The sequence below is a fragment of the Burkholderia sp. DN3021 genome (genome assembly GCF_049805555.1).
Classification (GTDB): domain Bacteria; phylum Pseudomonadota; class Gammaproteobacteria; order Burkholderiales; family Burkholderiaceae; genus Burkholderia; species Burkholderia pyrrocinia_C.
Genome location: NZ_JBNCAB010000019.1, coordinates 1 through 54,932, shown reverse-complemented (window position 1 = coordinate 54,932; position 54,932 = coordinate 1). Strand labels below are relative to the sequence as shown.

The 54,932-nt window shown below is 66.7% G+C and carries 54 protein-coding genes and 5 tRNA genes (1 of these 59 running past the window's edge); 26 read left to right on the top strand and 33 right to left on the bottom strand.

The features are described 5' to 3' along the window. The 8 genes from nusB to ACPUER_RS12525 all read right to left on the bottom strand — a co-directional run. Window positions 1–408, bottom strand: partial view of a transcription antitermination factor NusB gene (nusB, locus tag ACPUER_RS12560; RefSeq protein ID WP_310137150.1) — the 5' portion only. It extends 30 nt beyond the left edge of the window; the window shows 408 of its 438 coding nt (coding positions 1–408); the start codon lies at window positions 406–408; its stop codon lies off the left edge, out of view. Then, the gene (ribH, locus tag ACPUER_RS12555; RefSeq protein ID WP_011351235.1) at window positions 405–923 is read right to left on the bottom strand and encodes a 6,7-dimethyl-8-ribityllumazine synthase; all 519 of its coding nucleotides are present in this window, start codon (window positions 921–923) and stop codon (window positions 405–407) included. The genes nusB and ribH overlap by 4 nt, the downstream gene beginning before the upstream one ends. A gap of 53 nt (window positions 924–976) precedes the next feature. After that, the gene (ribBA, locus tag ACPUER_RS12550; RefSeq protein ID WP_034182948.1) at window positions 977–2,119 is read right to left on the bottom strand and encodes a bifunctional 3,4-dihydroxy-2-butanone-4-phosphate synthase/GTP cyclohydrolase II; all 1,143 of its coding nucleotides are present in this window, start codon (window positions 2,117–2,119) and stop codon (window positions 977–979) included. 140 nt (window positions 2,120–2,259) lie between these two features. Continuing rightward, window positions 2,260–2,778 carry a DUF1993 domain-containing protein gene (locus ACPUER_RS12545; RefSeq protein WP_175962608.1) on the bottom strand — a complete coding sequence of 173 codons (519 nt, stop codon included), beginning with the start codon at window positions 2,776–2,778 and terminating at the stop codon, window positions 2,260–2,262. A gap of 446 nt (window positions 2,779–3,224) precedes the next feature. Then, the gene (locus tag ACPUER_RS12540) at window positions 3,225–3,854 is read right to left on the bottom strand and encodes a riboflavin synthase (protein ID WP_425131258.1); all 630 of its coding nucleotides are present in this window, start codon (window positions 3,852–3,854) and stop codon (window positions 3,225–3,227) included. 14 nt (window positions 3,855–3,868) lie between these two features. Continuing rightward, window positions 3,869–4,990, bottom strand: a complete 1,122-nt coding sequence (gene ribD / locus ACPUER_RS12535) for a bifunctional diaminohydroxyphosphoribosylaminopyrimidine deaminase/5-amino-6-(5-phosphoribosylamino)uracil reductase RibD (protein ID WP_425131257.1) — start codon at window positions 4,988–4,990, stop codon at window positions 3,869–3,871. A gap of 15 nt (window positions 4,991–5,005) precedes the next feature. Further along, window positions 5,006–6,289 carry a glutamate-1-semialdehyde 2,1-aminomutase gene (hemL, locus tag ACPUER_RS12530; protein ID WP_072436124.1) on the bottom strand — a complete coding sequence of 428 codons (1,284 nt, stop codon included), beginning with the start codon at window positions 6,287–6,289 and terminating at the stop codon, window positions 5,006–5,008. Window positions 6,290–6,462: 173 nt separating this feature from the next. Further along, window positions 6,463–6,915, bottom strand: a complete 453-nt coding sequence (locus tag ACPUER_RS12525; protein ID WP_072436123.1) for a hypothetical protein — start codon at window positions 6,913–6,915, stop codon at window positions 6,463–6,465. A gap of 253 nt (window positions 6,916–7,168) precedes the next feature. Between ACPUER_RS12525 and ACPUER_RS12520 the strand changes: the two genes are divergently transcribed. Beyond that, the gene (locus ACPUER_RS12520; RefSeq protein WP_111017635.1) at window positions 7,169–8,386 is read left to right on the top strand and encodes a Bcr/CflA family multidrug efflux MFS transporter; all 1,218 of its coding nucleotides are present in this window, start codon (window positions 7,169–7,171) and stop codon (window positions 8,384–8,386) included. A 101-nt stretch (window positions 8,387–8,487) separates the two neighbouring features. Here ACPUER_RS12520 and ACPUER_RS12515 read toward each other — a convergent pair whose 3' ends face one another. The 3 genes from ACPUER_RS12515 to zwf form a co-directional block, all read right to left on the bottom strand. Continuing rightward, complete coding sequence (locus ACPUER_RS12515; protein WP_034182954.1) at window positions 8,488–10,416, bottom strand: bifunctional transcriptional regulator/glucokinase; 1,929 nt, start codon at window positions 10,414–10,416, stop codon at window positions 8,488–8,490. Next, window positions 10,394–11,074, bottom strand: coding sequence for a 6-phosphogluconolactonase (gene pgl, locus ACPUER_RS12510; protein WP_425131256.1), 681 nt, complete (start codon window positions 11,072–11,074; stop codon window positions 10,394–10,396). The genes ACPUER_RS12515 and pgl overlap by 23 nt, the downstream gene beginning before the upstream one ends. Before the next feature lie 88 nt (window positions 11,075–11,162). Continuing rightward, a complete protein-coding gene (gene zwf, locus ACPUER_RS12505; RefSeq protein WP_111017632.1) occupies window positions 11,163–12,632 on the bottom strand; it encodes a glucose-6-phosphate dehydrogenase in 1,470 nt (489 codons plus the stop codon). A gap of 432 nt (window positions 12,633–13,064) precedes the next feature. Here zwf and ACPUER_RS12500 point away from each other — a divergent pair, with 432 nt between their 5' ends. The 4 genes from ACPUER_RS12500 (at window position 13,065) to ACPUER_RS12485 (ending at window position 17,465) form a co-directional block, all read left to right on the top strand. Beyond that, window positions 13,065–14,312: an ABC transporter substrate-binding protein gene (locus ACPUER_RS12500; protein ID WP_175962615.1), complete on the top strand. Its 1,248-nt coding sequence runs from the start codon at window positions 13,065–13,067 to the stop codon at window positions 14,310–14,312. A gap of 138 nt (window positions 14,313–14,450) precedes the next feature. Further along, a complete protein-coding gene (locus ACPUER_RS12495) occupies window positions 14,451–15,389 on the top strand; it encodes a carbohydrate ABC transporter permease (protein ID WP_034182958.1) in 939 nt (312 codons plus the stop codon). Beyond that, entirely contained in the window at window positions 15,379–16,236 is an 858-nt protein-coding gene (locus ACPUER_RS12490; protein WP_072436117.1) for a carbohydrate ABC transporter permease, read from the top strand. Before ACPUER_RS12495 ends, ACPUER_RS12490 begins: the two co-directional genes overlap by 11 nt. Window positions 16,237–16,346: 110 nt before the next feature. Further along, window positions 16,347–17,465 (top strand): ABC transporter ATP-binding protein, encoded by a 1,119-nt coding sequence (locus ACPUER_RS12485; RefSeq protein WP_175962616.1) that lies wholly within the window; start codon window positions 16,347–16,349, stop codon window positions 17,463–17,465. Between the two features lie 90 nt (window positions 17,466–17,555). Here ACPUER_RS12485 and ACPUER_RS12480 read toward each other — a convergent pair whose 3' ends face one another. The 3 genes from ACPUER_RS12480 to trxB form a co-directional block, all read right to left on the bottom strand. Continuing rightward, window positions 17,556–18,179 (bottom strand): trimeric intracellular cation channel family protein, encoded by a 624-nt coding sequence (locus ACPUER_RS12480; RefSeq protein ID WP_034182961.1) that lies wholly within the window; start codon window positions 18,177–18,179, stop codon window positions 17,556–17,558. Beyond that, window positions 18,166–18,945: a Smr/MutS family protein gene (locus ACPUER_RS12475; protein ID WP_310137123.1), complete on the bottom strand. Its 780-nt coding sequence runs from the start codon at window positions 18,943–18,945 to the stop codon at window positions 18,166–18,168. Before ACPUER_RS12475 ends, ACPUER_RS12480 begins: the two co-directional genes overlap by 14 nt. Window positions 18,946–19,080: 135 nt before the next feature. Continuing rightward, the gene (trxB, locus tag ACPUER_RS12470; RefSeq protein WP_152855479.1) at window positions 19,081–20,043 is read right to left on the bottom strand and encodes a thioredoxin-disulfide reductase; all 963 of its coding nucleotides are present in this window, start codon (window positions 20,041–20,043) and stop codon (window positions 19,081–19,083) included. Window positions 20,044–20,444: 401 nt separating this feature from the next. Between trxB and ACPUER_RS12465 the strand changes: the two genes are divergently transcribed. The 3 genes from ACPUER_RS12465 (at window position 20,445) to ACPUER_RS12455 (ending at window position 24,984) form a co-directional block, all read left to right on the top strand. Next, window positions 20,445–22,754 (top strand): DNA translocase FtsK, encoded by a 2,310-nt coding sequence (locus ACPUER_RS12465; protein ID WP_111017626.1) that lies wholly within the window; start codon window positions 20,445–20,447, stop codon window positions 22,752–22,754. A gap of 46 nt (window positions 22,755–22,800) precedes the next feature. Further along, window positions 22,801–23,490 (top strand): outer membrane lipoprotein chaperone LolA, encoded by a 690-nt coding sequence (lolA, locus tag ACPUER_RS12460; RefSeq protein ID WP_425131255.1) that lies wholly within the window; start codon window positions 22,801–22,803, stop codon window positions 23,488–23,490. Window positions 23,491–23,673: 183 nt separating this feature from the next. Continuing rightward, window positions 23,674–24,984, top strand: a complete 1,311-nt coding sequence (locus ACPUER_RS12455; protein ID WP_152855477.1) for a replication-associated recombination protein A — start codon at window positions 23,674–23,676, stop codon at window positions 24,982–24,984. 39 nt (window positions 24,985–25,023) lie between these two features. Here the strand turns inward: ACPUER_RS12455 and ACPUER_RS12450 are convergent, their stop codons facing one another. Next, a complete protein-coding gene (locus tag ACPUER_RS12450; protein WP_072436110.1) occupies window positions 25,024–25,293 on the bottom strand; it encodes a DUF2164 domain-containing protein in 270 nt (89 codons plus the stop codon). A gap of 246 nt (window positions 25,294–25,539) precedes the next feature. Here ACPUER_RS12450 and serS point away from each other — a divergent pair, with 246 nt between their 5' ends. The 4 genes from serS to ACPUER_RS12430 all read left to right on the top strand — a co-directional run bounded on the left by serS (window position 25,540) and on the right by ACPUER_RS12430 (window position 29,239). Continuing rightward, on the top strand, window positions 25,540–26,841 hold the full coding sequence (serS, locus tag ACPUER_RS12445) for a serine--tRNA ligase (RefSeq protein ID WP_425131254.1): 1,302 nt from the start codon (window positions 25,540–25,542) through the stop codon (window positions 26,839–26,841). Between the two features lie 115 nt (window positions 26,842–26,956). Next, window positions 26,957–27,047: transfer RNA gene (locus ACPUER_RS12440), tRNA-Ser, on the top strand. A 315-nt stretch (window positions 27,048–27,362) separates the two neighbouring features. Beyond that, the gene (locus tag ACPUER_RS12435) at window positions 27,363–27,620 is read left to right on the top strand and encodes a hypothetical protein (RefSeq protein ID WP_310137113.1); all 258 of its coding nucleotides are present in this window, start codon (window positions 27,363–27,365) and stop codon (window positions 27,618–27,620) included. 83 nt (window positions 27,621–27,703) lie between these two features. After that, on the top strand, window positions 27,704–29,239 hold the full coding sequence (locus ACPUER_RS12430; protein WP_425131253.1) for a methyl-accepting chemotaxis protein: 1,536 nt from the start codon (window positions 27,704–27,706) through the stop codon (window positions 29,237–29,239). A 114-nt stretch (window positions 29,240–29,353) separates the two neighbouring features. Here ACPUER_RS12430 and ACPUER_RS12425 read toward each other — a convergent pair whose 3' ends face one another. After that, window positions 29,354–30,514 (bottom strand): alkane 1-monooxygenase, encoded by a 1,161-nt coding sequence (locus ACPUER_RS12425; RefSeq protein WP_425131252.1) that lies wholly within the window; start codon window positions 30,512–30,514, stop codon window positions 29,354–29,356. Window positions 30,515–31,031: 517 nt separating this feature from the next. On the opposite strand from ACPUER_RS12425, the gene ACPUER_RS12420 reads away from it, so the two are divergent. The 5 genes from ACPUER_RS12420 to ACPUER_RS12400 all read left to right on the top strand — a co-directional run bounded on the left by ACPUER_RS12420 (window position 31,032) and on the right by ACPUER_RS12400 (window position 34,334). Next, entirely contained in the window at window positions 31,032–31,694 is a 663-nt protein-coding gene (locus ACPUER_RS12420) for a GNAT family N-acetyltransferase (RefSeq protein ID WP_244137432.1), read from the top strand. A gap of 157 nt (window positions 31,695–31,851) precedes the next feature. Further along, window positions 31,852–32,631, top strand: a complete 780-nt coding sequence (gene minC / locus ACPUER_RS12415; RefSeq protein WP_425131251.1) for a septum site-determining protein MinC — start codon at window positions 31,852–31,854, stop codon at window positions 32,629–32,631. 59 nt (window positions 32,632–32,690) lie between these two features. After that, window positions 32,691–33,506: a septum site-determining protein MinD gene (gene minD, locus ACPUER_RS12410; RefSeq protein WP_034182973.1), complete on the top strand. Its 816-nt coding sequence runs from the start codon at window positions 32,691–32,693 to the stop codon at window positions 33,504–33,506. Window positions 33,507–33,518: 12 nt separating this feature from the next. After that, window positions 33,519–33,773 (top strand): cell division topological specificity factor MinE, encoded by a 255-nt coding sequence (gene minE / locus ACPUER_RS12405; RefSeq protein ID WP_006476634.1) that lies wholly within the window; start codon window positions 33,519–33,521, stop codon window positions 33,771–33,773. Window positions 33,774–33,932: 159 nt separating this feature from the next. Continuing rightward, window positions 33,933–34,334: a YXWGXW repeat-containing protein gene (locus tag ACPUER_RS12400; protein WP_175963671.1), complete on the top strand. Its 402-nt coding sequence runs from the start codon at window positions 33,933–33,935 to the stop codon at window positions 34,332–34,334. Window positions 34,335–34,450: 116 nt separating this feature from the next. Here the strand turns inward: ACPUER_RS12400 and ACPUER_RS12395 are convergent, their stop codons facing one another. Next, window positions 34,451–35,965 carry a chloride channel protein gene (locus tag ACPUER_RS12395; protein ID WP_425131250.1) on the bottom strand — a complete coding sequence of 505 codons (1,515 nt, stop codon included), beginning with the start codon at window positions 35,963–35,965 and terminating at the stop codon, window positions 34,451–34,453. Between the two features lie 171 nt (window positions 35,966–36,136). Here ACPUER_RS12395 and waaC point away from each other — a divergent pair, with 171 nt between their 5' ends. Then, complete coding sequence (waaC, locus tag ACPUER_RS12390; protein WP_425131249.1) at window positions 36,137–37,135, top strand: lipopolysaccharide heptosyltransferase I; 999 nt, start codon at window positions 36,137–36,139, stop codon at window positions 37,133–37,135. Window positions 37,136–37,154: 19 nt separating this feature from the next. On the opposite strand, the gene ACPUER_RS12385 is transcribed toward waaC, so the two are convergent. The 9 genes from ACPUER_RS12385 to rph form a co-directional block, all read right to left on the bottom strand. Next, the gene (locus ACPUER_RS12385; RefSeq protein WP_034182977.1) at window positions 37,155–37,334 is read right to left on the bottom strand and encodes a hypothetical protein; all 180 of its coding nucleotides are present in this window, start codon (window positions 37,332–37,334) and stop codon (window positions 37,155–37,157) included. A gap of 103 nt (window positions 37,335–37,437) precedes the next feature. Then, window positions 37,438–38,748 (bottom strand): MFS transporter, encoded by a 1,311-nt coding sequence (locus ACPUER_RS12380; protein WP_072436102.1) that lies wholly within the window; start codon window positions 38,746–38,748, stop codon window positions 37,438–37,440. A 294-nt stretch (window positions 38,749–39,042) separates the two neighbouring features. Continuing rightward, window positions 39,043–39,534, bottom strand: coding sequence for a TonB family protein (locus tag ACPUER_RS12375; protein WP_310137103.1), 492 nt, complete (start codon window positions 39,532–39,534; stop codon window positions 39,043–39,045). A gap of 349 nt (window positions 39,535–39,883) precedes the next feature. Beyond that, window positions 39,884–40,177 carry a hypothetical protein gene (locus ACPUER_RS12370; RefSeq protein WP_175963675.1) on the bottom strand — a complete coding sequence of 98 codons (294 nt, stop codon included), beginning with the start codon at window positions 40,175–40,177 and terminating at the stop codon, window positions 39,884–39,886. 212 nt (window positions 40,178–40,389) lie between these two features. Further along, window positions 40,390–40,785, bottom strand: coding sequence for a hypothetical protein (locus ACPUER_RS12365; protein WP_175963676.1), 396 nt, complete (start codon window positions 40,783–40,785; stop codon window positions 40,390–40,392). Window positions 40,786–40,924: 139 nt separating this feature from the next. After that, window positions 40,925–41,012 (bottom strand) — tRNA-Ser (locus tag ACPUER_RS12360). Between the two features lie 57 nt (window positions 41,013–41,069). Further along, window positions 41,070–42,284, bottom strand: a complete 1,215-nt coding sequence (gene hemW / locus ACPUER_RS12355) for a radical SAM family heme chaperone HemW (RefSeq protein WP_425131248.1) — start codon at window positions 42,282–42,284, stop codon at window positions 41,070–41,072. Window positions 42,285–42,318: 34 nt separating this feature from the next. After that, a complete protein-coding gene (gene rdgB / locus ACPUER_RS12350; RefSeq protein WP_175963677.1) occupies window positions 42,319–42,945 on the bottom strand; it encodes an RdgB/HAM1 family non-canonical purine NTP pyrophosphatase in 627 nt (208 codons plus the stop codon). Then, the gene (gene rph / locus ACPUER_RS12345) at window positions 42,938–43,678 is read right to left on the bottom strand and encodes a ribonuclease PH (protein WP_425131247.1); all 741 of its coding nucleotides are present in this window, start codon (window positions 43,676–43,678) and stop codon (window positions 42,938–42,940) included. Before rph ends, rdgB begins: the two co-directional genes overlap by 8 nt. Window positions 43,679–43,852: 174 nt before the next feature. On the opposite strand from rph, the gene ACPUER_RS12340 reads away from it, so the two are divergent. From ACPUER_RS12340 to ACPUER_RS12325, 4 genes are all read left to right on the top strand, one after another. Then, window positions 43,853–44,776, top strand: a complete 924-nt coding sequence (locus ACPUER_RS12340; protein WP_034182984.1) for a YicC/YloC family endoribonuclease — start codon at window positions 43,853–43,855, stop codon at window positions 44,774–44,776. Window positions 44,777–44,782: 6 nt separating this feature from the next. After that, window positions 44,783–45,466 (top strand): guanylate kinase, encoded by a 684-nt coding sequence (gene gmk, locus ACPUER_RS12335; protein WP_111017610.1) that lies wholly within the window; start codon window positions 44,783–44,785, stop codon window positions 45,464–45,466. Window positions 45,467–45,524: 58 nt separating this feature from the next. Continuing rightward, window positions 45,525–45,728, top strand: coding sequence for a DNA-directed RNA polymerase subunit omega (gene rpoZ, locus ACPUER_RS12330; protein WP_006025620.1), 204 nt, complete (start codon window positions 45,525–45,527; stop codon window positions 45,726–45,728). Between the two features lie 63 nt (window positions 45,729–45,791). Continuing rightward, entirely contained in the window at window positions 45,792–48,158 is a 2,367-nt protein-coding gene (locus ACPUER_RS12325; protein WP_425131246.1) for a RelA/SpoT family protein, read from the top strand. 187 nt (window positions 48,159–48,345) lie between these two features. On the opposite strand, the gene ACPUER_RS12320 is transcribed toward ACPUER_RS12325, so the two are convergent. The 3 genes from ACPUER_RS12320 to ACPUER_RS12310 form a co-directional block, all read right to left on the bottom strand. Next, window positions 48,346–48,422: transfer RNA gene (locus ACPUER_RS12320), tRNA-Arg, on the bottom strand. 61 nt (window positions 48,423–48,483) lie between these two features. After that, window positions 48,484–48,560 (bottom strand) — tRNA-Arg (locus ACPUER_RS12315). Between the two features lie 65 nt (window positions 48,561–48,625). Then, window positions 48,626–48,702: transfer RNA gene (locus ACPUER_RS12310), tRNA-Arg, on the bottom strand. A 131-nt stretch (window positions 48,703–48,833) separates the two neighbouring features. On the opposite strand from ACPUER_RS12310, the gene greB reads away from it, so the two are divergent. Then, complete coding sequence (greB, locus tag ACPUER_RS12305; RefSeq protein WP_425131245.1) at window positions 48,834–49,394, top strand: transcription elongation factor GreB; 561 nt, start codon at window positions 48,834–48,836, stop codon at window positions 49,392–49,394. Between the two features lie 83 nt (window positions 49,395–49,477). Here the strand turns inward: greB and ACPUER_RS12300 are convergent, their stop codons facing one another. Further along, window positions 49,478–50,620, bottom strand: coding sequence for a porin (locus ACPUER_RS12300; RefSeq protein WP_425131244.1), 1,143 nt, complete (start codon window positions 50,618–50,620; stop codon window positions 49,478–49,480). A gap of 500 nt (window positions 50,621–51,120) precedes the next feature. Beyond that, window positions 51,121–51,390 carry a hypothetical protein gene (locus ACPUER_RS12295; protein ID WP_175963681.1) on the bottom strand — a complete coding sequence of 90 codons (270 nt, stop codon included), beginning with the start codon at window positions 51,388–51,390 and terminating at the stop codon, window positions 51,121–51,123. A gap of 393 nt (window positions 51,391–51,783) precedes the next feature. On the opposite strand from ACPUER_RS12295, the gene ACPUER_RS12290 reads away from it, so the two are divergent. Continuing rightward, a complete protein-coding gene (locus tag ACPUER_RS12290; RefSeq protein WP_006476615.1) occupies window positions 51,784–51,987 on the top strand; it encodes a cold-shock protein in 204 nt (67 codons plus the stop codon). Window positions 51,988–52,129: 142 nt separating this feature from the next. Then, window positions 52,130–53,257, top strand: a complete 1,128-nt coding sequence (locus ACPUER_RS12285) for an exonuclease domain-containing protein (RefSeq protein ID WP_425131243.1) — start codon at window positions 52,130–52,132, stop codon at window positions 53,255–53,257. Between the two features lie 42 nt (window positions 53,258–53,299). Here ACPUER_RS12285 and ACPUER_RS12280 read toward each other — a convergent pair whose 3' ends face one another. Both ACPUER_RS12280 and ACPUER_RS12275 read right to left on the bottom strand, forming a co-directional pair. Next, entirely contained in the window at window positions 53,300–53,893 is a 594-nt protein-coding gene (locus ACPUER_RS12280; RefSeq protein ID WP_072436090.1) for a chorismate mutase, read from the bottom strand. Window positions 53,894–54,116: 223 nt separating this feature from the next. Further along, window positions 54,117–54,263 (bottom strand): hypothetical protein, encoded by a 147-nt coding sequence (locus ACPUER_RS12275; RefSeq protein WP_009690993.1) that lies wholly within the window; start codon window positions 54,261–54,263, stop codon window positions 54,117–54,119. Window positions 54,264–54,449: 186 nt separating this feature from the next. Here ACPUER_RS12275 and ACPUER_RS12270 point away from each other — a divergent pair, with 186 nt between their 5' ends. Then, on the top strand, window positions 54,450–54,839 hold the full coding sequence (locus ACPUER_RS12270) for a DUF2946 domain-containing protein (RefSeq protein ID WP_425131242.1): 390 nt from the start codon (window positions 54,450–54,452) through the stop codon (window positions 54,837–54,839). The last annotated feature ends 93 nt before the right edge of the window (window positions 54,840–54,932 follow it).

The window sequence follows — 54,932 nt, the reverse complement described above, 5'->3', positions numbered from 1 at the left end:
GGGGCGCAGCTTCGCGGAGAGCTTGTCGAGCACGCCGTTCACGTACTTGTAGCCGTCGGAGCCGCCGAACGTCTTCGCGAGTTCGACCGCTTCGTTGATGATCACGCGATACGGCGTTTCGACGTGGTGCGTGAGCTCGAACGTCGCGATCAGCAACACGGCGCGTTCGACCGGCGACAACTGCTCGATCGGTCGGTCCAGCGATGGCGTCAGCGCTTCGACGAGTGTCGCGTGCTCGCGGATCACGCCGTGCAGGATGGCTTCGAGGAGCTCCTTGTCAGCCTTGTCGTAACCGAGCGCGCCGCGCAGTTGCGCGTCGATCTCGCCGGAGGGCGCGTTCGACAGCAGCCACTGATACAGGCCCTGCGTCGCCAGCTCGCGCGATTGTCGGCGGGCGCTCTTCTTCATGCGCGCTCCTCTTCGTCGTCTTCGTCCTCTTCTTCGTCCTCGTCATCGTCGCCGAGCTGGTCGAGCGCCATCGTCAGGTTGGCCATCTCGACGGCGACGCGCGCGGCGTCACGACCCTTTTCGGTCATGCGCGCGACGGCCTGCTCGTCGTTTTCGGTCGTCAGGACCGCGTTCGCGATCGGCAGGTTGAAGTCGAGGCCGATGCGGGTGATGCCCGCGCCGCTCTCGTTCGACACGAGTTCGAAGTGGTAGGTCTCGCCGCGGATCACCGCGCCGAGCGCGATCAGCGCGTCGAACTGGCCGCTTTCTGCCAGCTTCTGCAGCGCGAGCGGGATTTCCAGCGCGCCGGGCACCGACACGAGCAGCACGTCTTCACCGGTGACGCCGAGGCGCTCCAGTTCTTCGACGCACGCGTCGGCGAGACCGTTGCACACGGGTTCGTTGAAGCGCGATTGCACGATGCCGATACGCAGGCCGTCGCCTTCGAGATTCGGTTGGTATTGTCCGATTTCCATGATCTTGTCCGTGGTGTGGATGAACGGTTATAGGGCGAAAGCGCCGTGGCGGGTTACGCGTTGGACGCCGGGCAGGACTTGGCTTCGCCGCCGGGCATCGGAATGAAGCCCGTGACTTCGAGGCCGTAGCCGGACATGCTGCCCAGCTTGCGCGGATTCGACAGCACCTGCATCTTGCCGACGCCGACATCGCGCAGGATCTGCGCGCCGATGCCGAACGTCTTGAAATCGACCGGCCGGCGCTTCAGCGCAGCGGCCTTTTCTTCCTCGTCGAACGCCTTGAAGACGTCGATCAGGTGTTCCTTCGTGTCGCCGCAGTTGAGCAGCACGATCACGCCGAGGTCGCGCTCCGCGATCTCGCGCATCGCGGCGTCGAGCGTCCACGAGTGGGTCGACACGCCGGTTTCGAGCAGGTCGAGCACCGACAGCGGCTCGTGCACGCGCACCGGCGTATCGACGTCGGGCGACGGCGCGCCGCGCACCAGCGCGATGTGCGGCGAACCGCTCGGCTGGTCGCGGTACAGCACCGCGCGGAACGTGCCGTGCGCGGTCTGCATCGTGCGCTCGGCGATTCGCTCGATGATCGATTCAGTGCGGCTGCGATAGTGGATCAGGTCGGCGATCGTGCCGATCTTCAGACCGTGTTCCTTCGCGAATTCGATCAGGTCGGGCAGGCGCGCCATCGTGCCGTCGTCCTTGATGATCTCGCAGATCACCGCGGCCGGCGTGAGGCCCGCAAGCGCGGTGAAGTCGCAGCCGGCCTCGGTGTGGCCCGCGCGCACGAGTACGCCGCCCGGCTGCGCCATGATCGGGAACACGTGGCCCGGCTGCACGATGTGCTCGGGACGCACGTCGTGCGCGACCGCCGTGGCGATCGTGTGCGCGCGGTCGGCGGCCGAGATGCCGGTCGTCACGCCTTCGGCCGCTTCGATGCTGACCGTGAACGCGGTGCCGTATTGCGTGCCGTTGCGGTAGGTCATCAGCGGCAGGTGCAGCTGCTTGCAGCGTTCCTGCGTCAACGTCAGACAAACCAGGCCGCGGCCGTACCTGGCCATGAAGTTGATCGCTTCCGGCGTGACGAATTCGGCGGCGATCACGAGGTCGCCCTCGTTTTCGCGGTCTTCTTCGTCGACCAGGATCACCATCCGGCCGGCTTTCAGCTCGGCGATGATGTCGAGCGTGGAGGCGAGCGTCATAAGGGGGCGAGAAAGAGGAAAGTGCGTATTTTACGCCAGCCGGACGGCGTTTCGGCTGGCGCGGGTTGCGCTCGGCCGGCAAGCGCTCCGGAAGGCGGTGCGGCCGGCCTGCGCGGCAGGCCCGGCCGGGCCGCCGCGCGTCATGCGTGCAAGTCGCGCCCGCCGAGGTAGTCGAGCTTGCCGAGCTCGACGCCGCTGTGGCGCAGGATGTCGTACGCGGTCGTCACGTGGAAGAAGAAATTGGGCAGCACGAAGTTCAGCAGGTACGACTGGCCGGTGAACTCGATCGGGCCGACGCGCATCTTCAGCACGATCTGGCGCGCCTCGCTGCCGTCGATCTGCGCGGCGTCGAAGCTTTTCAGGTAGTCGATCGTCTTCTGGATGCGCGCGTGCAGTTCGTCGAAAGTCTGCTCGACGTCCGGGTAGCTCGGGATCTCGGCGCCGGCGAGCCGCGCGGCGCAGCCCTTGGCCGTGTCGGTGGCGATGTAGACCTGGCGGACGAGCGGCAGCATGTCCGGGTAGAGGCGCGCGCCGACGAACACCGACGGGTCGATCTGCTTCTCGGCCGCGTGCGCCTGGGCCTTGCCGAGGATGTGCTGCAGGTTGGTCAGGCCGCGGATCAGGACGGGCAGCGAAGCCTGGTACATCGAGATGGACATGGGAACGACTCCTGTGGGAAGAGGGGCGGCCGGTACGCGGCGCGTCGTGCGTTGCGGCGTTGAAACCGCTGTCGACGCATCTTAGCGCGACGGCGTGACCCGTGCGCGTCGTTGGCCGTTCGGCCGAGGATCGGGCCCGCAGGGCGACGATCGGATGCGACGGGAATCGTCTCGATGGACCGCAGATATCGGAATCGACCGGCCGACGGGGCAGGCTGCGGTTTGAAATGGGGCCAGGGCGTGGCCTCGTTATCGACGAGGCAGTGAAGCGCTGAAAGGCGGATCGCCCGACGAGGCGGCAACGCGCTCATGGAGCGGCTCGCCGGTACACGTAGCGGTTCGCGGCCGACGGCCGGCGATTGTCAGAAAACGGCGGCGATGCGGACCCGGGCGGCCCGGGGCCGAACCGCCGGACGCGATTCTCAAGAAAGCACGAAAAAGGACGATCAGTCCTGATGCACGCCTTGCGACGTCGACAGCATTCGCTCCACATACCGCGCAATCATGTCGGCTTCGAGATTGACCTTGTCGCCGGCCTTCAGCTGACGCAGCGTCGTGACCTCGACCGTGTGCGGAATCAGGTTGATCGAGAATTCGCAGCCGTCCGCGCGATCGTCGACCGTGTTGACGGTCAGGCTCACGCCGTTGACCGTGATCGACCCCTTGTACGCGAGATAGCGGCCCAGCTCGCGCGGCGCGACGATCCGCAGCTCGTGCGACTCGCCGACCGGCGCGAAGCGCGACACGGTGCCGAGGCCGTCGACGTGGCCCGACACGATGTGCCCGCCGAGGCGGTCGTGCGCGCGCAGCGCCTTCTCGAGGTTCACTTCGCCGGGCTGGGCGAGGCCGACCGTGCGGTTCAGGCTTTCGCGCGACACGTCGACGTCGAACGCGGCGTCGGTCTTTTCGATCACCGTCATGCACGCGCCCTGGATCGCGATGCTGTCGCCCAGCGCGACATCGGCGAGATCGAGCCCGCCGGCCAGCACGGTCAGGCGCACACCCGCATCGGCCGACGTGCCGAGCGGATCGATCGATTCGATGCGGCCGACGGCCGCGACAATTCCGGTAAACATCGGGGCGGTCCCGTTCAGTGCGCGGCGTCGGGCGGCGCGATACGCGCCAGGATCCGCAGATCGTCGCCGATCCGCTCGATACCGTGGAACGACAGTCGCGTGCGTGCGTCGAGGCTCGCCGGCGCGGCGAGGTCGAACATGCCGGCCGCGTCGGCGCCCAGCAGGCTCGGCGCGAGATAGACGAGCAATTCGTCGACGCATTGCTCGCGCAGCAGCGAGCCGTTCAGCTTGTGGCCGGCCTCGACGTGCAGTTCGTTGACGCCGCGCGCGCCGAGCGCCGCGAGCATCGCGGGCAGGTCGACCTTGCCGTGCGCATTCGCGAGCGACACGATTTCCGCGCCGCGCGCCTTCAGCACGTTCGCGCGCATTTCGCCGCTCGCGTCGAGCCGGCCGCAGAAGATCAGCAGCGGCGCGCCCTCGAGCAGTCGCGCGTCGAGCGGCAGGTCGAGGCGGCTGTCGACCAGGATGCGCTGCGGCTGGCGCGGCGTGTCGATGCCGCGCACGGTCAGCAGCGGGTTGTCCTCGCGCACGGTGCCGATGCCGGTGAGGATCGCGCAGGCGCGCGCACGCCACGCGTGCCCGTCGAGGCGCGCGGCCTCGCCGGTGATCCATTGGCTTTCGCCGGACGGCAGCGCGGTGCGGCCGTCGAGCGACGCGGCGGTCTTCATCCGCACCCACGGACGGCCGCGCGTCATCCGCGACACGAAGCCGATGTTCAGTTCGCCGGCTTCGTGCGCGAGCAGCCCGCAGCGCACGTCGATGCCCGCGTCGCGCAGCATGCCGAGGCCGCGCCCCGACACCTGCGGATTCGGGTCTTCCATCGCGGCGACGACCTTCGCGACGCGCGCTTCGCTCAGCGCGTTCGCGCACGGCGGCGTGCGGCCGAAATGGCTGCATGGCTCGAGCGTCACGTAGACGGTCGAGCCCGCGACGTCGTGGCCGCGCGAGCGCGCGTCCTTCAGCGCCTGCACTTCCGCGTGGTCCTGGCCGGCCGGCTGCGTGAAGCCTTCGCCGATCACGTCGCCGTCCTTGACGATCACGCAGCCGACGCGCGGATTCGGCGCCGTCGTATACATGCCGCGCGCGGCGAGCGCGAGCGCGCGCTCCATGTGGGCGAAATCGGTATCCGAGAACATGCGCGCGGCCCCCGGTCAGGCGGCGAGTGCCGCGAACGCGCGGCGTGCGGCCGCGAGCGTCGCGTCGATCACCGCGTCGTCATGCGTGCTCGACACGAAGCCGGCTTCGTATGCGGACGGCGCGAAGTACACGCCCTCGTCGAGCATCAGGTGGAAGAAGCGGTTGAAGCGTTCGGTGTCGCTCTTCGTGACTTCCGCGAAGCTGGTCGGCACGCGCTCGGCGAAGTAGAGGCCGAACATCGCGCCGATCGAGTCGGCCGCGAACGGCACGCCGGCCGCGCGCGCTTCGGCCGCGAGGCCGTCGGCGAGACGCTTCGTCTGCGCGGTGAGCGCATCGTAGAAGCCGGGCGCCTGGATCAGTTGCAGCGTCTTCAGGCCCGCGGCGACCGCGATCGGGTTGCCCGACAGCGTGCCGGCCTGGTAGACGCCGCCGAGCGGCGCGAGGTGGGCCATGATGTCGCGGCGGCCGCCGAACGCGGCGGCCGGCATCCCGCCGCCGATCACCTTGCCGAGGCAGGTGAGGTCGGCCGTGATCCCGTAGTACGCCTGCGCGCCGCCGAGCGCGACGCGGAACCCGCACATTACCTCGTCGAAGATCAGCACGGCGCCGTGCTTCGTGCACAGCGCGCGCAGCGCGTTCAGGAATTCGGGCGTGCCGCGCACGAGGTTCATGTTGCCCGCGACAGGCTCGACGATCACCGCGGCGATCTCGTCGCCGAACGCGCCGAATGCTTCTTCGAGCGCGGCGACGTTGTTGTATTCGAGGACGGTCGTGTGCTTCGCGATGTCGGCGGGCACGCCGGCCGACGTCGGGTTGCCGAACGTCAGCAGGCCGGAGCCGGCCTTCACGAGCAGGCTGTCCGCGTGGCCGTGGTAGCAGCCCTCGAACTTGACGATGCGGCTGCGGCCCGTGAAGCCGCGCGCGAGACGCAGCGCGCTCATCGTGGCCTCGGTGCCGCTCGACACCATCCGCACTTGTTCGATCGACGGCACGAGCTTGCAGATTTCCTCGGCGATCTCGATCTCGGCCTCGGTCGGCGCACCGAACGAGAAGCCGTCGGCCAGCACGTTCTGCACGGCCGACAGCACGTCCGGATGGACGTGGCCGACGATCATCGGACCCCACGAGCCGATGTAGTCGATGTACTGCTTGCCGTCGGCATCCCAGAAATACGGACCTTGCGCGCGCGCGACGAAACGCGGCGTGCCGCCGACCGAACGGAATGCGCGCACCGGCGAGTTGACACCGCCGGGAATGGTCTTCTGGGCGCGTTCGAAGAGGATCTGATTATTGGACATGGGCGAAACCTGCGAGAGAAGGGCGCGGGGGCCTGTGCACGGGCCGCGGCGCCTGGGCGGAACGATCGTCTGATTGTACCGGAGACGCGCGCGGCGGGCCCGCGAGACGGTCTGCGGCCTTTCGGCACGTGGGCTGGAAAGGAGGGCCCGATTTGTCCCGGCGATCGGCCCGGTTATCGCGGGGGCTTGCGCTTGCCGGTCAGCTCCGCCCAACGCTTCTCGAGCGGGCCTTCGACCATCGGCTTGATCGACGTGCCGGAGCTCTGCGCATCCCAGGTCTGCACCGAGTACGGGTGGACGCGCAGCGCGTCGCGCGCGATCACGACGTCCCGGTGCGCGTCGACCAGCCAGTCGTACACGAAGTCGATGCACAGCCGGTAACCGCGCTTCGTCGACGGATCGGGCACCTCGTACGGCGCGCGCGTCACGTAGCCGGAGCCGAACACACCCTTGGGCTCCTTCGCGACGCGGTGCAGGAACACGCGGTCGCCCGGCAGGATGCCGCGTGCGAAGCCGCAGCCCCACACGTCATGCACGGCCTCGCCGGCCTTCACGCGCGCGGCGACGTCGGGCAGTTCTGGCCATGGCCATTTCTTGGGGCTCCAGATCAGCAGGAAAGCGGTCATCGTTCGGTCGTGCGTCGAATTGGTCAGACAAGAGAAGCGGGCAGCAGCAAGCTTAATCGAATCCGCGCGCGATCCAGCGATCCAGCGCGACGGGCGCCGCGCAGGTACTTTCCGACCTGCCGCCGTATGCGGCCCGCAGCACGTAAAAAAGTTGCGCGTACAATCATGGGCCTGAACGCGCCGTCCGCGGCGCGGCCTCCCGTCTTCACCGCCACGCGCGCCCCGATGCGCGCGGGCTCCATTCCGGATACCCATGTCTCACGTCGTCCGGCGCCGGCCCGATGCCCGGCTGATCCTGTTGCTCGGCGCGCTCGCCGCCTGCGGGCCGATCGCCACCGACATGTACCTGCCGAGCCTGCCGTCGATTGCCGACGGCTTCTCCGTCAGCCCCGGCGCCGCGCAGCGCACGCTGACGAGCTTCATGGCCGGCTTCTCGGTCGGCATGCTGCTGTACGGCCCGCTGTCCGACACGTGGGGCCGCCGCCCCGTGCTGCTCGGCGGCATCGCGCTGTTCACGCTCGCGAGCATCGGCTGCTTCGTGTCGGGCTCGATCGACATGCTGATCGTCGTGCGCTTCCTGCAGGCGCTCGGCGCCGGCGCCGCGTCGGTGCTGGCCCGCGCGATCGCGCGCGACGCGCACGAGCCGAGCGACGCGGCGAAGGTGCTGTCGATGGTCGCGATCGTCACCGCGGTCGGGCCGCTGCTCGCGCCGCTGATCGGCGGCCAGATCCTGCGCTTCTCGGGCTGGCGCGGCGTGTTCGTCGTGCTCGCCGTGTTCGGCGCGGTGTGCGCGGCGACCGCGTACCTGCGCGTGCCCGAAACCTGGCCGAAGGAGCGGCGCAAGAGCACGGCCGTGCTCGCGTCGTTCGCGTCGTACGGGCGCATCCTGTCCGACCCCGTCGCGTGGGGGCACATGCTGTGCGGCGGCATGGCATTCGCGTCGATGTTCTCGTACATCACCGCGACGCCGTTCGTATACATCGAGTATTTCCACGTGTCGCCGCAGCACTACGGGCTGCTGTTCGGCCTGAACGTCGTCGGGATCATGATCGGCAACTTCGCGAACACGCGGCTCGTCGGCCGCGTCGGCTCGCTGCGCATCATCGCGGCCGCGTCGCTCGTGAGCTGCATCGCATCGCTCGCGGTCGCGCTCGTCGCGCTGACCGGGTGGGGCGGGCTGTGGTCGATCGTCGTGTGCCTGTTCTTCGTCGTCGGCGTGGTCGGGATTCTGTCCGCGAACTGCACGACCGACCTCATGCATCGCTATCCGCACAACGCGGGCGCGTCGGCCGCCGTGTTCGGCGCGATGCAGCTCGCGCTCGGCGCGCTCGCGAGCGTTGCGATCGGCGCACTCGCGGACGGCACGCCGTTCGCGATGGGCGTGACGATCGGCGTCACGGGCGTGCTGTGTTTCGCCGGACGCTTCCTCGTGCTGCGCTGGCACGGGCGGCCGGTGAAAGCGGGCGCCTGAACCGGCGCAGCCGGGCGCCACAAAGAAAAACGCCACCGCGCGCGATGCGCCGGTGGCGTTTTTCTTTGAAGTGCAGGAGGCGGCCGACGCCGCGCCGTGCATCAGTCCCGCGCGACGTCCTTCGCCGCCGGCGACGCGCCGTGGCTCAGCCAGTCGAGCACGTCGGCCGTTTCGTCGTCGCTCGCGCGCGCCTTCGCCTGCGCGACGGCCTCGGGCAGTTCGCCGTTCGGCGACGCGCGGCGGATCGCGACGCCCACCGCGAGGATGTCGATCATCAGCAGATGCAGGATCCGCGAGATCATCGACAACTGCGACTCGCGCATCTCGATGTGGTCGGTTTCGAGCGCGACGGTCGCGCGCTTCGCGAGCGGCGTGTTGCTCGACGTGATCGCGATCACCTTCGCGCCGGCCTGCATCGCGACGTCGAGCACGCGCAGCAGCTCGGGCGCGCGCCCCGACTTCGATACCGCGACGATCACATCGCCCTTGCCGAGCAGCGCGGCCGATGCGGCCTGCATGTACAGGTCGCCGTACGCGATCGTCGGAATCCCGAAGCGGAAGAACTTGTAGTGCGCGTCCTGCGCGACGATGTTCGAGTTGCCGAGCCCGTAGAACTCGATGCGCCGCGCGCCGTTCAGGATCTCGATCGCGTTCTCGACATGCTCGAAGTTCAGGTGCTCGCGCAACTGCAGGATCGCCGACACCGTGTTGTCGAGCACCTTCGCGCCGAAGTCGGTGGCGGTGTCGCCGAGATGCACCTGGCTGTGGCTCATCGGGATCGTGCCGGTGAGGCCGGTGGCGAGCTTCAGCTTGAAGTCCGACAGCCCCTGGCAGCCGAGCGAGCGGCAGAAGCGGATCACGGTCGGCTGGCTCACGTCGGCCTTGCGCGCGATGTCGACGATCGGATCGTTGATGATCGAGCGCGGATGGTTCAGCGCGAGATCGGCGACGCGGCGCTCGGCCGGCGTCAGCGCATCGCGCATCTGGCGGATCCGCTCGAACACGGCCGACGACGCACCGCCCGAGCGGTTCGACAACTGCTCCGCGAGGATCGCCGACACGCCGAGGAACGCCGGGTATTCGGCGGTGATCAGGTAGGTCGGGATGTTCTCGAGATAGTGCGTGAAGCGGCCCTTCGCCTCGAAGCGCGCGCGGAACGACGAGCGCGTGAACAGTTCGCCGAGCTTCAGCGCGACGCCGCCGCCGATGTATACGCCGCCGAGCGCGCCGAGCGTCAGCGCGACGCTGCCGGCGAACGCGCCGAGAATCCCGCAGAAGCATTCGACCGTCTCGAGCGCGAGCGCTTCGCCCGCATGTGCGCGCTCGACGATCTCGACCGTGTCGACGCTCGCGGCGACGCGCTTCTTGTCGCGCGCGGCGAGCGCGCGATAGATGATCTCCATGCCGGGGCCCGCGCACACGCGCTCGAACGACACGTGCGGAAACTTCTTGCGCGCGTACTGCAGCACCAGATCCTCGCGCTCGTCCTGCGGCGCGAACGACGCGTGGCCGCCCTCGCTGCCGAGCGCGATCCAGCGGTCGTCGGCCGGAATCAGCCCCGACACGCCGAGCCCGGTGCCGGGCCCGAGCAGCCCGATCACGCTGTTCTGGCGGCGCGTGCCGCCGCCGACCTGCACGCGCTGCGCGTCGGTCAGGCCCGGCAGCGCCATCGCGAGCGCGGTGAAATCGTTGACGACGAGCAGCGTGTCGAAGCCGAGCGCACGGCGCGTCGCCTCGATCGAGAAGCTCCAGTCGTGGTTGGTCATCGTGACCTGGTCGCCGTCGACCGGATTGGCGATCGCGATCGCCGCGTGGTTCACGCGGCTGATCTTCACGTCCTTCAGGTACTTGCGGATCGCGTCGGTGATCGTCGGATAGTCGGCGCCGGGATATACGCGGATCTGCGTGATCTCGCCCGGGCCGGTTTCCAGCGCGAAGCGCGCGTTGGTGCCGCCGACGTCCGCGAGCAGGCGCGGGCCGTCGGCATGCTGACCCGCGACGACCGCCTTAGTTTGCGCACCAGTAGACATCGAGCTGGGTCCCCTTGTCGTTGGCCAGTTGGGAAATCGCGTTCTTCTGCAGCGACGCGGCCGCGGCGTCGAGCACGGCGCGCTTGGCGGGGCCCGCGATCAGCAGGAACAGCCGGTCGACGCGCTTGAGCGCATCGAGCGAAAAGCTCACGCGCGCATGCGGCGCGGCGCCCGGATGCACGGCGACGAAACGCTCGGGCGTCGCGATCGCGTGGTCCCATTCGGGCGCGTCGGCGAAGATCGACGCGGTGTGGCCGTCCTCGCCCATGCCGAGCACCGCGACGTTCGGCACGCGGTAGTCGGCGTTCGCGTTCAGCGCGGCGACGTGCGCGTCGAGCGTGGCGCGCGTGTCGACGAGCGGCAGGAAGCGGGCAGGGGCCGCCGCGTGCTGCAGCAGCGTGTCGTGCACGAGGTGCGCGTTGCTGGCCGCGTCGTCCTCCGGCACCCAGCGGTCGTCGACCAGCGTCACGTCGACGCCGGCCCAGTCGAGCGCCGCATGCGACAGCGTTTGCAGGAACGGGCGCGGGCTCGTGCCGCCGGACACCGCGAGCGTCGGGCGCGCGGTGCCGGCGAGCGCGGCGCGCAGCGCATCGCCGACGGCGCGCGCAAGCGCTTCGCTTTGCGCTTCCTGGGTGTCGAAAGCGTGGATCTCGATCACATCTCCTCCGGACTGCTTTGTATGTTCAAATCGTACGAATCGTGGGGCACGTTGCCGCACGCAGTCACGCGCGCGGCAACGGCTTGCATCAGTTTTCTTCTTCGAGCCAGCAGGTGTCGTGCTGCGCGAGCATCGCGCTCGCCGCGGCCGGCCCCCACGTGCCCGCCGCGTACGGCTTCGGCGGCTTCAGCGAGCGCGCCCATTCGTTCAGGATCGGCTCGACCCAGCGCCATGCGGCTTCCTGTTCGTCGCGCCGCACGAACAGCGCGAGCCGGCCGTTGATCACGTCGAGCAGCAGGCGCTGGTACGCCTCCATCTGCCCTTCCTTGAAGAACCGGTCGAACGCGAGGTCGAGGTGCACGCTCGCGAGGTTCATCCCTTCGCCGGGCTGCTTCGCGAGGCAGTACAGGCGGATCGTCTCGTTCGGCTGCAGCCGGATCACGAGGCGGTTCGAACCGGGACGCAGCGCGGTCGGTCCGAGCGCCGAATGCGGCACCGGGCGGAAGTTGACGACGATCTCCGCGACGCGGTCGGCGAGACGCTTGCCGGTGCGCAGGAAGAACGGCACGCCGGCCCAGCGCCAGTTCTCGATCTCGACCTTCAGCGCGACGAAGGTTTCGGTCTGGCTGTCGGGCTTCACGCCCGGCTCGGTCGCGTAGGCCGGCACCTGCGCGCCCTTGATCACGCCCGCATGATACTGGCCGCGCACGGCAACCTTGCCGATGTCGCGCGGATCGACCGGCTTCAGCGCGCGCAGCACGCGCAGCTTCTCGTCGCGCACCGAGTCGGAATCCATCGAGTGCGGCGGCTCCATCGCGACGATCGACAGCAGCTGCAGCAGGTGGTTCTGCACCATGTCGCGCAGCGCGCCGGTGTTGTCGTAGAAATCGCCGCGCGCTTCGACGCCGAGCTCCTCGGCGATCGTGATCTGGATGCTCTCGACCCATTCGCGGCGCCACAGCGGCTCGAACAGCGCATTGCCGAAGCGCAGCGCGAGCAGGTTCTGCACCGGCTCCTTGCCGAGGTAGTGGTCGATCCGGTAGATCTGGCCTTCCGCGAAGATCTCGCCGACCGCGTCGTTGATCGCATTCGACGAGCGCAGGTCGTAGCCGAGCGGCTTCTCGAGCACGATGCGCGAGCCTTCGCTCAGGCCGACCGACGCGAGCGCGTTGCAGATCGGCACGAACAGCGACGGGCCCGTCGCCAGATAGAACACGCGGATGCCGGGCAGCGAGGCGATCGCGTCGCGCAGCACGGCGTAGTCTTCCGCGCGGCCGAGGTCGAGCTTCACGTATTCGATGCGCTGGAGAAAGGACTTCCACGCGGCTTCGTCGAAGGCCTTGCCGGCCGCCTTGACCGCATGCGGCTTCACATGTGTGTCGACCCACTCGAGATAACCCGCCTGATCCGATTCGTGCCGCGCCACGGCGACGATCCGGCCGCTCTCCGCCAGCATGTTCGCACGATGCGCTTCGAACAGCGCGGGCAGGATCTTGCGCATCGACAGATCGCCGGTGCCGCCGAAAAGTACGAAGGTAAAGCTGGAATCGGTATGCATGTGTCTCCGCCGGTTTTTTGGGGTGCTGGGAAGCAATCCGTAGTGCGATAAAAATATTTTTGACACTGAATTGTAGTTTAACTACAATCCGCCGCAAGGGGTAGCACCTGGGTGAAGAAAAAAAGAAGTGCGGTCGATGAACTGCGCGAACTTCGCCTCCGGAACGCCTTGTGCCGAATGTTATCGGACATTGACGGCGCGCATCGTCAGCGCACCGTCGCCCCCGGGCTCGCGCCGCAGCATCGCGGCGGGCCAGAAACACAAAGAGGAGACACGCCGTTGAATCTCGATTCACGCTTTCTGTAAGAGCCCGGCCGGTCATCGGCCCCGTACGCTGCATGCGTCCCGCGGCTCGATTTCCCCGTCGTTATCAAGAAGCCGGTTCCCGGTCAGGGAACCTCACGAGTTGATTCAGTCTGGAGGAGATAAGTAATGAAAGTTCGCTCGATCATGGGTGCGCTCTGCGCCGCAGGTCTGATGGCTGGCGCCGTGGCGGCGCAGGCAGCCGAGAACGTAACGGTGCTGCACTGGTGGACCTCGGGCGGCGAGTCGAAGGCCGTCGGCGTGCTGAAGGACGACCTGCAGAAGCAGGGCTACGTGTGGAAGGACTTCGCGGTCGCGGGCGGCGCCGGTGCCGCGGCGATGACCGCGCTGAAGACCAAGGTGATCAGCGGCGACGCACCGTCGGCCGCGCAGATCAAGGGCCCGCTGATCCAGGACTGGGCCGATCAGGGCGTGCTCGTCAACATCGATTCCGCCGCCGGCGACTGGAAGCAGAACCTGCCGCCGGAAATCGACAAGATCATCAAGTACAAGGGCCACACCGTCGCCGCGCCGTTCTCGGTGCACCGCGTGAACTGGCTGTACATCAACAAGGCCGCGCTCGACAAGATCGGCGCGAAGGTGCCGACCACCTGGCCTGAATTCTTCGCGGTGGCCGACAAGCTGAAGGCCGCGGGCATCCAGCCGGTCGCGATGGGCGGCCAGCCGTGGCAGGACCTGACCCTGTGGGAAGACGTCGTGCTGTCGCAGGGCCCGGCGTTCTACAAGAAGGCGCTGGTCGATCTCGACCAGGCGACGCTGACGTCGCCGCAGATGCTGTCCGTGTTCGACACGGTGCGCAAGATCCAGGGCTACTTCGATACCGGCCGTAACGGCCGCGACTGGAACCTCGCGACCGCGATGGTCATCAACGGCAAGGCCGGCATGCAGTTCATGGGCGACTGGGCGAAGGGCGAGTTCGAGAACGCCGGCAAGAAGGCGGGCAAGGACTACATCTGCGCGGCGGTGCCGGGCACCGCGAATTCGTATACGTTCAACGTCGATTCGTTCGTGTTCTTCCAGCAGAAGGGCGACAAGGCCGCGACGGCGGGCCAGATCGCGCTCGCGAAGACGATCATGACGCCGGACTTCCAGGAGCAGTTCAGCCTGCTGAAGGGCTCGGTGCCGGTGCGCCTCGGCGTGAAGATGGACAAGTTCGACGACTGCGCGAAGAAGTCGTATGCCGACGAGCAGACCGCGATCAAGTCGGGCGGCTTCGTGCCGTCGCTCGCGCACGGGATGGCGCAGGGCGATGCGACCGCCGGCGCGATCACGGACGTCGTGACGAAGTTCATGAACTCGCAGCAGGATTCGAAGAGCGCGGTCGCCGCGCTCGCGAAGGCCGCGAAGGTCAAGTAACGCACGACAGGCGCCCGGCCGGACACGCTTCATCGGCCGGGCGTTTTTGCAAGTGCAGCAAACGGGCTCGCCCGCGGGCCCGTGCCGTACCCGGCGCCGGCCCGGCCTGCGTCGCCCTCGTTCCAGGAGTCGAATCAAGTGGCTGCCCCTCTTAGCGGAAACGGATCCGGCGGTGCCGATGCACGGCGTACGTCGCCGATGTCGGCCCTCGCCGATCGCTGGATTCCGAAGCTCGTGCTCGCGCCGAGCGTCGCGATCGCCGTGGTGTTCATCTACGGCTTCATCCTGATTACCGGCTATCTGTCGCTGACCAACTCGCGACTGTTGCCGAACTACGAATTCGACGGCTTCGGCCGTTACTCGGACCTGTTCCAGAACGACGTGTGGTGGACCTCCGCCGCGAACCTCGGCTGGTTCGGGATTCCGTTCATCGCGATCTGCGTCGCGCTCGGGCTGTTCCTCGCGATCCTGCTCGACCAGCGGATCCGCAACGAAGGCGCGCTGCGCGCGATCTTCCTGTACCCGATGGCGCTGTCGTTCATCGTCACCGGCACCGCGTGGCAGTGGATCCTGAACCCGGGCCTCGGCCTCGAGAAGGTGATGCACGACTGGGGCTGGACGAGTTTCTCGTTCGGCTGGCTCGACGATCCGGACAAGGCGATCTTCTGCGTGGTGGTGGCGGCCGTGTGGCAGTCGACCGGCTTCGTGATGGCGCTGTTCCTGGCAGGGCTGCGCGGTGTCGACGCCGAGATCTTCAAGGCCGCGCAGGTCGACGGCGCGACGCTGCCGACCATCTACCGCAAGATCGTGATCCCGAGCATGCGCCCGGTGTTCTTCTCGGTGCTGCTGATCCTCTGCCACATCACGATCAAGACCTTCGACCTCGTCGTCGCGCTGACGGCGGGCGGCCCGGGCACGTCGTCGTCGCTGCCGGCGATGTTCATGTATACGTTTTCGTTCAACCGCGGCCAGCTCGGGCTCGGCGCGGCGTCGTCGGTGATGATGCTCGCGACCGTGGTCGCGGTGCTGGTGCCGCTGATGTATATGGAATCGAGGAGCACCCGCAATGCAGCCTAAGATGACGATCAGCCGGGCAGTGATCTACGCGGCGCTGATCCTGTTCGCGCTGTATTTCCTGTTCCCGATCTACGTGATGCTGTCGACGTCGTTCAAGGACCTCGACCAGCTGCGCACCGGCAACCTGCTGACGCCGCCCACCAGCTGGACCGTCGAGCCGTGGGTGAAGGCGTGGAGCGGCGCGTGTACCGGCGTGCGCTGCGACGGGATGAAGCCGTTCTTCCTGAATTCGCTGCAGATGGTGATCCCGGCCGTGCTGATCTCGTCGCTGATCGGCGCGTTCAACGGCTACGTGCTCACGCACTGGCGCTTTCGCGGCGCGGACGCGCTGTTCACGATGATGCTGGTCGGCTGCTTCATCCCGTTCCAGGTGATCCTGCTGCCGATGGCGCGCCTGCAAGGGATGCTCGGCCTCGCCAATACGATTCCCGGCCTCGTGTTCGTGCACGTCGTGTACGGGATCGCGTTCACGACGATGTTCTTCCGCAACTTCTACGTGAGCGTGCCGTCCGAGCTCGTGAAGGCCGCGCGCATCGACGGCGCGGGCTTCTTCACGATCTTCACGAAGATCCTGCTGCCCGTGTCGCTGCCGATCTTCATGGTGTGCCTGATCTGGCAGTTCACGCAGATCTGGAACGACTTCCTGTTCGGGATCGTGTTCTCCGGCGTCGATTCGATGCCGATCACGGTGGCGCTGAACAACCTCGTCAACACGTCGACGGGCGTGAAGGAGTACAACGTCGACATGGCCGGCGCGATCATCGCCGCGCTGCCGACGCTGCTCGTCTACATCGTCGCCGGCCGCTACTTCGTGCGCGGGCTGACGGCGGGCGCGGTGAAGGGGTAGGCGCGGCCTTATCCGATACGACGAACCGGCCGCGCACGTCGCGCGGCGCATCGAAACGAACCCGACGCGGCGCCGTAGCGCCGCGCGAGACGAGACAGAGGATTCACAGCATGGCAAGCCTTTCCATCCGTGACGTGTACAAGACCTACCCGAACGGGGTGCCGGTCCTGAAGGGTGTCGACATCGAGATCGAGGACGGACAGTTCCTGATCCTGGTTGGCGGTTCGGGCTGCGGGAAATCGACGCTGCTCAACATGATCGCCGGGCTCGAGACCGTGACGAGCGGCGAGATCTGCATCGACGGCAAGGTCGTCAACAATCTGTCGCCGAAGGATCGCGACATCGCGATGGTGTTCCAGTCGTACGCGCTGTATCCGTCGATGACGGTGCGCGAGAACATCTCGTTCGGCCTGAACATCCGCAAGGTGCCGAAGAACGAACAGCAGCAGATCGTCGACCGCGTGTCGCAGATGCTGCAGATCCAGCACCTGCTCGACCGCAAGCCGGGCCAGCTGTCGGGCGGCCAGCGCCAGCGCGTCGCGATGGGCCGCGCGCTCGCGCGCGATCCGTCGCTGTTCCTGTTCGACGAGCCGCTGTCGAACCTCGACGCGAAGCTGCGCATCGAGATGCGCGCGGAAATCAAGCTGCTGCACCAGCGCCTCGGCACGACGATCGTCTACGTGACGCACGACCAGATCGAGGCGATGACGCTCGGCGACCGGATCGCGGTGATGAAGGACGGCGTGGTCCAGCAGTTCGGCGCGCCGCAGGAGATCTACGATTCGCCGTCGAACCTGTTCGTCGCCGGTTTCATCGGCGCGCCGCCGATGAACTTCATCAACGGCAAGCTGGTCGAGCAGGGCAGCGGGATCGCGCTCGAGATCGACACGGGCCTCGCGCGCAGCGCGCTGAAGCTGCCGTTCGACGCGAAGCGGATGAACGGCCACGTCGGCCGCGAGGTGATCCTCGGCCTGCGTCCGGAGCGCATCACCGACGCACGCAACGCGCACAACGGCGAGGCGTCGAGCCTGCAGCCGATCGACGTGCGCGTCGACGTGACCGAGCCGACCGGGCCGGATACGCACGTGTTCGCGCAGGTGAACGGCAAGCGCATCGTGAGCCGCGTGCATCCGGCCGCGAACCCGCAGCCGGGGCAGACGCAGTCGCTGCTGTTCGACGTGTCGAAGGCCGTGCTGTTCGATCCGGCATCGGAAGAACGGATCGCGTGATGCGGCGTTCGCGCTGAATGAAGCAGAAGGGGCCGTCTCGAATGAGCGGCCCCTTTTGTTTTGGCGCTGAAGTTGGCGTTGCGGCGGCAGTCAGTGCGGCAGCCGCACGTCGAATTTGAACGTCGCCAGCCGCGCGGCGAGGATGAAGCCGGTCGCGAGCAGCACGCTGTACACCGAATCGAACTGCAGCCACACGAGCAGCAGGTAGAACCAGCAGCCGACGAATGCGCAGGTCGCGTAAGGCCGCGAATCGCGCAGGATCAGCGGGATGTCGTTGCACAGCACGTCGCGGATGATCCCGCCGACCACGCCGGTGATCACGCCCATCATCACCGCGATGAAGCGCGGCATTTCGGCGTCGAGCGCGATCGACGTGCCCGAGATGCTGAAGATGCCGAGCCCGATCGCGTCGGCGACCAGCAGCAGCCGCTCGGCCGACAGCCGCGACAGCATCCGCAGCACGAACGGCGCGAACAGCGCGAGCACGAAGATCGCGATCACGTAGTCGTCGTGCACGACCCAGTAGAACGGCCGGCGCTCGAGCAGGATGTCGCGCAGCGTGCCGCCGCCGAACGCGGTGGCGAGCGCGACGACGAACGTGCCGACCGAGTCGAGGCGGTTCTTGCGCGCCTCGATGAAACCCGAAATCGCAAACGCCAGCGTGGCGATCGCCTCCAGTACGGCGATCGCGAGCGTCAGCCTAGGATGCGGCACGCGGCCCCCGGTCGGCGGGCGCCGCGAGCGGCTGCAGCAGCACGAGCACCGCGCCTGCGCCGCCGTCGTTGCCGCGCGCCTCGCAGAACGCGATCACTTCTTCCTTCTGTACGAGCCACGCGCGCACCTTGCCCTTCAGCACGGGTTCCTTGCCGATCGAGCCGAGCCCCTTGCCGTGGATCACACGCAGACACCGCAGTCCCTTCTTGCCGGCTTCGCGGATGAATTCGGCAAGCGCGTCGCGCGCCTCGTCGCGGCGCATCCCGTGCAGGTCGATCTGCGCCTGCACGATCCACGCGCCGCTCCTCAGCTTGCGCACGACGTCGCGGCTGATGCCGGGGCGGTGGTAATACAGCGAGTCGTCGCTGTCGAGCAGCGTTTCGGGATCGAATTCGTCGGACAGCGTCGCATTCAGCACGGCTTCCTCGTCGCGCTGCGTCTGCTTCGGCACCGGGTCGGGCGGCATGCGGCCGGACGCCGCGCGCGGCGGCGCGTTCAGCGGTCGGATCGCGCCGATTTCGTTGCGGAACAGGTTCGCGTCGGCTTCCGCCTTGCGCTCGGCCTTCGCGGTTTCGATGCGCTCGCGTTCGCGGCGATCGGCTTCGCCTTGCAGCGACTTGCGCAGCGCGCCGAGGCCGGCGAGGCCCTGGCCGCGCAACGCGGCCGGATCGGGCGCGGGCGGCGCGGCGGCCGGCGCGGGGTTCGCGGGACGGGCGGCGATCTGCCGCTTCGCGGGATCGCTCGGATGGGGCTGGTTCTTCGCCATGATTCGATAGCAGGGCAGGCGCGTTCGGGCGCGCGGGCAAAAAAAAGCCGCTGCGCGGCGGCAGCGGCTTTCCGTTCGGGCCCGCTTCGCGGCAGCGGACGCCATTGTAGCGCCCGGCGCGGTAGGGCTTGCGGCTTACTTCTTGTCGTGCAGGCTTTCGAGGTAGCGCTGCGCGTCGAGCGCGGCCATGCAGCCCGTGCCCGCGCTCGTGATCGCCTGGCGGTACACGTTGTCCTGCACGTCGCCCGCGGCGAACACGCCCGGCACGCTCGTCGAGGTGGCGTTGCCGTGCAGGCCGCTCTTCGTCAGGATGTAGCCGTCCTTCATCTCGAGCTGGCCCTGGAACAGGTCGGTGTTCGGCTTGTGGCCGATCGCGACGAACACGCCCTGCACGTTCAGGTCTTCCTTCGCGCCGGTCTTCACGTTCTTGATGCGCAGGCCCGTGACGCCCGAATCCGCGCCCGTCACCTCGTCGAGCACGTGATCCCACTTGATGTCGACGACGCCTTCCTTTTCCTTCTCCAGCAGGCGGTCGATCAGGATCGGCTCCGCGCGGAATTTGTCGCGGCGGTGGATCACCGTGACCTTCTTCGCGATGCCCGTCAGGTAGAGCGCTTCCTCGACGGCCGTGTTGCCGCCGCCGATCACCGCGACTTCCTGGCCGCGATAGAAGAAGCCGTCGCAGGTCGCGCAGGCCGACACGCCCTTGCCCATGAACGCTTCCTCGGACGGTAGGCCGAGGTATTGCGCGGACGCGCCGGTCGCGATGATCAGCGAGTCGCACGTGTATTCGCCCGAGTCGCCGATCAGGCGGATCGGCTGCTCGTGCAGTTTCGCGGTGTGGATGTGATCGAAGACGATTTCGGTGTTGAAGCGCTCGGCGTGCTCGAGGAAGCGCGCCATCAGCTCCGGACCCTGCACGCCTTTCGCATCTGCCGGCCAGTTTTCGACATCGGTCGTGGTCATCAGCTGGCCGCCCTGCGCGATGCCGGTGATCAGCACCGGGGACAGGTTGGCGCGTGCCGCGTAGACGGCGGCCGTGTAGCCGGCGGGGCCGGAACCGAGAATCAGGACTTTGGCGTGTTTGGGCGTGGACATGTGCGAATCCGTAAAAGGCGGCCGCGGCGGGCGGGATAGGGCTCGCCGTACGATCCGGGGTTGACCGGGATGCCGTCATAGATGGGTATCAGTCGCGCATTATAAAGGCCCCGTTGCTGCGTTGCCGAACGAGAGTTTCAATCGTGCCGATAGCGTTTCGCTGCGCGCCTCCCGCGCCGGCACGGCGGGCCGGGCGGGTGGCCGGCATGCGGCGGCGCGATGTCGCAGGCCCTGGCAAGGGCGCGGCCGTCCGGCCGGCTTGCGGTCGCCGGCGGCAACCGGTTCGGCACCCCGTCCCCGTTATGTAACCGTCATTTACACTTGGCGGCCCGGTGCAGCGTTTACAATAAGCGCGATCGAACGACAGGCGGGCGCACGGCCCGTCCTCTTTATACGGATTCATGGCAAAAGCTCCTTATTCCGCCCAGGCACAGGCGTTGCCGCACCGGATGTCGAAGCTCCTCACGGAGATCCGCTGGATTCTCCAGGTCGCGCTCTGCGCATTTCTGGTGATGGCCCTGCTGAGCTACAGCCGGCGCGATCCGAGCTGGACGCACGCCGCGCAGGTGGACCACATCTCGAACTGGGCCGGCCGCGTCGGCGCGTGGACGGCCGACATCATCCTGCTGCTGTTCGGCCTGTCGGCCTACTGGCTGGTCGTGCCGCTCGGGCGGCGCATCGCCGTCAACTACCGCCGCATCACGCGCCACGAGGCGATTCCCGACGAACCCGAGCGGCCGATCGGCTGGCTCACCGAGATCTTCGCGTTCGTGCTCGTCGTGCTGGCGTGCGACGGCATCGAGGCGCTGCGCATGTGGTCGCTGAAGGTGCAGTTGCCGCGTGCGCCGGGCGGCGTCGTCGGCGAGGCCGTCGCCGGTGCGATGTCGCATGCGTTCGGTTTCACGGGCGGCACGCTGCTGCTGCTGATCGCGCTCGCGATCGGCCTGTCGCTGTATTTCCGCTTCTCGTGGCTGTCGGTTGCCGAGCGCGTCGGCGGCGCGATCCTGTCCGCCGTCAACGTCGCGAAGCTGCGCCGCGAGGCCGAGCGCGACCGCAAGCTCGGCGAGGCCGCGGCCGTGCGTCGCGAAGGCAAGGTCGAAGAGGAGCGCGTGCGCATCGAGGATCACGAGCCCGTGACGATCGTGCCGCCGGTCGTCACGCCGGCGAAATCCGAGCGCGTCGAACGCGAGCGCCAGGTGCCGCTGTTCACCGACCTGCCGGGCGATTCGACGCTGCCGCCGGTGTCGCTGCTCGATCCCGCGCCGAAGACGCAGGAAGCGATTTCGGCCGATACGCTCGAATTCACGTCGCGCCTGATCGAGAAGAAGCTGAAGGATTTCGGCGTCGAGGCGAGTGTGGTTGCCGCGTATCCGGGCCCGGTCGTCACGCGCTACGAGATCGAGCCGGCCACCGGCGTGAAGGGCAGCCAGATCGTCAACCTCGCGAAGGATCTCGCGCGCTCGCTGTCGCTCGTGTCGATCCGCGTCGTCGAGACGATCCCCGGCAAGAACTACATGGCGCTCGAACTGCCGAACCAGCGCCGCCAGACCGTGCACCTGTCCGAGATCATCGGCTCCGAGGTGTATGCGGCCGCATCGTCGGCGCTGACGCTGAGTCTCGGCAAGGACATCGGCGGCAAGCCCGTGTGCGCGGATCTCGCGAAGATGCCGCACCTGCTCGTCGCCGGCACGACCGGCTCGGGCAAGTCGGTCGGGATCAACGCGATGATCCTGTCGCTGCTGTACAAGGCGACCGCCGAGCAGGTGCGCCTGATCCTGATCGATCCGAAGATGCTCGAAATGAGCGTCTACGAAGGCATTCCGCACCTGCTGTGCCCGGTCGTCACCGACATGCGCCAGGCCGGCCACGCGCTGAACTGGACGGTCGCGGAGATGGAGCGGCGCTACAAGCTGATGAGCAAGCTCGGCGTGCGCAACCTCGCGGGCTACAACAACAAGATCGACGACGCGGCGAAGCGCGAGGAGAAGCTGCCGAACCCGTTCAGCCTGACGCCGGAAGATCCCGAGCCGCTCGGTCGCCTGCCGAACATCGTCGTCGTGATCGACGAGCTGGCCGACCTGATGATGGTCGTCGGCAAGAAGGTCGAGGAGCTGATCGCGCGGATCGCGCAGAAGGCGCGCGCGGCCGGCATTCATCTGATCCTCGCGACGCAGCGTCCGTCGGTCGACGTGATCACGGGCCTGATCAAGGCGAACGTGCCGACGCGAATCGCGTTCCAGGTGTCGTCGAAGATCGACTCGCGCACGATCCTCGATCAGATGGGCGCCGAATCGCTGCTCGGGATGGGCGACATGCTGTACCTGCCGCCGGGCAGCGGGCTGCCCGTGCGCGTGCACGGCGCGTTCGTCGGCGACGACGAAGTGCATCGCGTCGTCGAGAAGCTCAAGGAGCAGGGCGAGCCGAACTACGTCGAGGGCCTGCTCGAAGGCGGCACCGCCGACGGCGACGAGGGCTCGGCCGGCGCGGGAACCGGCGAAGGCGGCGGCGAGTCTGATCCGCTGTACGACCAGGCGGTCGAGATCGTCATCAAGAACCGCCGCGCGTCGATCTCGCTCGTGCAGCGTCACCTGCGGATCGGTTATAACCGCGCGGCACGGCTGCTCGAGCAGATGGAGCAGTCGGGGCTTGTATCGGCGATGTCGTCGAGCGGCAACCGCGAAATTCTTGTGCCGGCGCGCGACGCGGAATGAGTCCGCGGCGCCCGCAGCGCCGGCCACCCACGGAGAAAACCGCAATATGCAGCAACATTCGTTCGCAATGTCTCTTCGTTCGACGCGGCGCTGGCTCGGTGCGGCGTTCGCCGGCGCATCGCTGATGCTCGCGTCGACGCACGCGTTCGCGGGCGGCACCGAGCAACTGAAGGCCTTCGTGTCGCAGGTGCGCTCGGCGAAGGGCGACTTCACGCAGCAGATCGTCAAGGCGCCGGCCAAGGGCGCGAGCGCCGCGCAGGCCGCGCCGAAGCCCACCGACAATTCGAGCGGCACGTTCGTGTTCGCGCGGCCGGGCAAGTTCATCTGGACGTACCAGAAGCCGTACCAGCAGGTGCTGCAGGCCGACGGCGACAAGCTCTATGTGTACGACCGCGACCTGAACCAGGTCACCGAGCGCAAGCTGAACGGCGCGCTGGGCGCGAGCCCCGCCGCGATCCTGTTCGGCAGCAACGATCTCGACAAGAGCTACACGCTGCGCGATGCCGGCGAGAAGGGCGGCATCGAGTGGCTCGAGATGCTGCCGAAGGCGCAGGACACGCAGTTCCAGCGAATCGGCATCGGCTTCCGGAACGGCACGCTCGCCGCGATGGAGCTGCATGACGTGTTCGGCAACGTCACGCTGCTGACGTTTACGAACATCCAGACGAATCCGCCGCTGAAGGGCGACACGTTCAAGTTCGTCGTGCCGAAGGGCGCCGACGTGATCAACGGCTGACCGGCGCCGCGCGCCGCTCTTCTGCAACGGGCCTGCCGGCGACGGCAGGCCCGTGTCGTTTGCGGGCGCGGGCACCGGGCGCGGGCACCGGGTACCAGGCACGGCGGCGCCGTCGCGCGGCTGTCATAATGTCGGGTCCGGCGGCCGGTCCGGCCGCCATTGTTTGATGTGGAGCGAGGGTTCATGTCCGACCTGTTTCAAGTCGAGCCGCGCCGGCCGCTCGCCGAGGCGCTGCGGCCGAAGACACTCGCCGAGGTGATCGGCCAGACGCATTTGCTGGGCGAAGGCAAGCCGCTGCGGCTCGCGTTCGAATCGGGCAAGCCGCATTCGATGATCCTGTGGGGGCCGCCCGGCGTCGGCAAGACGACGCTCGCGCGGCTCACCGCGCTCGCGTTCGACTGCGAGTTCATTGCGCTGTCCGCGGTGCTCGGCGGCGTGAAGGACATCCGCGAGTCGATGGAGCAGGCGAAGGACACGCTGAACCGCACCGGCCGCCACACCATCCTGTTCGTCGACGAGATCCACCGCTTCAACAAGGGGCAGCAGGATGCGTTGCTGCCGTTCGTCGAGTCGGGGCTCGTGACCTTCATCGGCGCGACGACCGAGAACCCGAGCTTCGAGGTCAACTCGGCCTTGCTGTCGCGTGCGCAGGTGTACGTGCTGAAGTCGCTGGACGACGACGAGATGCGCCAGTTGCTGAAGCGCGCGCAGGAAATCGCGCTCGACGGCCTCGCGTTCGACGACAAGGCGATCGATACGCTGGTCGGTTATGCGGACGGCGACGCGCGGCGCTTCCTGAACCTGCTCGAACAGGCGCAGACGGCGGCATCGTCGGCCGGCGTCGCGACGATCGACGCCGAATTCGTCAGCAGCGCGATGACGCTGAACGCACGGCGCTTCGACAAGGGCGGCGACAACTTCTACGATCAGATCTCGGCGCTGCACAAGTCGGTGCGCGGTTCGAGCCCCGACGGCGCGCTGTACTGGTTCTGCCGGATGATCGACGGCGGCGCGGATCCGAAGTATCTCGCGCGGCGCATCGTGCGGATGGCGTGGGAAGACATCGGCCTCGCCGATCCGCGCGCGCTGCAGATGGCGAACGACGCGGCCGAGACCTACGAGCGGCTCGGCTCGCCGGAAGGCGAACTCGCGCTCGGGCAGGCGGTGATCTATCTCGCGTGCGCGGCGAAGAGCAACGCCGGCTACAACGCGTTCAACCAGGCAATGGCGTTCGTGAAGCAGGACAAGTCGCGCGAGGTGCCCGTGCATCTGCGCAACGCGCCGACCAAGCTGATGAAGGAACTCGGCTATGGCCACGCATATCGTTACGCACACGACGAACCGAACGCGTATGCGGCCGGCGAGACGTACCTGCCGGACGGGGTGCGCGAGCCGCACTGGTACAAGCCGGTGCCGCGCGGGCTCGAATCGAAGATCGCCGACAAGCTCGCGTGGCTGCGCGAGCTCGACCGCGAGGCCGGCAAGAAGGACTGACGGGCAACGCGCGGCCCGGCCGGCGCCGTACCGGATGCGTCAGCGCTTGCGGCCCGGCTGCTGTTTCTTCCAGTATTCGAACGGCTCTTCGTGGCAGTCGATGTCGAGCTCGGCGACCCGTGCTTGCAGGCGTTCCTGTGCGTCTGCGATCGCGAGGTTGTAGATCGCGGGCGCGATCTCCTCGACGAAGAAGTGCAGCAGCGCGCCGGCCTGGATGTTGCCGATCGGCTCGTCCATGTTTTCTGTGAAATAACGTTGCAGCGATGCGATTGCGCGGTCGCGTACTTCCTTGTCCAGTTCGATGGCCATCGGGTTCCTTGAAGGGCTGTGATGCGGAAGCGGGGGCGTCGTTCGACGCGTTGCGTGCGGCCGGTGCAGGCGTTTCGCCGTCCGCAATGGTTTGGCACAATGTGATGCTCCGGCCGCTTAGGCGAGCCGGCATGCTGATACTGCCACGACCGGCCGTTTTCGGGCATCGTCCATCAGGCCGGTGCCGTGGCGGCCGCGCGGTGCGTTAGAATTCCCGTCTCATACAACGATTTTCCAAGTCCTCCCATGCTCGACATCCAGTTGCTGCGCAAAGACCTCGACGGCGTCGCCAAGCGCCTCGCCGATCGCGGCTACACCCTCGACATCGCCGCGTTCTCCGCACTCGAAGCGGAACGCCGCGCGATCCAGACCCGCACCGAAGAGCTCCAGGCGCGCCGCAACAGCCTGTCGAAGCAGATCGGCGCGATGAAGGGGAAGGGCGAGGACACGTCGGCGGTGATGGCCGAGGTCGGCGGGATCGGCGACGAGATGAAGGCGGGAGAAGCCAAGCTCGGCGACATCCAGGCGCGCTTGTCCGACCTGATGCTGGGCATGCCGAACGTCGCGCACGAAAGCGTGCCGGTCGGCAACGACGAAGCCGACAACGTCGAGGCGCGCCGCTGGGGCACGCCGCGCCAGTTCGACTTCGAGGTGAAGGATCACGTCGATGTCGGCACGCCGCTCGGCCTCGATTTCGAGACGGGCGCGAAGCTCGCCGGCGCGCGCTTCACGATGCTGCGCGGCCCGATCGCACGCCTGCACCGCGCACTTGCGCAGTTCATGATCGACACGCACACGCAGCAGCACGGCTACACCGAAACGTATACGCCGTACATCGTGAACCCGGAGATTCTCTACGGCACGGGCCAGTTGCCGAAGTTCGCGGACGACATGTTCAGGGTCGAGAAGGGCGGCGCGGAGAACACGGTCACGCAATACCTGATCTCCACGTCCGAGATCTCGTTGACGAACACCGTGCGCGAGTCGATCGTCGACGCGTCCGCGCTGCCGATCAAGCTGACCGCGCATTCCCCGTGCTTCCGCTCGGAAGCCGGTTCGTACGGCCGCGACACGCGCGGGATGATCCGCCAGCACCAGTTCGACAAGGTCGAGATGGTGCAGGTCGTCGCGCCGGAAACGTCGTACGCGGCGCTCGACGAGATGGTCGGCCATGCGGAGGCGATCCTGCAGAAGCTCGGCCTGCCGTATCGCGTGATCACGCTGTGCACGGGCGACATGGGCTTCTCGGCCGCGAAGACGTTCGACCTCGAGGTGTGGCTGCCCGCGCAGAACACCTATCGCGAGATCTCGAGCTGCTCGAACACCGAGGCGTTCCAGGCGCGCCGGATGCAGGCGCGTTTCCGCAACGCGCAGGGCAAGCCCGAGCTCGTGCATACGCTGAACGGTTCGGGTCTCGCGGTCGGCCGTACGCTCGTCGCGGTGCTGGAGAACTACCAGAACGCGGACGGCTCGGTCACGGTGCCGGAAGCGCTGCGTCCGTACATGGGCGGCATGGAGCGGATCGACGCGCCGGCACAGGCGTCGTGAAATCGGCTGCCGAAGCCCTCGCAAAAAAATTGCGGAAAGGGCTTGTCAGCTCAGAAAAGATCGTTTTATAATCTTTTCTTTCCCGGACATGACCAGCCGGGAAGTGCAGTAAAACGGAGAGGTGGCAGAGTGGTCGAATGTACCTGACTCGAAATCAGGCGTACGGTTTCCCCGTACCGTGGGTTCGAATCCCACCCTCTCCGCCAGAATACGAAACCCCTTGATTCGGAAGGATCAAGGGGTTTTTCGTTTTGGGTCTGCGGCGCGATGTGCCGATTGCCGTTGCAGTGACAACGGTTTAGCCGTCGGCACATCGGACGTGCTGATGCGATGACGACGAACTGCGCGCACGATCGTGGCGATTGCGCGAATCGGCCTGTGCATCGTCGCGCTTGCCGCCTTCAGCCGGGCTGTCGTAGTACTCGACTACCTGTGCGTCGCGCCAGCACAGCCGTCGATCGAGAGCGATCTCGTCCGGTTCGACGCATTGCCCGGCTTTCCCGGCCGGACCTGTATCGCTGGTGAGCACGCACGCCGAGCTGCACCTTGTGCTCGAGTTCGCCTATCGCAGCAGCATCGTGCAACTGATCGCCGTACCGTTCGTCCTTGCGAGTACGTGGCGGCATGACGATCTCGCCGAATTCATCGCGTTGTTTGCATGCGCGCTGCTTGCCGTTGTCCTCGTCTCGAACTGCAGCGACAGACGGGCAGCATGCGACACATCCGACCTGATCGGTCAGCGCTGCGCTGCCGGTCCTTGCCGCTTTCCTCAGTTTTAAGCCTTTGCGTCCCGCGCCGTTAACACGGTGCGGCGGCCGGCGCCCGTGCCGAGCCGCGTCGTCCCCCGTCGATTCAAGGTCCCATGAAGCTGAGCTACAAGATTCCCCTCGCATTCGCCGTCGCGCTGCTGCTGATGTTCTGCGGCGCGCTGTACGGCATCCACATCCTCAACCGGTCGATCGATACGTTCGCCGAAGACGTTCAGACGAACGTCGGCGACGAACGGCTCGTATCGGCCACGCTCTTGCAGTTCAAGCTGCAGGTGCAGGAATGGAAGGACACGCTGCTGCGCGGCAAGCAGCCCGACAAGCTCGACCATTACTGGCAGGCATTCCAGACGCGCGAGCATGCGGTCGCTTCGCTCGCCGCTCAGCTCGTCCGTCAGTTGCCGCCTGGCGACAGCCGCTCGCTCGTCGAGCAGTTCATGCGTGCGCACACGGCGATGGGCGACGGCTACCGGCGCGGCTTCGACGCGTTCAAGGCGGCCGGCTTCGAGCCATCGGCCGGCGATGCCGCGGTCGCGGGCGTCGACCGCGAACCGGCTGCGCTGCTGGAGCGGGCCGCGAAGTCGATCGCCGACGAGAGCGCCGCCGTGTCGGCGCAGGCGAGCCGGGACGCGCAGCGCGCGACTACCGCGAGCCTCGCGCTGATGCTGGTCGTGCTCGGCGTCGCGATGGTCGGCGCGTTCCTGTTCAGCCGTGCGATCCTGCGTCCGCTCGACCGTGCGGTGGCGTGTGCGCAGGCCGTCGCCGGCGGCGACCTGACGCGCGACGTCGATGCAACCGGCCGCGACGAGATCGCCGATCTGCTGCGTGCACTTCAGACGATGCAGACGAGCCTGTCGGGCGTCGTGCTCGAAGTGCGGACCCATGCCGAAGCCGTCGCGACGGCGAGCGCGCAGATCGCGTCGGGCAATCACGATTTGTCGTCGCGCACCGAGTCGCAGGCCGCGTCGATCGAGGAGACGGCGGCCAGCATGACCGAACTGACGGGCATCGTGCGCCAGTCGGCCGAGCATGCGCAGCACGCGGCGCAGCTTGCGCGCGACGCGTCGAATATCGCGTCCGCGGGCGGCGGCGTGATGACGGATGCCATCCACACGATGAACGGCATCGCCGACAGCGCGGCAAAGGTCGGCGAAATCATCGCGGTGATTGACGGCATCGCGTTCCAGACCAACATCCTTGCGCTGAACGCGGCCGTTGAGGCGGCCCGTGCGGGCGAGCAGGGGCGCGGCTTCGCGGTCGTCGCGGCCGAGGTGCGCACGCTCGCGCAGCGCAGCGCGTCGGCTGCGAAGGAGATCAAGGGGCTCATCGAGCAATCGACGCAGCGGGTCGACGAGGGTGCCGTGCTGATCGGCCGCGCGGGAGAGTCGATTTACGAGATCGTCGGCGCGGTGCAGCGCGTCACGACGATCGTCGGCGAGATCTCGTCCGCGTCGCAGGAGCAGAGCGGCGGTATCCAGCAGGTGAACGTCGCGGTCACGCAGATGGACGAAGCGACACAGCGCAACGCGGCGCTCGTCGAGCAGGCCACGGCCGCGACGCAGGCGCTGGCCGAGCAGGCGAGTGCGCTGCGGCACGCGGTGGCCGTGTTCAGGTTGCCGGAAATGGCGTGACGGCGTCGCCGTCGCGCCTGGCTCCAACGGAATCGGATGCCGGTGCGGCGGCGGTTTTCAGCGGCGCGCGACGTGGCGAGCATGCGCCGGTTCCCGCCGGCCCGTCATCCGCAATCACGCCGCGGCCGGATACTGCGCGAGCACCCGGGCGCGAATCGACGGCTTGATGTTCGATTGCGCCATGTCGCCGCCGTAGTGCGCGACGACGCGCGGATTCATCACCCGATACCAGAGCGGCGGCACGTAAGCGAACAGGATCATCGTCGCGTAGCCGGCCGGCAGTTGCGGCGAATCGTCGAAGTGGCGCAGCGCCTGGTACGAGCGAGTCGGATTCGCGTGATGGTCGGCGTGCCGCTGCAACTGGTACAGGAACAGGTTGGTGACGACGTGATTGCTGTTCCACGAATGCTGCGGCGTGCAGCGCTCGTAGCGGCCGCTCGGCAGCTTGCGGCGGCCGAGCCCGTAGTGCTCGACGTAGTTCACGACTTCGAGCAGCGACGCGCCGTAGACAGCCTGGATCACGAGGAACGGGATCACCACTTTGCCGGCCATCGCGATCGCAATGCCCCACACGATGACGGTCATCGCCCACGCGTGCAGCACCTCGTTGCGCCAGGTCCACGGCGAATGCCCGAGCCGCTCGAGGCGTGCCTTTTCGAGCCGCCATGCCGAGCGGATGCTGCCGGTCACGGTGCGCGGCAGGAACGCCCAGAACGACTCGCCGTAGCGTGCGCTCGCCGGATCTTCGGCCGTCGCGACGCGCACGTGGTGGCCGCGGTTGTGCTCGACATAGAAGTGGCCGTACGCGACCGGCGCGAGCGTGATCTTCGCGAGCCAGCGTTCGAAGCGGTTCGTCTTGTGCCCGAGCTCGTGCGCGGTATTGATCGAGATGCCCGTCGCGGCGCCGAGCGACAGCGCAAAGCCGACGTAGTCGTACCACGCGAGCGTGTGCGTGCCGACGATCCATACGCACAGGAAGAACGCGACGTACTCGACGAGCGTCGCGAGATAGACGATGAACCGGTAATAACGCTCCCGTTCGAGGTGCGGCACGACGGCTTCGGGCGGATTGTCGCGATCGTCGCCGATCAGCGTGTCGAGGATCGGGATCACGCCGAACGCGAACAGCGGGCCGAACCACCAGAACACGTGAAGGCCCGTCGACAGCGCGAGCTGGGCGGAGAGGATCGGCAGCGTGATCGTCAGCGCGCCGAGCAGCCACAGATATCGCTTGCCATCCGACCAGCCCGAAGCCGATCCGTCGGTCATTGCCATTGTCTCCCTCCAGTCGGCCGGCCCGGTGGGCGGCCGCATGCACGGTTGTTCGAATCCTCGCTGGTCCGCGACACGCGCGGTGGCGCCGGATCGTCGTCCGGTTCTGCCTGTTATACGACCTGCGTACACGCTTTCCAAACCCCGGCGCTAGGCGCGAGGCTCCAAACGAAGGGGCGCGTGCGACGCGTGCCGGGAAGGGCCGGCGCGCGCCGATTGAAACATGCCGGGGCGGCCGGATCGGCCCGCGTGATCCGCGTGTTTATCAGATGATTGGCGCGGTGTGGCGCGCGCGGGTATCGCCCTGCGGGCTTGCAACGAATGTTGCAACGCAATAAGCAAAATGGGGCTGGTATCGGCGGGGCACCTGTTTCGGCTACATATATTACGGATCATTACAGTCTTCGGGACGAGATGCAAAGCGCCCGAAACGCGTCTGCCGCGTATAGCAAGGCGAACGAAGCGAGGCGTCGAACGAAGAGGCCGCGGCTGCCGTCCGTCGGCACGCGTCGATATGCCGATGCTGCATCTGCACACCGGTTGGTACACGCCGCCGGCGACGACGCCTGTCGCCTTTCGATTCGCGCCGCCGTTTGAAAATAACGATTTGACTCATGCCCCGCTTTCGGTTGAAGCTACTAGCTTGCTGTCCGAAGGGGGCTGTGCCTGCATGAGTTCGACCTTGACCGTTCGTCGTATCGTTGCCGACCAGGGCAGCGTGTATCGCGAACTCCGCGCCGCGTCGCTGCGTGAGCCCTATGCACCCGGCGAAGCGCCGGAGGCCGAATTGCTGAACGTCGAAACGGACGCAGCGTCGGCGATTGCCGCGCAGCGTGCCGTGTCCGACGAGTCGACGACTTTCCTGCTGTACACCGAAGGCCATCCGGCCGGCATGATCGGCGCGTATTTCGACAACACGCCCGACCGGCGTGCGTTCGTCAGCGAGCTGTGGGTCGCGCACGCGGTACGTCACCTGCGCGGCGGCGTGCTGCTGCTGGAAACGGCCACCGCGTGGCTCGCCGAGCGCGGCGCCCGGGAGGTCTATGCATGGATCGCCGATGCGAACCGCAACGCGATCCGTTTCTACGAGCGCGCAGGTTTCGGCAACACCGGCGAACACGCGCCGATCGCGCGGATGCCCGGCGCGATGAAATCGCTGTTCGTGTCGCAAGTGAAGCACTGACGTGACGCCCGCGCGGCGCGATGAAGGTCTGGTCGCCCGCCTGCCTGCCCATCTGCGGGTTGCGCGCCCGCCCGGCCATCGCAACCCGGTGTCCCAAAAATAATGGCCGCGCGCGTGGACGCCTGTAAAATACGCAAAAAATTTTTGCAGAGTGTCCATGTCGCTTAAAAAATCGCCATTCTTCGAGCTGCGCAGCGGATCGGTCGATACGTTGCTGTTCACCGTGAAGACGACCGATCTCGACGCGTTGCGTGCCGAACTGGTCAAGCGCTTCGAAGCGACTCCCGAGTTTTTTGCCGACGATGTCGTCGCGATCGACGTCCGCCGCCTGGCGGAGGGCGAGCGCGTCGCGCTGGCCGATATCCGCCAGATGCTGAACGACGTGCGGATGCGTCCGGTGGGCGTGATCGCATCGGCAACGCAGGGCTGGGCGGCGGAAGGCGGCCTGCCGTTGCTCGAGGTGCGCGATCGCCGCGCGCCGGCCGCGAAGCCGGACGAGGGCTCGGAAGCGTCGCCGGTCGCCGAGGCGGTCGTCGCTGCAGCCGCCGCGGCGGCGCCCGAGCAGGCGTCCGAGCCGGCGCCGGCGTCGAACCAGACGGGCGGACAGACGCTCGTGATCGACCGGCCGTTGCGTTCGGGGCAGCAGATTTACGCGAAAGGAGACCTCGTGGTGCTTGCGCCGGTCAGTCACGGTGCGGAGATCATCGCGGAAGGCAATATCCACATCTACGCGCCGTTGCGCGGCCGCGCACTCGCGGGCGTGCACGGCAATCACGACGCGCGCATTTTCTGCACGTGTCTCGAACCGGAACTGATTTCGATCGCGGGTATCTATCGAACAACCGAGAACCCGTTGCCCGCCGAAGTACTGGGCAAAGCGGTGCAGATCCGGCTCGAAGAGGAAAAACTGATGATCGAACCGCTGCGCCTGACGTAATTCACGCGGTGCGCGCCGGATCGATCGGCTCTCATTGACGAACACAGGGTATTGGGTAAATGGCAAAAATCATCGTGGTGACCTCGGGCAAGGGCGGCGTGGGCAAAACGACGACGAGCGCGAGCTTTGCGTCCGGTATCGCGCTGCGCGGCCACAAGACGGCCGTGATCGACTTCGACGTCGGCCTGCGCAACCTCGATCTCATCATGGGCTGCGAGCGCCGCGTGGTGTACGACCTCGTGAACGTGATCCAGGGCGAAGCGAACCTGAACCAGGCGCTGATCAAGGACAAGAAGTGCGAGAACCTGTTCATCCTGCCGGCGTCGCAGACGCGCGACAAGGATGCGCTGACGCGCGACGGTGTCGAGAAGGTGCTGAACGACCTGGTCGCGATGGACTTCGAATACATCGTCTGCGATTCGCCGGCCGGCATCGAGGCCGGCGCGCTGCACGCGATGTACTTCGCGGACGAAGCGCTGATCGTCACGAACCCGGAAGTGTCGTCGGTGCGCGACTCGGACCGCATTCTCGGCATCCTGTCGTCGAAGACGAAGCGCGCGACCGAAGGCAAGGATCCGATCAAGGAACACCTGCTGATCACGCGCTACAGCCCGAAGCGCGTGAGCGAAGGCGAGATGCTGTCGCTCGAGGACATCAGCGAGATCCTGCGCATCAAGCTGATCGGCGTGGTGCCCGAGTCGGAAGCCGTGCTGCATGCGTCGAACCAGGGCCTGCCGGCCGTGCACATCGACGGCACCGACGTCGCCGAAGCGTACAAGGACGTCGTCGCGCGCTTCCTCGGCGAGGACAAGCCGCTGCGCTTCACCGATTACCAGAAGCCGGGCCTGCTGCAGCGCCTCTTCGGCAGCAAGTAACGGAGGCCGCCCATGTCCATCCTTTCGTTTCTCCTCGGCGAGAAGAAGAAGTCCGCATCGGTCGCGAAGGAGCGCCTGCAGCTCATCATCGCGCACGAACGGGTCGGTGGCCGGCCGCCGGCCGACTACCTGCCGGCGCTGCAGAAGGAACTCGTCGCGGTCATCTCGAAGTACGTCCATATTTCGGACGATGACATCCGCGTGAGCCTCGAGCGCCAGGACGATCTCGAAGTCCTTGAAGTGAAGATCGAGATTCCGCAAGCCTGACGCTTGCCTGTCCCTCCGCACGGCGGCACCCGCCGCCGTGCGCGTCTTACGCCCTGTTGCACTTTCGGGCACGCCGTAACAACGCGTCTGTCGGCCGTTATCGGTCCTCCCGCATTGAACGAATACGCTTTGCGTTACTTGTTCAACCAGGAGGTTGTGATGGCTGTCTCCACCGTTCACCGTCGTATCGTTTCGCTCGCGCTGTTTGCCGCGGGCCTGTCAGCCGTCGCCGCGCCGTTTGCCGCGCATGCGGACGAGATTCTCGTCGGCGCACCCGTGATCGCGCCGCAGGGCCGCGTGGTCGTCGCCGAACCGGTCGCCGTGCGCGCCGAGGAAATCGTCGTCGTCGCGCCGAATGCGCCACCGCCCGTGCGCTACGAGGTCCTGCCGACGGCGCGGGTGGGCTATGTGTGGGAGCGCGGTCACTGGCACTGGGATCATGGCCGCTACGTGTGGATCGGCGGTCACTGGGAAGCCGAGCGCGTCGGTATGCGCTGGGTGCCGGGCCACTGGGATCAGCGGGGTCCGAACTGGTTCTGGACCCGCGGCCACTGGGCGTGACGGAGGCGCGTGATGAAAAGAACCGCAATCGCCATCGCGCTCGTCGCGATCACGCTGGCCGGGTGCATCGTCGTGCCAGCGCGGCCCGTCTACTACCGGCCGGCACCCGTCGTGATTTACTGAGCGTCGCGCGGGCCGGGCTGCGCCGGGTCGTCGTCGTGCGTCGCCGTTGCGCGTGCCGCGTGTTCGCCCGGCGCAGCGGCGGCCGGCGCGTCGCTGCCTTCGTCGCGCAGCGTGTCGAGCGGATCGGCGGGCGCGGCGGTCGCATCCTGCGGCTCGGTGACGCCGGTCGCGGCCGCCGCACCCGTCGCGGTTGCCGCGGCCGCAACGGGCGGCGCGAGATAGCGCTGGGCGAGCGCTTCGTAGAGCGGCGGCGCGAAAAAGCGCGACACGCGGCTCGACACCAGCGCGGTGGCCATCAGCGAAATCACGAGCGCGTGGCCGTTGATCATCTCCATCACGATCACGAACGACGTGATCGGCGACTGCGTGACGGCCGCAAGATAGCCGACCATCGCGAGCGCGATCAGCATCGGCAGGCTCATGTTGCCGAACACGAGGTGCAGCAGGTTGCCGAACCCGGCGCCGATCGACAGCGACGGCGCGAAGATCCCGCCCGGGATGCCCGGCAGGTACGACGCGACCATCGACACCATTTTCAGGAACGGGTAGAACACCGACAACTGCTCGCGGCCGTTGAGCAGGCCGCGCGCCTCGGCGTAGCCGCTGCCGAACGTCGTGCCGCCCGACACGAGGCCGACGACGGCGATCGCGAAGCCGCACAGCGCGGCAAACGCGATCGGACGCTCGCGATACAGGCCGAGCAGTTGCGCGGGCAGCCAGCGGCCCGTGTTGAGCAGCAGCCAGCAGAACAGGCCGCCCGCGATGCCCGTCACGATCGCGGTGACCAGCACCGCGAGCGCCAGCAGCTTCGGAAAATGGAGGCCGGCATCGATCGTGCCGAAATACGTGTAGTTGCCGTTCAGGCCGAGCGCGACGACACCGGCGAGGATGATCGCGGTGATCAGCACGCCGCTCGCGCGCGCGGAGAAGCTGCGGGTCAGCTCCTCGATCGCGAACACGATCCCGGCGAGCGGCGTATTGAATGCGGCCGACAGCCCGGCTGCCGCGCCGGCCAGCACCAGCTGGCGTTCGATCTGCGCGTTCGAGCGCGGGTAGAAGCGCCGCAGGTTGAACATCAGCGCCGCGCCGACCTGCACGGTCGGCCCCTCGCGGCCGATCGTGAAGCCGCCGAGGATGCCCAGGAACGAGACCAGCACCTTGCCGAACAGGATGCGCAGCGTCAGCAGCCGGGCGCCGAATGCACTCGGGCGCGCATGCAGCGTTGCGATCACCTGCGGGATGCCGCTGCCCTCGGCGCCGCGGAAGAACCGGCGCGTGATCCACACCGACAGGGCGGCGATCGCCGGCGTCAGCAGCAGCGGCAGCCACGTGGCATGATCGCGCATCGTGCGGAACGTCTCGTAGCCCCAGTCGATCAGCCGCGCGTAGAGCACGGCCGCGAGGCCGACGACGATCGCGCCGAGCCAGAAAACGCCGTACTGGCGCCAGATGCGCAGCGAGCGGCGGGTGAGAGCAGGAAACAGCGCGGGAAGGGCGGGGCGTGGCATCGGCGCGGGCCGGAAGGCAAAGACCGCATTATAAGAAGGAACCGGAGCCACGCCGGGGGCGACAGCGTTTCGCAAGCTTGATGCATTTTGTTGCAAATGTAATGCTGAAGTAATGTTCGCGCGCGGCAACCGTCGCTAGCATGCCGAAATGGTCGTCAATCCCCACATATCGTGAAACGCATCCTCATCGTAAAAGTGACGTCGCTCGGCGACGTCGTCCAGACGCTGCCCGTCGTCGCGGACCTGCATCGCGCCTTTCCCGGCGTGACGGTCGACTGGGCCGTCGACGAATCGTGCGCCGAGGTCGTGCGCTGGCATCCGGGCGTGAGCGCCGTCCTGTGCGCGCCGCTGCGACGCTTCAAGAAACTCCGGAATGCCGGCGACCTGAAGGCGATCTCGGCGTCGATCGGTGCGTTGCGTGCGCACCGTTACGATGCCGTCATCGACCTGCACGGCGTCTACAAGAGCGCGATCATTTCGGCGCTGGCGCGCGCCGCGCGCCGCGTCGGCTACCAGACTCAGGATCTCGGCGAAACGGGCGCACGCTTCGCGTATTCGCATCGCTTCGGCCCGCGGCCGGACTGCGACGCATGGCACGGGATGCGCGTGAGCGCCGGCGAGGCGCTCGGCTACGTGCCCGAAGGCGTCGCCAGGTACGGCATCGTCGCGCCGCAGGACGCGAGCCTGCCGGCCGCCGTGACCGACGGCGCGCCGTTCATGCTGCTGTTCCATGCGACGTCCAATCCCGACAAGAAATGGCCGGCCGACCACTGGGCCGCGCTCGCCACGCAGATGATGGCGCGTGGCGTGCGCGTGCTGGTGCCGTGGGGATCGGCTGCCGAGCATGACGATGCGCAGGACATCGCCGCGCGCGCGCCGGGCGCGATCGTGCTGCCCGCGATGACCGTGCGCGAACTCGGCGCGGCGCTCGGCCGGGCCGCGCTCGTGGTGGGGGTCGATACGGGGTTCGTGCATATGGCGCACGCGCTGCAGCGGCCGACCGTGATGATTTTCGTCGCGACGTCGCGTCACCATTGCGGCATCGGCGGCGCACCGAATGCACTGTCGATCGGCGAGCCGGGCACGATCCCGTCCGTCGAGCAGGCGCTCGACGCGATCGATACGGTCGACCCTGCGTATGGCGCGCTGCGCGCGCGGCTGACGGCCTGACGCAGCGGGGCGGGCCGGTTCAGGCCAGCAGCGCCTCGACCGTTATGACGGCGGCGATGGCCGCCAGATTCGCCAGCAGCGCCTCGAACACGAGGCCGCGCCATGTCTTCGGCCGGAAGCGCAGCGCGAGCAGCAGCGCGCCACCCAGCGCGAGCGCGAGGATCAGGACGAGATCGGCATTGCCGAGGCGGATGTTCATGGCGCGGCTCCTTCGGGGCGGGATCCCGGGGGCGCGCGGCGGCGCGCCCAGGATCGAGTATAGGTAGCGCCGGTCGCCGCACAACCCGGGCCGTCCCGGAGTCTCAGACGAGCGACGCGTCGCGCGTTTCGCGCATCAGCAGCACGCCGACCAGGCTGATCGCCGCCGCGACCGATACGTAGCCGCCGACCCACGACAGCCCGCCGCGCGCAGCCAGGAGTTGCGCGATATACGGCGCGATCGACGCGCCGAGAATCCCGCCGAGGTTGTACGCGACGCCCGCGCCCGTGTAGCGGACGTTGGTCGGGAACAGTTCCGGCAGCAACGCGCCCATCGGCGCGAACGTCACGCCCATCAGGAACAGTTCGATCGTCAGGAACAGCGCGACGAGCGGCATCGAGCCGCTGCCGAGCAGCGGTTCCATCGCGAAACCCGACAGCAGCGCGGCGATTGCGCCGACGACGAGCACCGGCTTGCGGCCGAAACGGTCCGATGCCCACGCGGAAAGCGGCGTCGCGAGCCCCATGAACACGACCGCGAAACACAGCAGGCCGAGGAAGCTCTGGCGCGGAATATGCAGCGCCGACACGCCGTACGACAGCGAGAACACTGTCGAGATATAGAACAGCGTGTAGCAGACGACCATCGCGAGCGCGCCGAGCAGCGTCGGCTGCCAGTGTTGCGTGACGAGCGTCGCGACCGGCACGCGCACGCGCTCGTTGCGGTCGAGCGCTGCCTGGAACGCGGGCGTTTCGGTGATCTTGAGCCGCACGTACAGGCCGAGCGCGACGAGCACGGCGCTGACCAGGAACGGGATGCGCCATCCCCAGCTGCGGAACTGCTCGTCGGACAGCGACAGCGCGAGCGCGAAGAACAGCCCGTTCGACATCAGGAAGCCGACCGAGGGCCCGAGCTGCGGGAACATCCCGAACCAGCCGCGCTTGCCCTGCGGCGCGTGCTCGGTCGCGAGCAGCGCAGCGCCGCCCCATTCGCCGCCGAGGCCGATCCCCTGGCCGAAGCGCAGCACGCACAGCAGCACCGGCGCGAGCGTGCCGATCGCGTCGTAGCCGGGCACGAAGCCGATCGCGGTGGTGGACACGCCCATCACGAGCAGCGACGCGACGAGCGTCGATTTGCGGCCGATGCGGTCGCCGAAATGCCCGAACAGGAACGAGCCGATCGGGCGCGCAATGAACGCGATGCCGAACGTGACGAATGCGGACAGCGCCTGCGCGGTCGCGGAGCCGTGCGGGAAGAAGACGGGGCCGATGACGAGCGCGGCGGCCGTCGCGTACACGTAGAAATCGTAGAACTCGATCGCGGTGCCGATGAAGCTCGCGAACACGATGCGCCGGTGGCTGACGGCGCCGGCCGAGCCGGTTGCGTGTGCAACGGCCGGGGGGGATGCGGACATGGATGTCTCCGTTTTGTCGTTGGGGCGGTCGGCTGTGCGTGCGCTCGGGCAGGCGGACGTCTGCCGATGGGCAGCCGAGCGGATGATGCGGTGGCGGCGTGGACGCGCGCCGTGGCGCGAACGTCACCCGCCGGTCGACGATGGAGACGGGTATGTCGCCGCCGCCCGGTGCCGGCGTGGTCGGCTCGCATGCCGGGTGGGGCGCGCGAACGCGCGCGCGGCGTGATGGCCGCGCGATTGCGGAAAATTATAGCCAGCACCGCGGCACACCGGCAATCGCGACGCGGCGGGTGGTCAGTCGAGCGATTGCGCCTGCGCGGACGCGGTGCTTTGCAACTGGAAGTGGCCGTCGTCGTTGAAGAGCCAGCCCTCCATCATTTCGATCTGGCCGTTGCCGTCGAGCAGTCGCGACGGCGGCGCAGGCAGCGGCGCCGAGCGGCGCAGCGACGCGAGCGCGAGCGCTTCCGCCTCGCTGTCGCCGTTGCTGCGATAGATGGAGGCATTGACGAGGCGGCCGTCGCGATCGACGGTGAATGCGACGACGACGAGCGAACGGAGCATCGCCTGCGGTGTGCCGTGCAGCATGCCGGACGGATTGCGTTCGGCAACGCGTTGCGCGATCTCGACGCGATACTGGGCGCGGCTCGCGCTGCGCGTGATCGATGGAATCGTCAGGACCGAACGCAGCGACGGCGGTGGCGTGATCGTGCACGCGGCAAGCATGGCGACGACGGCCAGCGCAGCAATACGGAGCCGGTCGACGCGCGGACGGAGAAAGGGGCGCATGGGAGATAGCCAGAAGTGACTATAAAAAAATGATAGGCGTACGCACGCAAGCCGATATCGGGAGAAACGCATAACGCGCGATGCCGGGCGTTGCGATCGCTGATGATGACGGCCGGGCGCCGCGCCGCGCGTTGCGATGTGACGTGACATGTGACAGCGCGCTCGACCGGCTCGCGTTGCAGCCGCGCATGCGCGTGCCGGCGTACGTGTTGCAAGGTTGAAAGCTTGAGAGGCGCAACACGCGAGTTGCGCGCAGGCTCGCGACGATCGTCCGGCCGCGCGCAGCGGTCGCCGAATGCGGCATCGCAATCGATGTCCGCACAATCGCATGCGATGCCGTCTGCCTGGTTCAGAAGCCGTGCGTGACGAGCGACAGCACCGACAGGTCGGGGTGCGTGCCGTCGATGATGCTCTTGCCGATGTGCACGGCTTCGCGGACCGCTTCATCGATGCTCGCGAAGCTTTCCTCGCCGTCCGCATGGAACGGCACCGCGTGGCCGGGCAGCGCGGGATTCGCGCCTGGATGGCACACGTAGCCGGTGTACGTGTAGCGCGTGTCGTTGCCGGGCGCGGCGGCCGGCACGACATGGATCTCGAAGCCTTCGTAATCGACGTGATCCGTCGGTGTCGACAGTTCGGTCATGGCGATCTCCGTGTGCCGCGCGCAGGGGTGGCGCGTGCGGCATCGAGTACGCGGCGGCGGTCGTGTCGCCGTGTTGAACGAATTCTAGGTGATCGCGGGGCGGCCCGGGAGGCTTCCGGCGCGGCGCGACAGCGGCCGTTACGCGGATTGGGTTGTGCACCGCCGCGAGCGCACGTTCCGTCTCGACGGACACGCTCGCGCGCATGGCTGCGTCACTGTTTGCAGCGCGCGTCCTTTCGCTGCACGACGACGATCACCGGGTACTTCTGGCCGTGGTCGAGCTCCACGCGCGCCACGACGGTCAGCGTTGCCGGATCGGAATCGTCGTACACGCTGACCTGTTCGTTCCGGAGGTAGGTCACGCCGGTGCAGTTCGACGTGCGACCGTCGTCCGACACCTTGCACTGGAGATCGTTGTCCTTCAGGTAGTTGTAGGGCGACGGGCTCGCGAGGTATTCGCTCAGGCCGCGCGGCGAGCCGCCGACGCCGGTCACGTACGCGATCGCGCACGACGCCGGTGCGCCGCTGCCGGAGGCGGTATCGGCCGCAGCGTGCGTGCTGACGGCAGCCAGCACGGCGACGAGCGACGAGACGATGAAGGGTTTCATGACGTGGGTTTCCCGTTTCGCGAATCGGAGCGCCGGATTGTAACGGCATCCGGTTCGATGCGTCGGAACGTGGGGGACGGGCGTGCGGACAAACAAAAACCCCGTCATTCAGCGAATGGACGGGGTTTGGCGAATTTCCTGGCGGAAGCGGTGAGATTCGAACTCACGGACAGTTTCCCGTCGCTGGTTTTCAAGACCAGTGCCTTAAACCGCTCGGCCACGCTTCCACGCGAGGCGGCATTGTAACCGAAATGCCGCCGCTGTCGACCGGAGTCGGCATCGCTTCAATCGTCGCGCAGGAACAATTCCTGCAGGTCGTTGAGGAAACGCTGGCCGAGCGGCGTCGGCGCGATCTGCGTGAAATCGCGCGTGATCAGCCCGCGCCGTTCCGCTTCCTTCAGCGCCGGCTCGATCGTGCTCATCGGCAGGCCCGTGCGTTCGGCGAAGCTGTGCACGGGGAAGCCCTCGACCAGCCGCAGCGTGTTCAGCATGAACTCGAACGGCAGGTCGCGCGCGCCGACTGCACGCTCTTCCTGCACGGCCGCGCCGGCCATCGCCTGCTCGATGAAGGTCGCCGGATGCTTGTAGCGTGCCTGCCGCAGGATCCGGTTCGGGAACGACAGCTTCGTGTGCGCGCCCGCGCCGATCCCGAGATAGTCGCCGAAGCGCCAGTAGTTCAGGTTGTGCTTGCACTGATGATTCGGCTTCGCATAAGCGGAAACTTCGTAGCGCCCGTAGCCGGCCTCGGCCGTGCGCGCGTGGATCCATTCCTGCATGTCGGCCGATGCATCGTCGTCGGGGACGACCGGCGGGAACTTCGCGAACAGCGTGTTCGGCTCGAGCGTCAGGTGGTACAGCGACAGATGCGGCGGCGCGAACGACAGCGCGGTCTCGATGTCCGTGCGGCATTCGTCGAGCGTCTGGTTCGGCAGCGCGAACATCAGGTCGAGGTTGAAGTTGTCGAAGTTCTTCGCGGCGATCTCGACGGCCGCGCGCGCCTGCGCGGTGTCGTGAATCCGGCCGAGCGCCTTCAGGTGCGCCTCGTTGAAGCTCTGGATCCCGACCGACAGCCGGTTCACGCCGCTCGCGCGGAACTGCGCGAACTTCGCGGCCTCGAACGTGCCCGGATTCGCCTCGAGCGTGATCTCGGCGTCGGCGTCGAGCGGCAGCAGCGCGCGCACGTCGGACAGCATCCGGTCGAGACCGGCCGCCGACAGCAGGCTCGGCGTGCCGCCGCCGATGAACACGGTATGCACCTGCCGTCCCCACACGAGCGGCAGTGCCTGCTCGAGATCGGCGCGCAGCGCGTCGAGATACTCGGTTTCCGGGAACCGTTCGCCTTTCCACTCGTGCGAGTTGAAATCGCAGTACGGGCATTTGCGCACACACCACGGAAAATGCACGTACAGCGCGAGCGGCGGCAGCGACGTGAGCCGCACCTGTCCGGGTGACGTGAACGTCGCGACGACGCGCGCGCCGGTTTCCGCTGCCTGGCTCATGCGACCTCCCGCAGCGGATGGGTATCGGGCATGGTCATGCCTCCTCCGCGAGCCGCGCAAGCAGCGCCTTCAGCGCAAGCGCGCGATGACTGTGCGTGTTCTTCACGGCCGGCTCGAGTTCGGCTGCCGTCGCGCCGAGCGACGGCAGGTAGAAATACGGGTCGTAGCCGAATCCGTGCTCGCCGCGCGGCGCGTCGACGATCTCGCCGGCCCAGCGCCCTTCGGCGAACAGCGGCTCGGGATCGTCCGCATGGCGCACGAGCGCGAGCACGCAGCAATAGTATGCGCGCCGGTCGTCGACGCCGCGCAACTGCTCGACGAGATACGCGTTGTTCGCCGCGTCGCCGTTGTCGCGGCCGGCGCGCTGCGCGTAGCGCGCCGAATAGACGCCCGGCGCGCCGCGCAGCACGCGCACGCACAGGCCCGAATCGTCGGCGATCGCCGGCAGCCCGGTGAGCCGCGACGCGTGCCGCGCCTTCGTCAGCGCGTTCTCGATGAACGTGCCGAACGGCTCGGCCGCCTCGGGCACCGCAAGGTCGCCTTGCGGGACGATCTCGATGCCGACCGTCGAGAACAGCGCGGTGAATTCGCGCAGCTTGCCGGGGTTGTTCGACGCGAGAACGATGCGCGACAGCGGCGCGATGGTGCGATCGTCAGGCATGGCCGGCGCCCAGGACGTCCTTCTGCAGTTGCACGAGCTCGGCGATCCCGCCCTGCGCGAGGTCGAGCAGCGCATTCATCTCGGCGCGCGAGAACGGCACGCCTTCGGCCGTGCCCTGGACTTCGACGAAGCCGCCGGCGCCCGTCATCACGACGTTCATGTCGGTGTCGCAGCGCGAATCTTCCGCGTAGTCGAGGTCGAGCACCGGTGCGCCTTCGTACACGCCGACCGAGATCGCGGCGACGTGGTCGGTGAGCGGCGAGCGCGTGAGCTTGCCGGCCGCGATCAGCTTCGACACGGCGTCGTGCGCGGCGACGAATGCGCCGGTGATGCTCGCCGTGCGCGTGCCGCCGTCGGCCTGGATCACGTCGCAGTCGATGTGGACCGTGCGCGGGCCGAGCGCCTCGAGATCGAACACCGCGCGCAGCGCGCGGCCGATCAGGCGCTGAATTTCCTGCGTGCGGCCCGTCTGCTTGCCGCGCGCGGCTTCGCGGTCGCTGCGCGTGTGCGTCGCGCGCGGCAGCATCCCGTACTCGGCGGTCAGCCAGCCTTGCCCGCGGTCGCGCAGGAATTCGGGCACGCGCTCGGCGACGCTCGCGGTGCAGAGCACCTTGGTGTCGCCGAATTCGACCAGCACGGAGCCTTCCGCATGTTTCGTGTAGTGGCGCGTGAGGGCGACCTTGCGCAGTTCGTCGGCGCGGCGGCCGCTCGGGCGGGAAAGGGAGGACGTCATGTGGGAATCGCGGAAGGAGAGGAAACCCCGATTTTAGCGCCGAACGGCGGGCTTGCCCGGCGGGGTGGTCCGCAAAAATGGGATAATGCGCGCTTCCCGCCCCGCGCTTGTCCGATGCGCCGGGCGCCTCGACATATCCCCGCCCGCGAGGGCAACCAGACGGCGAGACGAACCATGATCTACAGCATGACGGGCTACGCGAGCGCGACGCGCGAACTCGCAACGGCCACCGGCAACGGCGGCACCAGCGTGTCGGTCGAACTGCGCACCGTGAACTCGCGCTTCCTCGACCTGAATTTCCGGATGCCGGACGACGTGCGCGCGTGCGAACCCGCGCTGCGCGAAATGCTGATGAACAAGCTGTCGCGCGGCAAGGTCGACGTGCGCATCAACCTGCAGCGCGGCGAACAGAGCATCGGCGCGGGCGCGTTGAACCAGTCGGCGCTCGGCCAGCTTGCCGATCTCGAGCGCGCGGTGCTCGACTCGTTCCCGGGCGTCGGCCGCCTGCGCGCGGGCGAGATCCTGCGCTGGCCCGGCGTGATCGCGGAAAGCGGCGTGTCGGCCGACGCGATCCGCGACGCGGTGCTCGCATGCGGCAAGGAAGCGATCGGCGAGCTCGTCGTCGTGCGTTCGCGCGAAGGCGCGCAACTGGCGACGATGCTGCTGTCGAACGTCGCCGAGATGGAAGCGATCGTCGCGCGTATCACGCCGCTCGTGCCGGAGCTGATCGCGAAGCATCAGCAGAAGATCGTCGAGCGGCTGCAGGAAGCGCTCGGCATCGCGGCGCCCGAAGGCAGCGCGCCGATCGTGACGCGCGAGGAAGCCGCGGAACGCATTCGTCAGGAAGTGACGATGTACGGGATCCGGATCGACATCGCGGAAGAGCTGTCGCGGCTCACCGCGCACCTTAACGAAACGCGTCATGTGATCGAGAAGGGCGGCCGCGTCGGCAAGCGTCTCGACTTCATGATGCAGGAGCTGAATCGCGAAGCGAACACGCTCGGCTCGAAGGCGGCGGCGAAGGAACTCGCCGACGCGTCGATGGCGCTCAAGCTGTTGATCGAGCAGATGCGCGAGCAAGTGCAAAACCTGGAGTAACGCAACATGACCCAACCCACTCACGACGGCCACGCCGCGCATTCGCTGCACGGCGGCGTCTATCCCGGCAACCTGTTCATGGTCGTCGCGCCGTCGGGCGCCGGCAAGTCGACGCTCGTGAATGCGCTGCTGTCGAAGGACAGCGACATCTGCCTGTCGATCTCGTACACGACGCGCAAGCCGCGCCCGGGCGAACAGGACGGCCAGCATTACCACTTCACGACCGTCGACGATTTCCGCACGCGTCACGCGGCGCACGAATTCCTCGAGAGCGCGGAAGTGCACGGCAACTACTACGGCACGTCGCGCGTCTGGATCGAAGAGCAGATGAAGAACGGCCACGATGTGCTGCTCGAGATCGACTGGCAGGGCGCATTGCAGGTGAAGAAGCAGTTCCGCAACGCGGTCGGCATCTTCATCCTGCCGCCGTCGCTCGACGCGCTCGAGGAGCGTTTGAAGAAGCGCGGCCAGGACGAGCCGAACGTGATCACGCGGCGTCTTCTTGCCGCCGGCAGCGAGATCGCGCACGCGTCGGAAGCGGAATACGTGGTGATCAACGAGAATTTCGAGCGTGCGCTCGCGGAGCTCGAATGCATCGTCGCGGCGACGCGCCTGCGCTTTGCTTCGCAGTACGCGCGACACGCCGAGCTGTTCATCGAGCTTGGCATCCATCTGCCCCACGCGGAATGACGCGGGGCACGAGGGACATAAGGTAGAATAAGCACTATATTCAGAAGGAATTACCAACATGGCTCGCATTACCGTCGAAGACTGCCTGAAGCAAATCCCGAATCGCTTCGAACTGGCGCTCGCCGCCACCTATCGCGCGCGGCAGCTCGCGCAAGGCCATACGCCGAAGATCGAAAGCCGCGACAAGCCGACCGTCGTCGCGCTGCGCGAGATCGCCGCCGGCCAGGTCGGCGTCGAGATGCTGAAGAAGGTGCCGGTGTAACGCGCATCCGGCCCGTTCCAGCCATGTAGTCCACGCGCGCAACGACTCGACCTGGAGGCGAATATGAGCACCACCCCATCGTCCGCCTCCGCGGATTCGACCACCGAAACCACGGCCCGGTCGCCTGCGCGCCAGTACATCGACGCGGTCCTCGAACAGTCCTTCCGGCATCTGTTCGGGCCGACCGCCACTCCGGAGCAGCCGCGCAAGCATGGCGTCGTTTCGATCGCGAAACTGACGGCCGCGCTTGCCGAGTATCTCGCTCCGGACGAAATCAAAGAGGTCAAGGCGGCGTTCCACTTCAGCGACGAAGCCCACCTCGGTCAATACCGCCAGAGCGGCGAACCCTACATCACCCATCCCGTCGCCGTCGCGGAAATCTGCGCCGGCTGGAAGCTCGACGCGCAGGCCGTGATGGCCGCGCTGCTGCACGACGTGATGGAAGACCAGGGCGTGACCAAGAACGAGCTGGCCGAACGGTTCGGCCCGAAGGTCGCCGAACTGGTCGACGGCCTGTCGAAGCTCGACAAGATGGAATTCCGCAGCCGCGAGGAAGCGCAGGCGGAAAATTTCCGCAAGATGCTGCTCGCGATGGCGCGCGACGTGCGGGTCATTCTCGTCAAGCTCGCCGACCGCCTGCACAACATGCGCACGCTCGGCGCGGTGCCGATGGAAAAGCGCCGCCGCGTCGCGCGGGAAACGCTCGACATCTACGCGCCGATCGCGCACCGGCTCGGGTTGAACAACACGTATCGCGAGCTGCAGGACATGAGCTTCGCGAACTTCAACCCGCATCGCTACGCGACGCTCGAGAAGGCCGTGAAGGCCGCGCGCGGCAACCGCCGCGAAGTGATCAGCAAGATCCTCGAGGCCGCGCAGCGCGCGATGGCCGACGCGAAGATCGACGCCGAGATCACCGGCCGCGAAAAGACGATCTACAGCGTCTACCGCAAGATGCGCGACAAGCAGCTGTCGTTCTCGCAGGTACTCGACGTGTACGGCTTTCGCGTCGTCGTCGACAGCGCGCTCGACTGCTACACGTGCATCGGCGCGCTGCACTCGCTGTACAAGCCGGTGCCCGGCAAGTTCAAGGACTACATCGCGATCCCGAAGATCAACGGCTATCAGTCGCTGCACACGACGCTCGTCGGCCCGTTCGGCGCACCGATCGAGTTCCAGGTGCGCACGCGCAAGATGCACGAGATTGCCGAGGCGGGGGTCGCCGCGCACTGGCTGTACAAGAACGGCAGTGCGGATCTCAGCGACGTGCAGAAGCGCGCGCACCAGTGGCTGAAGTCGTTGCTCGACATCCAGAGCGAAGCCGGCGATTCGAGCGAATTCCTCGAGCACGTGAAGATCGACCTGTTCCCCGACGCGGTCTACGTGTTCACGCCGAAGTCGAAGATCATGGCGCTGCCGCGCGGCGCGACGGCGCTCGATTTCGCCTATTCGATCCACAGCGATCTCGGCAACCAGTGCGTCGCCGTGAAGATCAACAACGAGCTGCTGCCGCTGCGCACCGAGCTGAAGAGCGGCGACATCGTCGAGGTGATCACCGCGCCGTACTCGAAGCCGAACCCCGCGTGGCTCGGCTTCGTGCGTACCGGCAAGGCGCGCTCGGCGATTCGTCACTACCTGAAGACGATGCGCCTGAACGAATCCGTGCAGCTTGGCGAGCGGCTCGTCGACCAGAGCCTGAAGGGCTATGGTCTCGCGCTGGCCGACGTTGCGCCTGAGGTGTGGGAAAAGCTCGTGCAGTGGACGGGCAACAAGAGCCGTCAGGAAATTTTCGCGGACATCGGCCTCGGCCGCCGCGTCGCCGCGGTGATGGCCAAGCGCATCGAGGTGCTGATGAGCGGCCGCGACGCGGACGACGACCTGCCGAAGTCCGAGCGGCATCCGGCGCATCATGCGCCGCCGGTCGTGATTACCGGCACCGAAGGGATGTCCGTGCAGTTGTCGGCATGCTGCCGGCCGATTCCGGGCGATGCGATCATGGGCTACATCGGCATCGGCCTGGGGATGGCGATTCATACGACCGATTGCCGCGTCGCGCAGCGCATCCATCGCCGCGATCCGGGCCGCTGGATCGACGTCGAATGGGCGCCGCAGCCGGGCCGACTGTTCGATGTCGCGGTGAAGGCGCTCGTGAAGAACACGAAGGGCATCTTTGCGCGCGTCGCGGCGGACATCACGTCGGCCGACGCGAACATCGTCCATATCGCGATGGACGAGGATCTGACGCACGAATCGACAGTGCTGCGTTTCGTGATCCAGGTCAGCGATCGCGTGCATCTCGCGAACGTGATGCGGCGCGTGCGAACCAATCCGGACGTGATGCGGATCATGCGCGAGCGCTCGACCGACGACGGCGCGCATGCGCGCCACGACGGCGGCATGCGCATCGAGCGCGAGCGGCAGGATTATTGACGCGTACCCTCGAGGGCGATCGTTCAACGGCGGCTGATGGCCGCCGTTTTCATGTGCGTCGTGGAGCGAAGGTGCGGCCTTGCCGGCGCTCTTCCGAAGCGCGTCGGCTCGCAAATCGGGGCGCGAGTGACGGGAGAGGGGAGGCAGAAAAGAAAAAGGGCCTTCCTGGAGGAAAGCCCTTTTAAGGTGGCGCGGCTGGCAGGATTCGAACCCACGACCCCTTGGTTCGTAGCCAAGTACTCTATCCAACTGAGCTACAGCCGCACGCAAAACGGTACTGCTTCAACTGTCGGAACCTTCTGCGATGGGAAGGCCCCCAAAAAGGTGGCGCGGCTGGCAGGATTCGAACCCACGACCCCTTGGTTCGTAGCCAAGTACTCTATCCAACTGAGCTACAGCCGCACGCAAAACAAAACACTACTACTTCGAACTGAAAGGGCCTTCGGTTTGGAAGGCCCTCGAAAAGGTGGCGCGGCTGGCAGGATTCGAACCCACGACCCCTTGGTTCGTAGCCAAGTACTCTATCCAACTGAGCTACAGCCGCACGCAGAAGCGAAATTATAGCAGGGTTGTATAAAAAGGGAAGCCTTATTCGCGAATTACGCGGCGCGACTTTGACGGAGCGCCCTTCGTGTACCCTTGGAGCATCAGTCATCCACGTGTTGAATCTGCATCATGAACAAGGCGTTTGTCAAAGAGTCGGATGGTGACGACGACGATCTCGACCAGGCTCAACCCGCGATTCCCGCGGGCGCGAAGAACTACATCACGTCGGCCGGCCACAAGCGGCTGCGGGACGAGCTGCTGAACCTGATCGACGTCGAGCGCCCCGAGGTCGTGCGGCTCGTGTCGTGGGCCGCGTCGAATGGCGACCGGTCGGAGAACGGCGACTACATTTATGGCAAGCGGCGGCTTCGCGAGATCGATCGCCGCATCCGCTTCCTGACGAAGCGGCTCGATCTCGCCGAAGTCGTCGACGCGAGCCGTCAGGAGAATGTCGACCAAGTGTTCTTCGGCGCAACGGTCGATTACGAGACGCCGGACGGCGAGGACCACACGGTCACGATCGTCGGGATCGACGAGGTCGATCTCGACCGCGGCTGCGTCAGCTGGATTTCGCCGGTCGCGCGTGCGCTGATCAAGGCGAAGATCGGCGATACCGTTACGCTGATGACGCCGGCCGGCCCGCAGCCGATCGACATACTCGACGTTCGTTATCCGGCACCGGGTGCCTGATCGGCGGCCCACGTATTCCGGCAAAGAAAAAGCGCCCCGGCGGGGCGCTTCGTCATCCGGCGCGAAGCCGATGCGCCGGTCGCTCAGAAGCGATGGCGCAGGCCGGCCGTGACCGCGATCTGCTTGTTGGTCGACGATGCGGCACCCAGCCCGTTGATGTTGGCGCCGATCGGCAGGCCGTCCGCCAGCACCCGCTGGTATTCGCCCTGCAGGTACACGTCGGTGCGCTTCGACAGCGCATAGTCGGCCTGCAGGTTGAACTGGTGCCAGCTCGGCTTCTGGCCGTCGAGACGGCCGTCGGTGTACGTGTACGAGCCCGCGAGCGACAGCGCCGGCGTGAGCGCATAGCGGCCGTTCAGTTCGTAGTTGTTGAAGCGGGTGCCGCCCGCCAGCGGAATGCCGCCCGACACGCCGGATTGGCCCGCGCTGATGCCGGCCGAATTGGTCAGGCGCGTCTGCGTGAACACGAAGCCCGCGGTCGCCGGCCCGAACGTGTACTTGAGGCCCCCGCCCCAGGTGCGCTGGCGGCTGGCCGCGAAGGTCCAGTCGCCGGCGACCGCGCCCGGATCGGTTGCCGCGAGCGCCAGCGAATTGATGTTGTTGTTCAGCTGCATGTACGCGGCCGCGACGTTGAAGCCCATGAAGCTGTACGACGCGCCGACGCTGTACGCGCGGTTGTTCGAGAAGCTGGACGAATTCGAGAAGCCGTACAACGCGCCGAACTTCAGCCCGTTGTAGTTCGCGCTCTGGTACTTGACCGAGTTGTTGATCCGGAACGAGTTGTTCAGGTTGTCGTTGTCGAACGGATGCGCGAACTGGGTGCCGCCGTACTGCGTGCCGGTCAGCGACAGCGGCCCGAGATAGTCGACGACGCTGTCGTACTGGCGGCCAAGGGTCAGCGAGCCGTAGCTGTCGTGCGCGAGGCCGACGAACGCTTGCCGGCCGAATTCGCGGCCGTTCTGCTTCAGCGTGCCGTTGTTGATGCCGAAGCCGTTTTCCAACGTGAAGATTGCTTTCAGGCCGCCGCCGAGATCCTCGGTGCCGCGCAGACCCCAGCGGCTGCCGTTGATCGAGCCGCTCGTTTCCTGCCAGGCGCTGTGGCCGTGCTGGTTGTTCGTGTAGGTGATGCCCGCGTCGATCAAGCCGTATAGCGTAACGCTGCTTTGTGCGTGTGCTGCCGTAACGAATATACCCGACAACGCGGTGACGATCAGGGTTTTTTTCATGGATCTGTCTCCAAACAGGATGATGTCGATCGAACCTGCTGCAGAACCGGCATGTTTGCGTGACGCTTTGACCGGCCCGGCAGAGCGGCGGTGCGCGTTTCAGAAAGCCATTTCCAGTGTACGGAGTGCGCGGAGCGGAGGCGGGTTACGCTTTAAGCAATAGTGTATTTTGGAATCCGCAAAGATCGATAGGCATGTGGAAACGGTTACCCATCAAGGGTTTGCGGCAGTGCAGCGAAGGAAAATTGCGATCAGGACTACGTAACGAGCGTTGCGTGGTCGCGACAGACGATCAGCAGCAAGCGGTGGCAGCCGTGGCGCGATTATTGACGCTTCGGCAATAGAGGTTTGTGTGGAGCATGGCTAATGAAAGGTTGTTCTCTCGCTATACTGCGATCTCTGCTTTCCGAAGCAGACTTTTTCGTTGACGGAAAAGATCTCCAAACCTTTGTCGGCGCGACTTCCCAGTCGCGCTTTTTTTTTTGCCCGCTTTCCGTGTGCTATTGCGCGTACGAGCGCCGCTTCTTGCGCTTGCGCGTCGGCGCAGCTTCCTCAGTTTCGGTGTGCGGCGGCGTATAGGTCCAGTCTTCCATCACGTAGTGACGTGCGTCCAGCGGCGATGCGAGCAGGTTCTGCCAGTGATCGCCGTGCCACGTCGTATCGAACTCGGTGTCGCACGGCGCTTCGCGAGCAGACTCGGCCAGGGCGCGGGACTTGCGACGTACGCGTCCGAGCCGGCTCGCGAAGCGCTTGATTCCGTCCAGCCACATGACCTTCTCCTTCCTTACGGCGTTACATCAGCATCGCAACGTCCCGGGATTTCCGCAACCCGGAAAAAACCCGAGGATTTTACCGAGTCGATTTGTCCCCGGTAGGATTTTCGTGGTCGAAATTATTAATGATCCGATCCCGGTAATATTGACAGGTTTTTGATGCGAATCAATTAATCAAAGGCGATGGTGTACCGATTCCAATGGCATTAGCGCTTTTTTTATAAAGAGGTCGTCAAAAATTTTCTTGACGCACCCGGATTGTCCAATTTATAAAGTCAGCACACCGTCCTCGGGCGGCGTGCTGGTGCGGGTGCTGGCGCAATGTTTCGGGATTTCGGGAAACGGCTATAAAAATAGCTTTTTTGATCTAAACGAGTGGGGAACGAAGACATGGATACCGGTATCGTGAAATGGTTTAACGATGCTAAAGGCTTTGGCTTTATTACGTCGGACAATGGCGGTGAAGATTTGTTTGCGCACTTTTCCGAAATCCGGATGGACGGCTTCAAGACGCTGAAGGAAAACCAGCGTGTTTCATTCGACGTGAAAGTCGGGCCGAAAGGCAAGCAGGCAGCGAATATCCAGGCGGTCTGACGCGCCGCGCATTGCCGATCACGTCCGGCCCCCGCATGGCGGGGGCTTTTTTGTTTTCCGGGGGCGGATCGTTCCCGTCCATGCTGGCGGCGAACACGCGTGCCGGTGCATACTCACGGAAGCATCGTTTCCGTGTCTTTTCATGTCCGATTCCCGCCTGTCCGATCCCGCCAGCGAACAACCGCTCGTTTTCGTCGACCTTGAAACCACCGGCGGCTCGTCCGCCGAGCATCGCATCACCGAAATCGGCGTGGTCGAAATCGGCCCGCTCGGCGTGTCGACGTGGACGACGCTCGTCAATCCGGGCCAGTCGATTCCGCCGTTCATCCAGCAACTGACGGGCATTTCGGACGCGATGGTGCGCGACGCGCCGTCGTTCGCGTCGCTCGCGCCGGCGCTGTTCGAGCGGCTCGACGGCAAGCTGTTCGTTGCGCACAACGCGAGTTTCGACCGCGGTTTCCTGCGCGCCGAATTCGAGCGTGCCGGCTTCGCGTTCAATCCCGATGTGCTGTGTACGGTGCGGCTGTCACGCGCGCTGTTTCCGCGCGAATCGCGGCACGGGCTCGATGCGTTGATCGAACGGCATGGTCTCGTTCCGGCTGCGCGCCACCGGGCGCTCGCGGATGCCGATCTGCTCTGGCAGTTCTGGCGTCAACTGCACGACATCGTGCCGCTCGAGCGGCTGCGCGACCAGATCGCGCGTACGACGCGCCACTTCCGTCTGGCCGGCGATCTGACCGAAGCCTGGCTCGACACCGCGCCGGCCGGGTGCGGCGCATATGCGTTGTTCGGGGAGGGTGACGCAGCGCTGTATGTCGGTCGCAGCGTGCGCGTGCGGCAGCGGCTGCGTGCGCTGCTGACGGGCGAGCGGCGCTCTTCGAAGGAAATGCGGCTCGCGCAGCAGGTGCGGCGTGTCGAATGGCACGAGACCGGTAATGAACTGGGCGCGATGCTGGCCGAAGCGCAATGGATCGCCCGGCTGCGTCCGTCGTACAACCGGCGTCCGGCGGCCGATACGGCCCGTGCGGGCGGTGCGCCTTGGCCGTTCGAGGGCGCCGTTGCGTTCGAGGCGAACGGCGAGCGCCGCCTGTTTCATGTGATCGACGGCTGGCGTTACCTCGGTTCGGCCGAATCGCTCGATGCGGCCGCGCGGCTCGTGGCCGACGCGGCGGACGGCACGTTCGAACCCTTTACTCATCGCCTGCTGCAGACGCATCTCGCGCGTGGGCTTCAGCTGATTCCGCTGGCTGCGCTGACGCCCGCGGGTTGAGCCCAGCGGCGCAATCCGCGCCTGCGGTGCCTGCCTGCCGCGTCAGCCGATTGCGCTTGCGCCGCCGGCCGAACAGACATGCGACAGCGCAGTGTCGAGCGCCCGCGTCTGCGTCGAGTCGTAGCGTGTGAGCGTCTTCCAGTTCGCGATGCTGCGAGCAAGCCGCGCCTGGCAATCGGGCGCATCGCGCAGCGGCGCGACTTGCGCGAGACCCGCGAGCATTTTCTGCGTCAGCCGGTCGAGCGCGGGGCGCGTGCTGGTCGCGAGATCGGGCGGCGTGCCCTCGGGCGGCCGCGTCGCGCGCCAGGTCGCGAACAGTGCGTTCTGTACGTCCTTGCTCGCGGCGATCTGATCCTCGAAGAACGTCCGTGCGAACGCAGGATCGACGCCGGCCTGTGCCGCGCGCTTCTCGACCGAAGTGAGCAGTGCCGCTTCGCGTGGCTGGTCCTCGATCGCCTTGTGATTCGCCCATTTCCATCGCGCGACCGGTTCGGCGAGCGCGAGGCGCTGTGACGCGAGCGCGACGACGTTGGTGAGGGCGGTGTCATCGCCGTCTGCGCTGGCGATGCGCGGCGACGAAAAGAGGGCGACGCCGAGCGCGGCGACAGCGACGCTGGCACGAATGGCTTGCTTCATCGGAATGATCGGGAGAGCCGGGCGGGCCGGACGTGGAAAACCAGAAGAATAGACGAAGACAGTCGCGCGGCGTAGCGACGCGACAGAAGAATCAGCAGGCGAGCTGATCCGGCACCGTCAGGCTGTTGCGGCCCGGGTGCGACGCGAATTGCGCGCGATGCGCAGCGATGAACCGCACGATAGCGATGATCGACACGTGGCGGTTACAGAACCGAACAGGCGGTCACTTCGGCGAGTACAGCTTGTGCTGCTCGTCGAAGAATGCCCGGACGTGCTCGGGCAATTCGGCGAGGAATTCCACGCCGACGGGTTCCGGATCCGGGCTCATCACTTGCTCGGGCGGTGGCATGCGAGTTGGTCTTTCGTCCATGGTTGTTTCTCCAGCAGGTTCGATGATTATCAACCTCGTGCTTGGATTTGTGCCAGAGGCGAATCGTTAGATTTTGTCTCTGTTGTATTAACGGCACATGCGCTGCGATGCCGACTATTGCGTCCTGAGCGATCGGCAACGATCGGGTCGCTTGTTATACTTGCGCGCACTTTTTCCTGGACCGCGATGAAACGAACGACGCGATGGATCGGCCTTGTATGGCTGGCGCTGGTACTGAACGTACTGTCGCCCGTCATCGGCTATGCGCGTCTTGCGTCGAGCGGCTCCGGCGAGCTCACGCTCGAGTTGTGCAGTGCAGCGGGCGCCCGCCAGGTCGTGCTCGCGCAGTCGGGCGACGACCGCGACACATCGTCGTTCGATCATGCCGGCGTGCCGCATTGCGTGTACTGCCCGGGCTTCGCGGCGAACGTCGCACTCGGCGCGAGCCTGCCCGCAATGCCGGGCTTCGTACGGACGTTCGCCTACCGCGCGGCTGCCCCGGCCGTTCCCGATTTCCCCCGCAAGGGCATTCGTCTCGCGCAGCCGCGCGCCCCGCCTGAAAACGCCCCGAACTGATTGATGTCGTTCGCGCGCCCCGGTGGCGCGCGTGCCGCCCGCGGCCGCGCCCCCCCGCCCCGCCCTTCGTGCGCGCCCCGACCCCACGACCCC

Bases quoted from the DNA above. Each gene is read 5' to 3' on its own strand.
- ribH (WP_011351235.1), bottom strand. From the start codon at position 923: ATGGAAATCGGACAATACCAACCGAATCTCGAAGGCGACGGCCTGCGT.
- ribBA (WP_034182948.1), bottom strand. From the start codon at position 2,119: ATGACGCTCGCCTCCACGCTCGACATCATCGCCGAGCTGAAAGCCGGC.
- ACPUER_RS12545 (WP_175962608.1), bottom strand. From the start codon at position 2,778: ATGTCCATCTCGATGTACCAGGCTTCGCTGCCCGTCCTGATCCGCGGC.
- ACPUER_RS12540 (WP_425131258.1), bottom strand. From the start codon at position 3,854: ATGTTTACCGGAATTGTCGCGGCCGTCGGCCGCATCGAATCGATCGAT.
- ribD (WP_425131257.1), bottom strand. From the start codon at position 4,990: ATGTTCTCGGATACCGATTTCGCCCACATGGAGCGCGCGCTCGCGCTC.
- hemL (WP_072436124.1), bottom strand. From the start codon at position 6,289: ATGTCCAATAATCAGATCCTCTTCGAACGCGCCCAGAAGACCATTCCC.
- ACPUER_RS12525 (WP_072436123.1), bottom strand. From the start codon at position 6,915: ATGACCGCTTTCCTGCTGATCTGGAGCCCCAAGAAATGGCCATGGCCA.
- ACPUER_RS12520 (WP_111017635.1), top strand. From the start codon at position 7,169: ATGTCTCACGTCGTCCGGCGCCGGCCCGATGCCCGGCTGATCCTGTTG.
- ACPUER_RS12515 (WP_034182954.1), bottom strand. From the start codon at position 10,416: ATGTCTACTGGTGCGCAAACTAAGGCGGTCGTCGCGGGTCAGCATGCC.
- zwf (WP_111017632.1), bottom strand. From the start codon at position 12,632: ATGCATACCGATTCCAGCTTTACCTTCGTACTTTTCGGCGGCACCGGC.
- ACPUER_RS12500 (WP_175962615.1), top strand. From the start codon at position 13,065: ATGAAAGTTCGCTCGATCATGGGTGCGCTCTGCGCCGCAGGTCTGATG.
- ACPUER_RS12490 (WP_072436117.1), top strand. From the start codon at position 15,379: ATGCAGCCTAAGATGACGATCAGCCGGGCAGTGATCTACGCGGCGCTG.
- ACPUER_RS12485 (WP_175962616.1), top strand. From the start codon at position 16,347: ATGGCAAGCCTTTCCATCCGTGACGTGTACAAGACCTACCCGAACGGG.
- ACPUER_RS12475 (WP_310137123.1), bottom strand. From the start codon at position 18,945: ATGGCGAAGAACCAGCCCCATCCGAGCGATCCCGCGAAGCGGCAGATC.
- trxB (WP_152855479.1), bottom strand. From the start codon at position 20,043: ATGTCCACGCCCAAACACGCCAAAGTCCTGATTCTCGGTTCCGGCCCC.
- ACPUER_RS12465 (WP_111017626.1), top strand. From the start codon at position 20,445: ATGGCAAAAGCTCCTTATTCCGCCCAGGCACAGGCGTTGCCGCACCGG.
- lolA (WP_425131255.1), top strand. From the start codon at position 22,801: ATGCAGCAACATTCGTTCGCAATGTCTCTTCGTTCGACGCGGCGCTGG.
- ACPUER_RS12455 (WP_152855477.1), top strand. From the start codon at position 23,674: ATGTCCGACCTGTTTCAAGTCGAGCCGCGCCGGCCGCTCGCCGAGGCG.
- ACPUER_RS12450 (WP_072436110.1), bottom strand. From the start codon at position 25,293: ATGGCCATCGAACTGGACAAGGAAGTACGCGACCGCGCAATCGCATCG.
- serS (WP_425131254.1), top strand. From the start codon at position 25,540: ATGCTCGACATCCAGTTGCTGCGCAAAGACCTCGACGGCGTCGCCAAG.
- ACPUER_RS12430 (WP_425131253.1), top strand. From the start codon at position 27,704: ATGAAGCTGAGCTACAAGATTCCCCTCGCATTCGCCGTCGCGCTGCTG.
- ACPUER_RS12425 (WP_425131252.1), bottom strand. From the start codon at position 30,514: ATGGCAATGACCGACGGATCGGCTTCGGGCTGGTCGGATGGCAAGCGA.
- ACPUER_RS12420 (WP_244137432.1), top strand. From the start codon at position 31,032: ATGCTGCATCTGCACACCGGTTGGTACACGCCGCCGGCGACGACGCCT.
- minC (WP_425131251.1), top strand. From the start codon at position 31,852: ATGTCGCTTAAAAAATCGCCATTCTTCGAGCTGCGCAGCGGATCGGTC.
- minD (WP_034182973.1), top strand. From the start codon at position 32,691: ATGGCAAAAATCATCGTGGTGACCTCGGGCAAGGGCGGCGTGGGCAAA.
- minE (WP_006476634.1), top strand. From the start codon at position 33,519: ATGTCCATCCTTTCGTTTCTCCTCGGCGAGAAGAAGAAGTCCGCATCG.
- ACPUER_RS12400 (WP_175963671.1), top strand. From the start codon at position 33,933: ATGGCTGTCTCCACCGTTCACCGTCGTATCGTTTCGCTCGCGCTGTTT.
- ACPUER_RS12395 (WP_425131250.1), bottom strand. From the start codon at position 35,965: ATGCCACGCCCCGCCCTTCCCGCGCTGTTTCCTGCTCTCACCCGCCGC.
- ACPUER_RS12385 (WP_034182977.1), bottom strand. From the start codon at position 37,334: ATGAACATCCGCCTCGGCAATGCCGATCTCGTCCTGATCCTCGCGCTC.
- ACPUER_RS12380 (WP_072436102.1), bottom strand. From the start codon at position 38,748: ATGTCCGCATCCCCCCCGGCCGTTGCACACGCAACCGGCTCGGCCGGC.
- ACPUER_RS12375 (WP_310137103.1), bottom strand. From the start codon at position 39,534: ATGCGCCCCTTTCTCCGTCCGCGCGTCGACCGGCTCCGTATTGCTGCG.
- ACPUER_RS12370 (WP_175963675.1), bottom strand. From the start codon at position 40,177: ATGACCGAACTGTCGACACCGACGGATCACGTCGATTACGAAGGCTTC.
- ACPUER_RS12365 (WP_175963676.1), bottom strand. From the start codon at position 40,785: ATGAAACCCTTCATCGTCTCGTCGCTCGTCGCCGTGCTGGCTGCCGTC.
- hemW (WP_425131248.1), bottom strand. From the start codon at position 42,284: ATGAGCCAGGCAGCGGAAACCGGCGCGCGCGTCGTCGCGACGTTCACG.
- rdgB (WP_175963677.1), bottom strand. From the start codon at position 42,945: ATGCCTGACGATCGCACCATCGCGCCGCTGTCGCGCATCGTTCTCGCG.
- rph (WP_425131247.1), bottom strand. From the start codon at position 43,678: ATGACGTCCTCCCTTTCCCGCCCGAGCGGCCGCCGCGCCGACGAACTG.
- ACPUER_RS12340 (WP_034182984.1), top strand. From the start codon at position 43,853: ATGATCTACAGCATGACGGGCTACGCGAGCGCGACGCGCGAACTCGCA.
- gmk (WP_111017610.1), top strand. From the start codon at position 44,783: ATGACCCAACCCACTCACGACGGCCACGCCGCGCATTCGCTGCACGGC.
- rpoZ (WP_006025620.1), top strand. From the start codon at position 45,525: ATGGCTCGCATTACCGTCGAAGACTGCCTGAAGCAAATCCCGAATCGC.
- ACPUER_RS12325 (WP_425131246.1), top strand. From the start codon at position 45,792: ATGAGCACCACCCCATCGTCCGCCTCCGCGGATTCGACCACCGAAACC.
- greB (WP_425131245.1), top strand. From the start codon at position 48,834: ATGAACAAGGCGTTTGTCAAAGAGTCGGATGGTGACGACGACGATCTC.
- ACPUER_RS12300 (WP_425131244.1), bottom strand. From the start codon at position 50,620: ATGAAAAAAACCCTGATCGTCACCGCGTTGTCGGGTATATTCGTTACG.
- ACPUER_RS12295 (WP_175963681.1), bottom strand. From the start codon at position 51,390: ATGTGGCTGGACGGAATCAAGCGCTTCGCGAGCCGGCTCGGACGCGTA.
- ACPUER_RS12290 (WP_006476615.1), top strand. From the start codon at position 51,784: ATGGATACCGGTATCGTGAAATGGTTTAACGATGCTAAAGGCTTTGGC.
- ACPUER_RS12285 (WP_425131243.1), top strand. From the start codon at position 52,130: ATGTCCGATTCCCGCCTGTCCGATCCCGCCAGCGAACAACCGCTCGTT.
- ACPUER_RS12280 (WP_072436090.1), bottom strand. From the start codon at position 53,893: ATGAAGCAAGCCATTCGTGCCAGCGTCGCTGTCGCCGCGCTCGGCGTC.
- ACPUER_RS12275 (WP_009690993.1), bottom strand. From the start codon at position 54,263: ATGGACGAAAGACCAACTCGCATGCCACCGCCCGAGCAAGTGATGAGC.
- ACPUER_RS12270 (WP_425131242.1), top strand. From the start codon at position 54,450: ATGAAACGAACGACGCGATGGATCGGCCTTGTATGGCTGGCGCTGGTA.